General features: G+C 70.1%; 43 protein-coding genes (2 of these 43 running past the window's edge). 20 read left to right on the plus strand and 23 right to left on the minus strand.

The genetic code is table 11. The features are described from left to right. On the minus strand, nt 1–3074 hold the 5' portion of the coding sequence (locus tag AB6807_RS33490; protein ID WP_371087938.1) for an alpha-2-macroglobulin. It extends 2959 nt beyond the left edge of the window; the window shows 3074 of its 6033 coding nt (coding positions 1–3074); it begins with the start codon at nt 3072–3074; its stop codon lies off the left edge, out of view. 170 nt (nt 3075–3244) lie between these two features. Between AB6807_RS33490 and opgC the strand changes: the two genes are divergently transcribed. Further along, nucleotides 3245–4387, plus strand: a complete 1143-nt coding sequence (opgC, locus tag AB6807_RS33495) for an OpgC domain-containing protein (RefSeq protein WP_371087939.1) — start codon at nt 3245–3247, stop codon at nt 4385–4387. A 39-nt stretch (nt 4388–4426) separates the two neighbouring features. Here opgC and AB6807_RS33500 read toward each other — a convergent pair whose 3' ends face one another. The 3 genes from AB6807_RS33500 to AB6807_RS33510 all read right to left on the minus strand — a co-directional run bounded on the left by AB6807_RS33500 (nt 4427) and on the right by AB6807_RS33510 (nt 6653). Next, nucleotides 4427–5215 carry an SGNH/GDSL hydrolase family protein gene (locus tag AB6807_RS33500; RefSeq protein WP_371087940.1) on the minus strand — a complete coding sequence of 263 codons (789 nt, stop codon included), beginning with the start codon at nt 5213–5215 and terminating at the stop codon, nt 4427–4429. A gap of 75 nt (nt 5216–5290) precedes the next feature. Further along, nucleotides 5291–6052: an anti-sigma factor domain-containing protein gene (locus AB6807_RS33505; protein WP_116908314.1), complete on the minus strand. Its 762-nt coding sequence runs from the start codon at nt 6050–6052 to the stop codon at nt 5291–5293. A 25-nt stretch (nt 6053–6077) separates the two neighbouring features. Then, nucleotides 6078–6653: an RNA polymerase sigma factor gene (locus AB6807_RS33510; RefSeq protein WP_286512992.1), complete on the minus strand. Its 576-nt coding sequence runs from the start codon at nt 6651–6653 to the stop codon at nt 6078–6080. Nucleotides 6654–6814: 161 nt separating this feature from the next. Here AB6807_RS33510 and AB6807_RS33515 point away from each other — a divergent pair, with 161 nt between their 5' ends. Both AB6807_RS33515 and AB6807_RS33520 read left to right on the plus strand, forming a co-directional pair. After that, on the plus strand, nt 6815–7354 hold the full coding sequence (locus AB6807_RS33515) for a hypothetical protein (protein WP_371087941.1): 540 nt from the start codon (nt 6815–6817) through the stop codon (nt 7352–7354). A gap of 68 nt (nt 7355–7422) precedes the next feature. Beyond that, nucleotides 7423–8799, plus strand: a complete 1377-nt coding sequence (locus AB6807_RS33520) for a tol-pal system YbgF family protein (protein ID WP_371087942.1) — start codon at nt 7423–7425, stop codon at nt 8797–8799. Here AB6807_RS33520 and AB6807_RS33525 read toward each other — a convergent pair. The 5 genes from AB6807_RS33525 to argH all read right to left on the minus strand — a co-directional run bounded on the left by AB6807_RS33525 (nt 8796) and on the right by argH (nt 17874). Beyond that, entirely contained in the window at nt 8796–10268 is a 1473-nt protein-coding gene (locus AB6807_RS33525) for an efflux transporter outer membrane subunit (protein WP_371087943.1), read from the minus strand. The two genes, AB6807_RS33520 and AB6807_RS33525, sit on opposite strands and share 4 nt — an antisense overlap. After that, the gene (locus AB6807_RS33530) at nt 10268–13456 is read right to left on the minus strand and encodes an efflux RND transporter permease subunit (RefSeq protein ID WP_371087944.1); all 3189 of its coding nucleotides are present in this window, start codon (nt 13454–13456) and stop codon (nt 10268–10270) included. Before AB6807_RS33530 ends, AB6807_RS33525 begins: the two co-directional genes overlap by 1 nt. Nucleotides 13457–13468: 12 nt before the next feature. After that, nucleotides 13469–14728 (minus strand): efflux RND transporter periplasmic adaptor subunit, encoded by a 1260-nt coding sequence (locus tag AB6807_RS33535; RefSeq protein ID WP_371087945.1) that lies wholly within the window; start codon nt 14726–14728, stop codon nt 13469–13471. Nucleotides 14729–14955: 227 nt separating this feature from the next. Continuing rightward, entirely contained in the window at nt 14956–16425 is a 1470-nt protein-coding gene (locus AB6807_RS33540) for a rhomboid family intramembrane serine protease (RefSeq protein ID WP_371087946.1), read from the minus strand. 51 nt (nt 16426–16476) lie between these two features. Then, nucleotides 16477–17874: an argininosuccinate lyase gene (gene argH / locus AB6807_RS33545; RefSeq protein ID WP_116908306.1), complete on the minus strand. Its 1398-nt coding sequence runs from the start codon at nt 17872–17874 to the stop codon at nt 16477–16479. A 131-nt stretch (nt 17875–18005) separates the two neighbouring features. On the opposite strand from argH, the gene AB6807_RS33550 reads away from it, so the two are divergent. From AB6807_RS33550 to AB6807_RS33560, 3 genes are read left to right on the plus strand one after another with little or no spacing between them, the layout of a single operon-like run. After that, the gene (locus AB6807_RS33550; protein ID WP_371087947.1) at nt 18006–19046 is read left to right on the plus strand and encodes a sensor histidine kinase; all 1041 of its coding nucleotides are present in this window, start codon (nt 18006–18008) and stop codon (nt 19044–19046) included. Continuing rightward, nucleotides 19043–19813, plus strand: a complete 771-nt coding sequence (locus AB6807_RS33555) for a LytTR family DNA-binding domain-containing protein (protein WP_116908305.1) — start codon at nt 19043–19045, stop codon at nt 19811–19813. The genes AB6807_RS33550 and AB6807_RS33555 overlap by 4 nt, the downstream gene beginning before the upstream one ends. Further along, on the plus strand, nt 19810–21111 hold the full coding sequence (locus AB6807_RS33560; protein WP_371087948.1) for an AI-2E family transporter: 1302 nt from the start codon (nt 19810–19812) through the stop codon (nt 21109–21111). The genes AB6807_RS33555 and AB6807_RS33560 overlap by 4 nt, the downstream gene beginning before the upstream one ends. Before the next feature lie 42 nt (nt 21112–21153). Here the strand turns inward: AB6807_RS33560 and AB6807_RS33565 are convergent, their stop codons facing one another. Next, entirely contained in the window at nt 21154–21735 is a 582-nt protein-coding gene (locus tag AB6807_RS33565; protein WP_116908303.1) for a TetR/AcrR family transcriptional regulator, read from the minus strand. A 181-nt stretch (nt 21736–21916) separates the two neighbouring features. Between AB6807_RS33565 and AB6807_RS33570 the strand changes: the two genes are divergently transcribed. After that, entirely contained in the window at nt 21917–22375 is a 459-nt protein-coding gene (locus AB6807_RS33570) for a 4-oxalocrotonate tautomerase family protein (protein WP_371087949.1), read from the plus strand. Nucleotides 22376–22402: 27 nt separating this feature from the next. Further along, the gene (locus AB6807_RS33575) at nt 22403–23992 is read left to right on the plus strand and encodes a phospholipase D family protein (protein WP_371087950.1); all 1590 of its coding nucleotides are present in this window, start codon (nt 22403–22405) and stop codon (nt 23990–23992) included. 56 nt (nt 23993–24048) lie between these two features. Here the strand turns inward: AB6807_RS33575 and AB6807_RS33580 are convergent, their stop codons facing one another. Further along, complete coding sequence (locus tag AB6807_RS33580; protein WP_371087951.1) at nt 24049–24504, minus strand: winged helix-turn-helix transcriptional regulator; 456 nt, start codon at nt 24502–24504, stop codon at nt 24049–24051. 113 nt (nt 24505–24617) lie between these two features. Between AB6807_RS33580 and AB6807_RS33585 the strand changes: the two genes are divergently transcribed. From AB6807_RS33585 to AB6807_RS33595, 3 genes are read left to right on the plus strand one after another with little or no spacing between them, the layout of a single operon-like run. After that, complete coding sequence (locus AB6807_RS33585; RefSeq protein ID WP_371087952.1) at nt 24618–25568, plus strand: nitrilase family protein; 951 nt, start codon at nt 24618–24620, stop codon at nt 25566–25568. Then, nucleotides 25565–26944 (plus strand): amidase, encoded by a 1380-nt coding sequence (locus tag AB6807_RS33590; RefSeq protein ID WP_371087953.1) that lies wholly within the window; start codon nt 25565–25567, stop codon nt 26942–26944. The genes AB6807_RS33585 and AB6807_RS33590 overlap by 4 nt, the downstream gene beginning before the upstream one ends. Before the next feature lies 1 nt (nt 26945). Further along, on the plus strand, nt 26946–27338 hold the full coding sequence (locus tag AB6807_RS33595; RefSeq protein ID WP_116908297.1) for a tautomerase: 393 nt from the start codon (nt 26946–26948) through the stop codon (nt 27336–27338). Here the strand turns inward: AB6807_RS33595 and AB6807_RS33600 are convergent. Further along, entirely contained in the window at nt 27332–28609 is a 1278-nt protein-coding gene (locus AB6807_RS33600) for an MFS transporter (protein ID WP_371087954.1), read from the minus strand. The two genes, AB6807_RS33595 and AB6807_RS33600, sit on opposite strands and share 7 nt — an antisense overlap. A 3-nt stretch (nt 28610–28612) precedes the next feature. Next, nucleotides 28613–29170, minus strand: coding sequence for an N-acetyltransferase family protein (locus tag AB6807_RS33605; RefSeq protein WP_371087955.1), 558 nt, complete (start codon nt 29168–29170; stop codon nt 28613–28615). Nucleotides 29171–29219: 49 nt separating this feature from the next. On the opposite strand from AB6807_RS33605, the gene AB6807_RS33610 reads away from it, so the two are divergent. Next, entirely contained in the window at nt 29220–30143 is a 924-nt protein-coding gene (locus AB6807_RS33610) for a LysR family transcriptional regulator (protein WP_371087984.1), read from the plus strand. A gap of 46 nt (nt 30144–30189) precedes the next feature. On the opposite strand, the gene AB6807_RS33615 is transcribed toward AB6807_RS33610, so the two are convergent. From AB6807_RS33615 to ppc, 5 genes are all read right to left on the minus strand, one after another. Beyond that, nucleotides 30190–31452, minus strand: coding sequence for an MFS transporter (locus tag AB6807_RS33615; RefSeq protein WP_371087956.1), 1263 nt, complete (start codon nt 31450–31452; stop codon nt 30190–30192). A gap of 165 nt (nt 31453–31617) precedes the next feature. Beyond that, nucleotides 31618–32157, minus strand: a complete 540-nt coding sequence (locus AB6807_RS33620; protein WP_371087957.1) for a hypothetical protein — start codon at nt 32155–32157, stop codon at nt 31618–31620. Nucleotides 32158–32277: 120 nt separating this feature from the next. Next, nucleotides 32278–40482, minus strand: a complete 8205-nt coding sequence (locus AB6807_RS33625; protein ID WP_371087958.1) for a GH36-type glycosyl hydrolase domain-containing protein — start codon at nt 40480–40482, stop codon at nt 32278–32280. Continuing rightward, nucleotides 40479–40697, minus strand: coding sequence for a hypothetical protein (locus AB6807_RS33630; RefSeq protein ID WP_116908291.1), 219 nt, complete (start codon nt 40695–40697; stop codon nt 40479–40481). Before AB6807_RS33630 ends, AB6807_RS33625 begins: the two co-directional genes overlap by 4 nt. A gap of 186 nt (nt 40698–40883) precedes the next feature. After that, nucleotides 40884–43736, minus strand: coding sequence for a phosphoenolpyruvate carboxylase (ppc, locus tag AB6807_RS33635; protein ID WP_116908290.1), 2853 nt, complete (start codon nt 43734–43736; stop codon nt 40884–40886). Between the two features lie 85 nt (nt 43737–43821). On the opposite strand from ppc, the gene hemC reads away from it, so the two are divergent. The 4 genes from hemC (at nt 43822) to AB6807_RS33655 (ending at nt 48020) form a co-directional block, all read left to right on the plus strand. After that, complete coding sequence (gene hemC, locus AB6807_RS33640) at nt 43822–44748, plus strand: hydroxymethylbilane synthase (protein WP_371087959.1); 927 nt, start codon at nt 43822–43824, stop codon at nt 44746–44748. A gap of 16 nt (nt 44749–44764) precedes the next feature. After that, nucleotides 44765–45538 carry a uroporphyrinogen-III synthase gene (locus tag AB6807_RS33645; RefSeq protein ID WP_371087960.1) on the plus strand — a complete coding sequence of 258 codons (774 nt, stop codon included), beginning with the start codon at nt 44765–44767 and terminating at the stop codon, nt 45536–45538. Next, nucleotides 45535–46632 (plus strand): uroporphyrinogen-III C-methyltransferase, encoded by a 1098-nt coding sequence (locus AB6807_RS33650; RefSeq protein WP_116908287.1) that lies wholly within the window; start codon nt 45535–45537, stop codon nt 46630–46632. The genes AB6807_RS33645 and AB6807_RS33650 overlap by 4 nt, the downstream gene beginning before the upstream one ends. Before the next feature lie 104 nt (nt 46633–46736). Beyond that, nucleotides 46737–48020, plus strand: a complete 1284-nt coding sequence (locus AB6807_RS33655) for a heme biosynthesis protein HemY (protein ID WP_116908286.1) — start codon at nt 46737–46739, stop codon at nt 48018–48020. 55 nt (nt 48021–48075) lie between these two features. Here the strand turns inward: AB6807_RS33655 and AB6807_RS33660 are convergent, their stop codons facing one another. Then, complete coding sequence (locus AB6807_RS33660) at nt 48076–48351, minus strand: hypothetical protein (protein ID WP_371087961.1); 276 nt, start codon at nt 48349–48351, stop codon at nt 48076–48078. An 11-nt stretch (nt 48352–48362) separates the two neighbouring features. Next, on the minus strand, nt 48363–51740 hold the full coding sequence (locus AB6807_RS33665) for an Rne/Rng family ribonuclease (RefSeq protein WP_371087962.1): 3378 nt from the start codon (nt 51738–51740) through the stop codon (nt 48363–48365). 562 nt (nt 51741–52302) lie between these two features. Between AB6807_RS33665 and AB6807_RS33670 the strand changes: the two genes are divergently transcribed. The 4 genes from AB6807_RS33670 to AB6807_RS33685 all read left to right on the plus strand — a co-directional run bounded on the left by AB6807_RS33670 (nt 52303) and on the right by AB6807_RS33685 (nt 55513). Further along, nucleotides 52303–53400, plus strand: coding sequence for an RluA family pseudouridine synthase (locus tag AB6807_RS33670; protein ID WP_371087963.1), 1098 nt, complete (start codon nt 52303–52305; stop codon nt 53398–53400). After that, the gene (locus tag AB6807_RS33675) at nt 53393–54064 is read left to right on the plus strand and encodes an HAD family hydrolase (protein ID WP_116908284.1); all 672 of its coding nucleotides are present in this window, start codon (nt 53393–53395) and stop codon (nt 54062–54064) included. The genes AB6807_RS33670 and AB6807_RS33675 overlap by 8 nt, the downstream gene beginning before the upstream one ends. A 62-nt stretch (nt 54065–54126) precedes the next feature. Next, entirely contained in the window at nt 54127–54495 is a 369-nt protein-coding gene (locus AB6807_RS33680; RefSeq protein WP_371087964.1) for a Rieske (2Fe-2S) protein, read from the plus strand. A 1-nt stretch (nt 54496) separates the two neighbouring features. After that, the gene (locus tag AB6807_RS33685; RefSeq protein WP_116908282.1) at nt 54497–55513 is read left to right on the plus strand and encodes a S49 family peptidase; all 1017 of its coding nucleotides are present in this window, start codon (nt 54497–54499) and stop codon (nt 55511–55513) included. A gap of 4 nt (nt 55514–55517) precedes the next feature. Here the strand turns inward: AB6807_RS33685 and AB6807_RS33690 are convergent, their stop codons facing one another. The 3 genes in view from AB6807_RS33690 to AB6807_RS33700 are tightly spaced (at most 1 nt apart) and all read right to left on the minus strand, a layout consistent with a single transcriptional unit that may run on beyond the window. Continuing rightward, a complete protein-coding gene (locus AB6807_RS33690; protein WP_371087965.1) occupies nt 55518–56669 on the minus strand; it encodes an MFS transporter in 1152 nt (383 codons plus the stop codon). 1 nt (nt 56670) lies between these two features. Beyond that, nucleotides 56671–57438 (minus strand): SAM-dependent methyltransferase, encoded by a 768-nt coding sequence (locus tag AB6807_RS33695; RefSeq protein ID WP_371087966.1) that lies wholly within the window; start codon nt 57436–57438, stop codon nt 56671–56673. After that, nucleotides 57435–57671, minus strand: partial view of a nucleoside triphosphate pyrophosphatase gene (locus AB6807_RS33700; protein ID WP_371087967.1) — the end only. It continues 345 nt past the right edge of the window; 237 of the gene's 582 nt are visible here — the last part of the coding sequence; its start codon lies beyond the right edge, outside the window; the stop codon is at nt 57435–57437. Before AB6807_RS33700 ends, AB6807_RS33695 begins: the two co-directional genes overlap by 4 nt.

Consider the following 57671-nt stretch of genomic DNA (forward strand, 5'->3'; position numbering starts at 1 on the left):
CTGGCGATGAGCTCGACCTCGCCGGCCTCCTTCAGCTCCGACTCGCACAGCAGCAGGCCGCGCGCATCGCTCTTGCCGCTGCACACGGTGCCGATGTCCTTGGTCTCGGTCTTGTTGTCGTAGGTGTAGAAGCCGCCCACCATGCGCTTGCGGCTGCTGGTGGTGATGCGCGCCACGGCGCGCACGTTGAGCGTCACGTTGGCCTGGGGCTTGCCCGAGAGGTCGAGCGCCAGCGCCTGGAACTTGAGCTTCTGGCTGGTGGAGACCCAGCCTTCGGTCTTGATGCCCGCGATGACCGATGCCGGCCACAGCGTCTGCGTGCTGCGAATGGTCTGCACCTCGCCGTTCGGGTCGGCGTAGGTGGCCTCCAGCAGCAGCTCGCGCGCCGACTTGACCTTGGGCACCTTGTCGATGGTGAGCTTGCCGGCGCCGTCCTTGTTCAGCGTGACGGGCAGCTTGTCGGCGATCACGCGGGTGTCGTTCACGCTGTTGAGGTCTTCCTCGCCGGCGTTGGAGTCGGACGCGGGGGAGGCGGCTTCGCTGCCGTCGCCCTGCGTGGCGCGCGGCGGGTTGAAGCTGAAGGCGTCGTAGTCGGAAAAGCTCAGCGCCTTGCCACGCACCATGGCCGACACGCGCACCGGCAGGTTGGCGGCGCCGCCGCCGGCCACGTAGTTGATCTGCACGTCGGTCGGCACGCTCGTGGCGGCGACCAGCGGCTTCTTGTCGGTGGGCGCGATGCGGCCTTCGAGCACGGGCAGGCGGAATTCCTCGACGCGGAACATGCCGGTGCTGAAGCTGCGGCTGTAGCCGCCTTCTTCACCGTCGCTGTCGTTGTCGCCGTCGCCGTTGGCGTCCTTGCCGGCGCCGGTGCGCAGCATCACCTCGTACACGCCGAGCTTGGCGGCCGGCGGAATGGCAAAGCTGTTCTCCGCGCTCAGGCCGCCGGTGGCGGTCTTGCGCCAGGTGAGCGGCTGCGTGAAGCGCTGGCCGCTGCCGGTGTGGGTGATGACGAGCGTGTCGGGACGCTTCTCGGGCAGGCCGAAACCCTTGCTGGTCTGCGTGCGGATCAGGCTCTTCATCGACACCGTTTCGCCGGCGCGCAGCAGCGTGCGGTCGAAGATGGTGTGGGCGATGCGGTCGGGCTCGGGCTGCAGGTTGGTGGGCACGTTGAAGCGCCAGGGCTCGATGCCGCGCTGCCAGTCGCTCCAGGTGAAGGCGAGGTCTTCCACGCCCTTTTCGTCCTTGGCGCGGGCGCTGACGAACCAGGCGCCCTGCTCGTATTCGTTCGGGCCGTTGCACGTGGGCGCCTGCGGCGAAATGCCGTTGAGCATCACGATGCCGTTGGCGTCGGTGGTGCCGGTGGCCACGGCCTTGCCGTCGCAGCCCGACACGCGCACTTCGGCGCCGGCCACGACCTTGCCCTTGTCGAGCGAGGTGACCCAGGCCATCGAGTTCTCGCGGCCCAGCTTGAAGTGCACGGCCAGGTTGGTGGCCAGCGCGCTGGTGCGCACGTACATCGTGCGGCCGGCGTTGTAGCGCTCGTCGAGCAGCGCCTCGCCCAGCTTCTGCGAGGCGATTTCGAGCACGTGGAAGCCCGGCGTCAGCGGGATGCCGATGACTTCGAAGGGACGCGGATCGCCCGCGTCCGACTTGGGCATGTCCAGCGCCTTCACGCCCGGCTGGCCGGCCAGCAGCGACAGCATGCGGGTCTGCACGTTGTTGCGGTCGTCCTTGTCGATGACCGGGGGCAGCGGGCCCTTCACGTCCTTGCGCGCCTGCTCGCGCAAGATGGTGTAGCTGTCGTAGCGGCGCACCTTGCGGAACCACGCGATGATTTCCGCGTCGGTCTTCGGGTTCATGTCGCTCACCTTGCCGGGCGTGAGCGCGTTCACCATCAGCTGCGGCTCCACGCGGCGCACGGTGACCGGCATCATGGCCGGGGTGTCGGGCTCGGCCAGGCGCTCGACCACGCCGAAGGGCGAGGCGGCGAACTTGGCCAGCGGCGGCATCATGCCCGTGGCCACCTTCATCGGAAAGCTGCCGGGCGAGGCCAGCGGGCGGCCCGAGGCGTCTTCGAATTTGGAGGGCAGCTCGATGCTGAACTGCGTGCTCTCGGCCAGCGGCGGGCCGAAGTACACGTCGTTGACCACGTCGTCGTCGCTCTGCGTGCCGCCGCCGTCCGACAGCTGGGCCTTGACGGTCTTGTCGCCGCCCTTGAGCTCGATCTGCGCGGCCAGCTTGCGCGTGACCGGCGCGTTGAAGTTCAGCTGCATCGGGCGCAGCGGCAGGCAGGCGGCCTGCGCGTTCTCGCGCTCGCAGGTGAACGACACGGCAAACGGTTCGCGCACCTGGAATTCGAGACGACGTTCCACGTTGTTGGCCACGCCCGAGGGTGTTGCCACGCCCTTGCCGTACACCACCTGCACCTTGGCACCCGGCGTGAGCGTGCGGTTGCACTGCAGCGTGACGAAGCGCAGCGGGTCTTTCTCGGCGGCCTTGTCGCGGCCGAAGGCCTTGAGCAGGCCGGCGCGCTGGTCGCCGTCGAGCAGCTTCACCGGAATGCGTTCGCCCACGCCGTCGGCCGCGCACCACACGTTCTGGCGCACGCTGTCGAGCGTGGCCGCGCCGTTGAGCTCGAGCATGAACATCTGCTGCTCGTCGATGCGGCTGTAGCTGCCCGGCATGTAGTTGCGCACGAAGGGGCCGCCGGTGTTGAACTGGTAGCGCTCGGGCCCGGTCAGCTCGCCGCCGGCGCTGGGCTTGAAGGTGGGAACGCGCGTGACCGTGCAGCGCACGCCGGGCGGCAGGTCGTTCTCGAAGTCGTAGACCCAGGCCTTGGCGTCGGTCCAGCGGCCGGTGCCCTTGCCGGCCTGCGCGTCGGAGCAGCTCACCGTGAGCGGGGCGGGCGCCTTGGGGTCGCCGAAGTTGACGGCGGCCTGGTCGAACTTGGCGACGATCTGGCGCACCCGCGCCACCTCGCCCTGCGGGCTCAAACTGGTGATCTGAAGGGCAAAGCTCGGGCCGGCCAGCAGCACGCCGGCGGCAAAGAGCCATGTGGGAACGAAACGGGTCACGGGAACTCCTCCTTGGGGCAGCGCGCAGCGTAGCCGATTTGCACGTCAATTCGACAGTGCCAAGGGTCATATGTCGCCGTGCGGCGAGCCGGGCGTACGCCACTCTTCTTACAATCGGGGGCTGTCTTGCGTGTGCCGCGCGGACCGCCACCAAGACCTCGCCGCCACCGATGAAACGCTACTGGGAAATAGACGCCTTGCGCGGGCTGATGCTCGTGCTGATGACCGTCACCCACCTGCCCACGCGGCTGACCGACCCGCTGGGCCAGCCCTTCGGTTTTGTCTCCGCCGCCGAAGGCTTCGTGCTGCTGTCGGCCTTCGTGGCGGGGCTGGTGTACAGCCGCATCGGCTTCGCGCGCGGGGTCGACTCGATGCGCCAGGCCTTCTGGCGGCGCGTGGTGAAGGTGTACCTCTGCCAGGCGGCCATCCTGCTGTTCCTGTTCACGGTGATCGCGGCGGTGGGCCTGCACATCGACCAGCCGGCGGTGAAGAACCTGGTGTCCTACTACCTGGCCGAGCCGCGCGACGGCTTCCTGTTCGGGCTGCTGCTGGTCTACGAGCCGGCGCTGCTCGACATCTTGCCGATGTACATCTTTTTCATGCTGCTGAGCCCCTGGGTGCTGGCCTTTGCCATGCGCCACGGCTGGACCTGGGTGATGGCGGCGAGCGCCGTCGTGTGGGGAGCGGCGCAGTTCGGCCTGAGCGAGTGGGTCTACGGGCTGGCCGTGCACTACCTGGGCGTGCCGGTGCCGTTCCACGAGATGGGCGCGTTCAACACCTACGCCTGGCAGTTTTTGTGGTTTTCGGGGCTGTGCATCGGCGCGACGCGCAGCGGGCCCGACGCGAAGCCGCTGCGCTTTCCGCCGTGGCTGCTGGCGCTGGCCGCCGGCATTGCGCTGTACGGCCTGTACTGGCGCCACCACGGCATCAACGGGCAGGCGCCCTTCGGTGGCGACGTGGAACTGAACCTGCTGTTCGACAAGTGGCAGCTCGGCCCGTTGCGGCTGGTGAACCTGGTGGCGCTGGGCATCGTGGCGGTGCGCTTCGGCCCGTGGCTGATGCGCCGCATTCCGCGGCTGCGCTGGCTGGAGGCGATGGGCTCGGCCTCGTTGCCGGTGTTCTGCGCGCACCTGGTGGCGGTGCTGCTGGTGCTGGCCTTCTACGGCGACAGCCAGACGGCGCGGCCCTGGTGGGGTGACGCGCTGCTGCTGGTGGCGGTGTTCGCGGGGATGTACTTCGTGGCACGGTTCACGCGCGGGGCCGATGTGCCACCGCCGGCGGACGACGTGCCGACGGAACCTGCAAGAGCTTGAGCCTGAACGCAGGCTCGAGCCCGGCCCGGCTCGGCCCCGTCAGGGCAGCGAGGCCGTCGGTGCCGGCGCGATGCTCGGCAGGTGCGGCGCGATCACCGCGTGCCACAGCCGGTAGCCTTCGTCGGTCATGTGCAGCTTGTCGCCACGGAACAGCTCCATGCGCGGGCGGCCGTCGGCGCCGAGCATGGGCGTGTAGATGTCGATGTACTCGCTGTTGGGCAGCAGGTTGAGGTAGGCCGACACCACGTGGTTGGTCTCGCGGATCTGCGGCAGCAGCTGCTCGCGCGAAGGGCTCGGCTTGACCGACACGAAGCTGATGCGCGTGTCGGGCAGCTCTGCGCGCACCGCGTTGGCAAAGCGCGCGAAGCTGTCGAGCACCTGCAGCGGCGTGCGGCCTTCGGCCAGGTCGTTGTCGCCCGCGTACACCACCACCTGGCGCGGCTTGTAGCGCACCACGAGGTCGCGCGCGAACAGGCTGCAGTCGTTCAGCGTGGAGCCGCCGAAGCCGCGGTTGACCACGCCGCCGGGCACGCGCGGAAAGTCTTGCTGCAGGCGCGTCCACATGCGCACCGTGGAGCTGCCGACGAACACCACGCCGCCGGGCGACGGAAAGCGCTCCTGGTCGGCGCGCGCGAAGGCGGCCAGCTCGTTGTGCCAGCGCTCCTTGGCGGCGAGGTAGTCGCGGGCCAGGGCGGCCTCGGCGGCGGCTGTCTCGGCTTCCTGCGGAAAGAAGGAGGAAGACTGCGCGTGCGCGCCGAGCGCCGCGGTGAGCAGCGCGAAGGTGGCGACCTTGGAGAGCGCAGCGAACGCGGTCTTTATCGAAGGCATCGAACGGGGCGAAAAGGCGAAGGACAAGGCGGGTTTCTCTCACGGCGCCTCGCGGCGCCGTGGCGGCATGAAAGCCTAGATTGTCTTCTCGATGAGGGCGCCCTTGAACACGACCGGGCCTTTGGGCCCGCTGCCCGGCGGCACGCCGCCCTTGGCTTCGAGCGTGACGGCCAGGGTCGGCACGGCCTGCACATCGGATTGAGAGGCGGCCAGGCGCAGCGCCGGGGCCTTGTCCATCACGCCGAGCGAGCGCGGCGCGGCGCCGGGCGCCAGGGCCCACAGCTGCAGCGACTTGTCGTCGCCTTCGCTGTAGCTGCCCACGCGCTGCAGCGACAGCTGCTTCTTTTTCGGGTCGAAGGTCACCAGCATCGAGGCGGCCGACTGGTCGTCGGACAGCACGGCCACGTACTGCACCACCGGCGCGTTCTGCAGCTGGTCGCGCAGGTTGAGGCCGACCACCACGGCCAGCACGGTGGCCAGCGCGCCGGCGGCCGTGGCGCCGCGCCACAGCGCCAGGCTGCGCAGCCAGCCGCCGGGTTGCGGCTTGGCGGCATCGCGGGCGTTGGCGGCGTCGCGCTGGCGCTCGATGGCGACCTTCGCCTGCTCGGCGTCGATCATGTTGCGGATGCGCGTCCACACGGCGGGGTCGGGCACCACAGAGGGTTGCAGCTCGGTCATGCTCGCGAGCCGGCCTTGCCAGACCAGCGCCGCGGCGCGCACCGGCGCCTGTTCGCGCGCCATGGATTCGAAGCGGCGGCGGGCGCCGCCGCGCAGGGTGCCGAGCGCGTGGCTGGCGGCAAGTATTTCTAGCAGTTCGGGGTGGGCAGTGAGTTTCATGGCAGGCCTGTCTTCTTCGTCACCCTCAAGCGAAGCGTCCCATGCAGACGCGAAGTTTTTCCAGCCCGCGCCGGATCCATGTCTTGACGGTGCCCAGCGGCAGCTTCAGCTGCTCGGCCAGTTCGCCGTGGCTCATCTCGCGCAGGTAGGCCAGGCTCACCACTTCGCGTTGCCGGCCCTCGAGCTGGGCCAGGCACTGGTGCAGCGCCCAGGCCTGCTCGCTGGCATCGGCCGTGTCGATCGGGTTGGGGGCGTCCGACTCCATCTGGTCGGCCATGAGCTCGTCGAATTCCTGGGTCAGCTGCGCCCGGTCGGCGGTGCGCCGGCGCAACAGGTCGAGCGCCCGGCTGCGCACGATCAGCCCCAGCCACGCCAGCGGCGGGCTGAGCGAGGAGCGATAGTCGCCGGCGACTCGCCAGACCGTCAAAAAGGCTTCCTGGAGTACGTCCTCGGCCCACTCGCGCTGCCGCACGACGCGCATCGCCAGGCCCATGAGCTTGGGTGAGGTGCGGTCGTAGAGCTGGCGCAGGGCGGCTTCGTCGCGATGGCCGATCCGGTCGATCAGCGCCATCAGTTCGGCGTCGGGGCTGGGTGCAGTCATCCGCGGATTGTCGGGCATCGGTGCGCATGCCAGATATACGGGCTGTCCCGCCGCCCGGATTCAAGCCGCCAATAGCTCACCTTCAGAAACATTCGCAAACACAAGTTGTAAACGTATACTGCGCCGCAAAACGAGGGGCGCACCAGCGCGGGTGAGAAGGAATGAAGCAAATTGCGATCGTCTTGGCGCTCTGCGTGGGCGCCTGGTATTTCTTCGTGGGCGGCCGCAAGCTCGACGAGCCGATGGTGCGCGACTACTACCAGAACGAGGCCCGCGCCATCGCCGCGCGCGACGCCGACCGGCTGTGCAAGCAGCTCAGCCGCAAGGTGGTGATAGAGAGCAGCACCACCGTCATGGGCCGCACCGAGTCGACCACCCACGACCGCGACAGCGCCTGCCGCGGCGTGCACAAGACCTTCGAGAACCTGCAGCAGGTGACCGAGCGCACCGGCAGCATCCTGGCAGTGGAGTACGACTACCACATCGATTCCGTCGAGGTCGCCCCCGACCGCAAGAGCGCCGTCGTCAAGGGCACCAACGTGCTGAAGATGGGCGAATCGGCCCTGCAGCTGAAGACCAGCTTCCACCAGCGCCTGGAGCGCGAACTCGGCCAGATGCGCCTGGTGCACGCCGAGGACAGCACCGTGGTGCGCCTGGGCGGGCGCGGCGCCATGAGCCAGAGCGACTTCTTCCGCAAGTAATCCCGCCGATCACGCCAATCCGGCCCCCTCCACACCCTCCGCACTCCACAGAGAAAGCAGGCGCCGCCATGCTCGCCATCCGGGATTCGTTGCCGCCCCCACCGCCGTTCTGGCACCGCCTGAACAGCTTCTTCGCCTTTCCGTTCCAGCTGCGGCCGCTGGCGTACGGGCTCATCCTGTCGTTCTGCAGCCTGCTGTTCGAGGGCATCTTCTTCCTGCCCGACGCGCTGGCGCTGGTGCTGATCGAGATCGGCATCATGCTGGCGGCCAGCCGCTACGGCTTCAAGGTGATCGCGCTGGGCGCGCGCGGCATCCGCGACTCGGCCGACTTCGGGCGCGAGTCCAGCGACGAGTGGACCTACCTGCCGTGGAAGCTGTTCGCCATTTCGCTGGCGCAGGCCTTCCTCATCGGGTGGCTCGCGTACTACGCGCCCATCCTGGGCACGGTGGGCCTGTTCGTCATGTCGTTCACCTTCCCGGCGGCGGTGATCGTGCTGGTGCAGTCGGGCAGCTTCTTCCAGGCGATGAACCCGGGCTACGTGATGGAGACGATGCGCACCATCGGCTGGCCGTACGCGCTGCTGTGCTTCTTCCTGTTCCTGCTGAGCACGGGCGCGCAGGTGGCGCTGTCGCTGGTGCTGCCGATGTTCGACGGGCGCATCGTGCTGCCGATCGTCAACTTCGCCTTCATTTACTTCGGCTGGGCCATGGCCAGCCTGCTGGGCTATGTGATGTTCCAGCACCACGAGGCCTTCGGCTTCGACGCGGTGGCGGGCAGCGAGATCGACGGCGGCGGCCCGGTGGAGCGCCGAACGCCCGAGCAGATCGCGGCGCAGCGCACCGACGCCGAGGTGGCGCAGCTGGTGACCGAGGGCGACCTGCCCGCCGCGCTGGGCATCGCCTACGAGGCGCAGCGCACCGCCGCCTCGGACGACCTGGCCGCGCAGCGCCGCTACCACCGCGTGCTGGCGCTCATGCCCGACAAGAAGGACACGCTGCTCGACCACGCGCGGCGCTTCGTTCCGCTGCTGATGCGGCGCGACCTGACTTCCGAGGCGCTGAAGGTCTTCAAGGCCTGCAAGGAAAAGGACAAGGCCTTCTCGCTCGACGACGCGGCCATGGTCATCGCCATGGCGCGCGCCGAGTGGCGCGGCGGCGACGCCCACGCCACGCTGGCGCTGCTGTCGGGGTTCGACAAGCGCTTTCGCGGCCACGAGACGATTCCGCAGGCCTACGAGCTGGCCGCGCGCGCGCTGGTGCAGGGCCTGGGCCGCGCCGACATGGCGCAGCCCATCCTGAGCACGATGGAGGCGCGCTATCCGAACAGCGAGCAGACGCAGGAAGTGCGCTGGCTGCTGCGGCCCATGCCTGCGAGCCCGGCGGCCGACACCGCTGCCAGCGCGCCCCCTGCGCCTGCCACGCCTACCTCGTCCACAGCCCCCTAGCTTTCCTTCCAGCCCCCGCCCAGCGCCTTGTAGATCGCCAGCCGGTTGGTCTGCTCGGTGAGCTGCAGGCTGATGAGGCTCTGCTGCGCCGCGTAGTACGCGCGCTGCGCGTCGAGCACGTCGAGGTAGTTGCTGGCGCCGCTGCGAAACAGCGACTGCGACAGCTCGAAGCTGCGCGAGGTGGCGCCCAGCAGCGAGCGCTGCGCGGCCAGCCGCTCGGCCAGCGTGCGCCGCTCGGCCAGTGCGTCGGCCACTTCGCGGAAGGCCGTCTGCACCGCCTTTTCATAGGTGGCGACCTGGATCTTCTGCTGCGCCTGCGCCACGCCCAGGTTCGCGCGGTTGGCGCCGCCGTCGAAGATCGGCACGCTGACCGAAGGCGCGAAGCTCCACGCCTTGCTGCCGCTGGTGAACAGGCCCGACAGCGTGCTGCTCGCCGTGCCCGCCGAGGCCGTGAGCGCAATGCGCGGAAAGAACGCCGCGCGCGCCGCGCCGATGTCGGCATTGCTCGCGCGCAGCGCATGCTCGGCGGCCAGCACGTCGGGGCGTTGCTGCAGCACGCTGGAGGGCAGGTCGGGCGGGGGCACCAGCAACTGTGCGGTGATGGCCGGTTCGTCGGTGCTTGCTGCGCCGGCCGCAGGCACCACCGGCAGCAACTCCGCCGGCGGCGTGGCGCCGACCAGAAGCGCCAGCGCGTTGCGGTCCTGCTCGACCTGGCTGTCGAAGGCCGCGGCGTCGGCGCGCGCGGCATCGACCGTGCTTTGCGCCTGCGCCAGCGCCAGGCCCGACTGCGCGCCGAGCCGGTGGCTGCGCTCGATGAGTTCGAAGGACTTGCGCTGGCTGTCGAGCGTGCCGCGCGCGAGCTGCAGGCGCTGCTCGTCGGCGGCCAGCTGCAGCCAGGCGGTGGCCACGGCCGCGACCAGGCTGATCTGCGTGCTGCGCTGCGTGGCTTCGGTCTGGAAGTAGCTTTGCAGCGCCGCTTCGTTCAGGTTGCGCACGCGGCCGAACAGGTCGAGCTCGTAGCTCGTCAGGCCCAGGTCGGCGCTGTATTGCGAGGCGATGCGGGGCTCGCCGCTGTTCGACAGGCTGCCCGGCGTGCGCGAGCGGCTGCCGCCCGCGCTCGCGTCCACCGTCGGGAACAGGCCGGCGCGCGCAATGCCGTACTGGGCGCGCGCACGCTCGATGTTCAACGCCGCCACGCGCAGGTCGCGGTTGTTGGCGAGCGCGAGTTCGATGGTGCCCTGTAGCCTGGTGTCGACGAAGAAGCTGCGCCAGCCGACATCGACCGGCGCGGCCGGGGTACTTGCCTGCACGCCCGAAGCGGGCAGGGCCTGCGGCACGGGCGAAGCCGGCGCCACGTAGTCGGGTGCGAGGTTCACGCAGCCCGCGAGCACGGCCGATGCAAAGGCCGCGAGCGCGACCGAGCGAAGCGGCAGGCGGGGACGCAGGGACAAGGGGAGTGCGCGCTTCATCAGTGGCCTCCCTGTTCCGCCGCGCGGTCTGCCGCGTGTTCGGTGACGGCCTCCGTTTTCGCTGGCTTTTGCCGCCCCGCCAGCCATCCGCGAATCAACGCGAAGAACAGCGGCACGAAGAAGATGCCCAGCGCCGTGCCCACCACCATGCCGCCCAGCACCGCGGTGCCGATCGACTGGCGTCCGCCCGCGCCCGCGCCGGTGCCGATGGCCAGCGGCAGCACGCCGAAGCCGAAGGCCAGCGAGGTCATCAAGATGGGCCGCAGCCGCAGGCGCACCGCCTGCAGCGTGGCCTCGACCACGCCCTTGCCCTGCTCCTGCAGCTGCTTGGCGAACTCCACGATGAGAATCGCGTTCTTCGACGACAGCCCCACCGTGGTCAGCAGCCCGACCTGGAAGTACACGTCGTTGCTCAACCCCCGGAAGCTCGTGAACAGCAGCGCCCCCACGATGCCCAGCGGCACCACCAGGATCACCGAGAACGGCACCGACCAGCTCTCGTACAGCGCGGCCAGGCACAGGAACACGAACAGGATCGAAATGGCGTACAGCATCGGCGCCTGCGCACCCGACAGCCGCTCCTGGTAGGAGGCACCGGTCCATTCGTAGCCGATGCCCGGCGGCATCTGCTTCATCACCTCGTCCACCGCGGCCATGGCGTCGCCCGAGCTCACGCCCGGCGCCGCGTCGCCCACGAACTCGTAGCTCGGGCTGCCGTTGTAGCGCTGCAGCTGCGGCGAGCCGTAGCTCCAGCGCGAGCTGGAGAACGCGGGGAAGGGCACCATCTGCCCCAGGCTGTTGCGCACGCTCCAGCGGTCGATGTCCGCCGGCAGCATGCGGAAGTCGGTGTCGCCCTGCATGTACACGCGCTTCACGCGGCCCTTGTCCAGGAAGTCGTTGATGTAGGTGCCGCCCATGGCGCTCGACAGCGTGCTGTCGATGTCCGACGTGGCCAGGCTCAGCGCGCCGGCACGCGCGTCGTCGATGTCCACCGCGAACTCGGGCGTGTCGTCCAGGTTGTTGCTGCGCACATTGACCACTTCGGGCCGCTTGCCCAGCAGCTCGATGGCCTGGTCGCGCGCCTTCACCAGCGCGTCGTGGCCCAGGCCGTTGATGTCCTTCAAGTGAAAGTTGAAGCCCGCGTTGGCGCCCAGCCCGCGCACCGCCGGCGGCAGCAGCACGAAGATGCGCGCGTCGCGGATGGTCGACAGGTCCTTGTTGGCGCGCCGCGTCAGCTCGGCGGCCGACTGGCCCTTGCCCGTGCGCTCGGCCCAGTCCTTCAGCTTGACGAAGGCGCGCGCCGAGCTCTGGTCGCCGTTCTGCCCGGTGATGACGTTCACGCTCAGCACCTCGTCCTGCTTGCCGAAGTACTGCTGCACCTGCTCGACCACCGGCTGCAGCCGCGCGTTCGACGCGCCCGGCGGCAGCGTTACCTGCACCTGCAGGAAGGCCTGGTCTTCATCGGGCAGGAAGGAGGTGGGCAGCCGCATGAACAGCAGCGCCATCACGCCCGCGATCAGCAGGTACACCACCATGCTGCGCTTGCCGCGCCGCACGATGCCGCCGACGATGCCTTCGTAGCGGTCGGCGCTTCGGTCGAAGCCGCGGTTGAAGGCCGCGAAGAAGCGGTCGACCCGGCCCAGCAGGCCGCGGCGCGGCGCGGCGTGTTCGCCATGCGCGCCCTTGCGCACCGGCTTGAGCAGCGTGGCGCACAGCGCCGGCGTGAGCGTGAGCGCCACGAACACCGACAGCGCCATCGCCGAGACGATGGTGATCGAGAACTGCCGGTAGATCACGCCCGTGGAGCCGCCGAAGAAGGCCATGGGAATGAACACCGCCGACAGCACCAGCGCAATGCCGACCAGCGCGGGCGTGATCTCGGCCATCGACTTGCGCGTGGCCTCCTTGGGCGACAGGCCCTCCTCGTGCATCACGCGCTCGACGTTCTCCACCACCACGATGGCGTCGTCCACCAGCAGGCCGATGGCCAGCACCATGCCGAACATGGTCAACGTGTTGATGGAGTAGCCCGCCATCGACAGCACGCCGAAGGTGCCCAGCAGCACCACCGGCACCGCGATGGCCGGGATGAGCGTGGCGCGCAGGTTCTGCAAAAACACGTACATCACCAGCACCACCAGCAGCATGGCCTCCACCAGCGCCTTGACCACCTCGTCGATGGAGGCGCTCACGAAGGGCGTGGTGTCGTAGCTCACGAAGGTCTGCAGCTGGTTGGGGAACAGCGGCTTCAGTTCCTCGACCTTGGCCTTCACGGCCTCGGCCACCTGCACCGCGTTGGCGCCGTCGGCCAGCACCACGCCCAGGCCCGCGCCGGGGCGGCCGTCGAGCTGCGAGCGCACGGTGAGGTTCTCGGCGCCCAGCTCCACGCGCGCCACGTCCTTCAGGCGCACCACGGCGCCGTCGGGCGTCACGCGCAGCACCACGTTCTCGAACTGCTCCACCGTCTTCAGCTTGCTGCGCGCGGTGATGGTGGCGGTGAGCTGCTGCTGCGCGCTGGCCGGCAGCGCGCCCAGCTGGCCGGCCGACACCTGCGCGTTCTGCGCGGTGATGGCGCTGTTCACGTCCGAAGGCATCAGCGCGTACTTGCGCAGCTTGTCGGGGTCCAGCCACAGGCGCATGGCGTAGCCGGTGCCCAGCGTCTGCACCTCGCCCACGCCGTCGATGCGGCTGATGATGTCCACCAGGTTGCTGGAGATGTAGTCGCCCACGTCCACCGCCGAGGCGCTGCCGTCGCCGGAGTACATCGACACGATCATCAGGAAGTCGTTGCCGCCCTTGGTCACGGTGACGCCGCGGCTTTGCACCTGCTGCGGCAGGCGCGACATGGCCTGCTGCAGCTTGTTCTGCACCTGCATCTGCGCCACGTCGATGCTGGTGCCCGCGTTGAAGGTGAGCGACAGCCGCGCCACGCCTGACGAGTTGCTGGTCGACTGCATGTACAGCAGGTTGTCCAGCCCCTTGAGCTGCTGCTCGATGACCTGGGTGACCGAGTCTTCCACCGTCTTGGCGGAGGCGCCCGTGTAGGTGGCGTTGATGGACACGCGCGGCGGCGCGATGTCGGGGTATTGCTCCAGCGGCAGCGTGCGGATGGCCATGAGCCCCGCCAGCATGACGACGATGGAGAGCACCCACGCGAAGATGGGTCGGTCGATGAAGAACTGCGCCATGTCGCTCGGTCCTCAGCGCGCCACGGGGGCGGGGGCGGCGCCGGCCGCATCGGCCGGATCGGCTGGATCGGCCGTATCGAGCTTTGCGCTGGCCACGGGACCAGTGGCAGCCTTGGCGCCCAGGTCGACCACCTTCACCTTGTCGCCCACCTTCGCGCGCTGCGAGCCCTCGGTCATCACGCGGTCGCCCGCGGCCAGGCCGTCGAGCACCTGCCAGCGCGTGCCGACCGCGCGGCCCACATGGATGGCGCGCTTGGCGACCTTGCTCTCGCCGTCGATCACCAGCGCCGAGGCGCTGCCGTCGGGCGCGCGCGTCACGGCCTGCTGCGGCACCAGCAGCGCGGTGGCGTTCACGCCTTCCTGCAGCACGGCGCGCACGTACATGCCGGGCATGAGCAGCTTGTCGGGGTTGGGAACCACGGCGCGCAGCGTGACGCTGCCGGTGCCGGCATCGACCGTGACGCCGCTGAAGGTGAGGCGCCCGGCGTGCGGGTACTTGCTGCCGTCTTCCAGCACCAGCTGGATGCGGGCTTCGGCGTCGCTGGCGCGCTGCAGGCGGCCGCTGGCGAGCTCGCGCTTCAGGCGCAGCAGCTCGCTGCTCGACTGCGTCACGTGCACATGAATCGGGTCGAGCTGCTGCACGGTGGTCATCACCGCCGCCTGGTTGGCCGTGACCAGCGCGCCGGGCGTGACGCTCGACAGCTCCGCCCAGCCCGTGATCGGCGAGGTGATGCGCGTGTAGCCCAGCTGGATGCGCGCGGTCTGCTCGGCCGCGCGCGCCACGGCGAGGTCGGCCTCGGCCTGCTGCTCGTTGGCCTGCGACTCGTCGAACACCTGGCGGCTGATGGCGTCGATCTTCACCAGCTCGGCGTTGCGCCGGGCCACGGTGCGCGAGGTGGCCAGGGCCGACTCGGCCTTGCGCACGCTGGCCTGCGCGCTGGCGTGCGCGGCCTGCAGCGGCGCCGGGTCGAGCTGGTAGAGCACCTGGCCGGCCTTGACCTGCGAGCCCTCGGTGAACAGGCGCTCCTTCAGGATGCCGCCGACCTGCGGGCGGATCTCGGCGATGACCGGTGCCATGGTGCGCCCGGGCAGCTCGGTGCTGAGCGCCAGCGTCTCGTGCTTCAGGGTGACGGTGCCGACTTCCTTTTCTGGTGCGGCGGCTGCTTTCGACGTGCCGGGCGTCTCCACGCTGGTGCGCGAGCAACCTGCGAGCGCGGCGAGGGCCAGGGCCGTGAACAGCAGGGCGAAGCGGGAGGGGGTGTGGTCAGGCATCAGACAGGTTATGGAAGTAGGGAAATGGGGGCGAGGCCCCCGGATGGAGCAGGTGAGCGGCCTCAAGTTCAACGAGGCGGCGGGGGCTGGGGGCGGCTTTACACGCGGTTTACTGCAATTGCGGTGCCACGACGAGAAGGTGGCACGAGGGAGTGCGAAGGTTGGCGCCGGGTTGGCGTGACAGCCCCGTGACAGGGTGCGGGTTGACGGCCGCCGCCGTGCCGCCGTCAGGCGCGCTGCAGCGCGCGCGTGACCATGTCGTTGGGCGCGAGCCGCAGCAGGTGCGGCAGCAGCCCGATGGCCTTCTCGCGCTGGCCCGCATGCAGCAGGCCGTTGGCGCACACCGAGAGCGTGTCGGCCAGCTCGGGGTGCTCGGGCGCGGTCTTCAGCAGGATGGCGCAGAGCCGGTCGGCGTCGTCGAACTGGCGAATGCGCGCGAAGCGGCGCGCCAGCCGGGCCATGTCGTCGGGCTTCAGCCGCGCGCCGGGCTTGGCCTGGTCGAGGTAGGTCTTGTAGCTGGCGTGTTGCAGCGCCAGCGTGTTCGGCTCGGTGGCGGGCAGGCGGAAAATGCGGCGCGCGGCGTGGTGGAAGTCGTCGCTCGCGGGCTGCAGGCGCGCGGTGTTGAACCAGGCGCGCAGGGTGTCGGTGTCGCCGGGGCGCAGCGCGGCGGCGGCGCGCCACTCGGCGCAGGCCTTGTCGAAGCGCATGGCCGCGCCGTGTTTCTGCGCCGCGGCCACGTGCTCGTCGAAGCGATCGGGCTCGGGGCCCGCCACCGCCTCGGGCGCCTGCACGCGGCGCAGCAGCAGGGCGGCGGTCATCAGCGCCGCGCCGGTCAGCAGGCCGCCCAGGTGGGCCATGTAGGCGATGCCCTGGCCGCCCAGCCAGTGCTGCATCAGCTCGTTGACGATCCACGCCGGCAGCAGCAGCAGGGCCGGCGCGGTGACGTAGTTGAAATAGAAGAACAGCTGGTAGAAGAAGCGGATGCGCTTGAGCCGGTACATCACCGCGTACATGCCCATCAGCGCCGAGATGGCGCCCGAGGCGCCCAGGCCGTAGCCGTCCTTGCCGGCATAGGCCCAGCCCGCCAGCATCGAGGCACCCACCGCGCCCAGCAGGTAGAACGCCAGGTAGGTGCCGCGGCCCAGTGCCAGTTCCACCGAAAAGCCGAACAGGAACAGGAACAGCATGTTGCCCAGCAGGTGGCCGGTGCTGCCGTGCAGGAACGCGTTGGTGATCCAGGTCCAGGGCTTGAACTCGGCGTCCTTCGTGTAGTCCTGCGACCAGCGCGCGGTGAACGGCGCGGGCAGCAGGGCCTCGTACTGCTGGCGGTCGCGCTTCCACTCGCCGTACTGCGGGTTCGCGGGCGTGACGACCTGCTCGGCCTGCAGCCGCGCCAGGAACTTCTTGTCGTTCTGCAGCCCTTCGAGCAGTTGCGGGTAGGCCTCGTCGTGCGGCAGCATGCGCCGCGCGATCTTGCCGCGCTTCGGGTCGCTCTTTTCGAGCCATTCCACGAAGGGCGGCAGTTCCAGCTGGGGCAGCACGCTGGTCACGTAGTACCGGGCGGCGCGCTCGCGCGCGCTGTCCTCGCTGCGCTGCGGCCCCCAGAACACGACCATGTTCAGCAGGATGAGCAGCACCGTCATCCACGGCGGGTTGCGCCAGCTCGGCCTGTTCTCGAGCGGGATGGCGTAGAACACGGCGCGGCTTCGGTCGCTGTCGGTCGGTCAGTGGTTCAGCTGCGCAGCTGATCAGCCGAGGCGGGCGCGGTGGCGCGCCACTTGCGCCTTCACCTGCGCCGGCGCGGTGCCGCCCAGGATGTTGCGCGCGTTCAGCGAGCCGCGCAGGCTCAGCACGTCGTACACGTCCTTCTCGATGCTCGGGTTGAACTGCTGCAGCACGGCCAGCGGCAGCTCGGCCAGGTCGACCTTGTGCGAGGTGGCGGCCTTCACGGCGTGGGCCACGGTTTCGTGCGCGTCGCGGAAGGGCAGGCCCTTCTTCACCAGGTAGTCGGCCAGGTCGGTGGCGGTGGCGTAGCCGCGCAGCGCGGCGGCCTCCATGGCCTCGGGCTTCACGGTGATGCCGCCGATCATCTCGGCAAAGATGCGCAGGGTGTCCTTGAGCGTGTCGACGGTGTCGAACAGCGGCTCCTTGTCTTCCTGGTTGTCCTTGTTGTAGGCCAGCGGCTGGCCCTTCATGAGCGTGATGAGCGCCATCAGGTGGCCGACCACGCGACCGGTCTTGCCGCGCGCCAGCTCGGGCACGTCGGGGTTCTTCTTCTGCGGCATGATCGACGAGCCCGTGGTGAAGCGGTCGGCGATCTGGATGAAGCTGAAGTTCTGGCTCATCCACAGGATGAGCTCTTCGCTCATGCGGCTGATGTGCACCATGCACAGGCTGGCCGCGGCGGTGAATTCGATGGCGAAGTCGCGGTCGCTCACGGCGTCCAGGCTGTTCTGGCACACGCCGTCCATGCCCAGGGTCCTGGCGACCAGCTCGCGGTCCAGCGGGTAGCTGGTGCCGGCCAGCGCGGCGGCGCCCAGCGGCAGGCGGTTGACGCGGCGGCGCACTTCGCCCATGCGCTCGGCGTCGCGGCTGAACATTTCCACGTACGCCAGCATGTGGTGGCCGAAGCTCACCGGCTGCGCCACCTGCAGGTGGGTGAAGCCGGGAAGGATCACGTCGACGTTCTTCTCGGCGATGTCCACCAGCGCCTTCTGCAGCTCGACCAGCAGGTCGCCGATGAGGTCGATTTCGCCGCGCAGCCACAGGCGCACGTCGGTGGCGACCTGGTCGTTGCGGCTGCGCCCGGTGTGCAGGCGCTTGCCGGCGTCGCCGACCAGCTGGGTCAGGCGGGCCTCGATGTTCAGGTGCACGTCTTCGAGGTCGAGCTTCCACTCGAAGGCGCCCGAGTCGATTTCGGCGCGAATCTGCGCCATCCCGCGTTCGATCGCGGCGTGGTCCTGCACGCCGATGATTCCCTGCGCGGCGAGCATGCCGGCATGGGCCAGCGAGCCCTGGATGTCGGCCTGCCACAGGCGCTTGTCGAAGAACACGCTGGACGTGTAGCGCTTCACGAGGTCGCTCATGGGTTCGGAGAACAGGGCCGACCAGGCTTCGGATTTCTTGTCGAGTTGGTTTTGGGTCATGGGAGCCGTCCAGGAGGCAATAATGGGTTGGTCACCCGATGGATCAGATGTCTGCGATGCGCAACCCGGCGATTTTATCGGCCAACGCCACCCCCAACCCCACATCCGTGTCGTCGTCCACGTCGTCATCCATGTCGACGTCCACGCCGGTTCAGGAAAAGACGCGCGCCCCCCTGCGCGCCGAACCCTCGATCTTCGATGCGTGCCAGATCGGCGTGGTGCTGCGCACGGTGGTGTTCGTCGAGGCGGTGGTCGCCATTGCCACGCTGTTCGTGGTGTCCACGCCCGGCGAATGGCTGGTGCAGGCCGCCACCGTGACGGGCGGTGCGCTGCCTGCCACGCTGATGTGGCTGGTGGCCGCCTGCGGTTTGAAGAAGCCTCTGCGGCGCCTGCCCAAGCAATGGCAGTACGCGGCCGGCGCCGTGCTCGGTGCGCTGGCCGCCCTGTATGGCTGCGGCCTGCTGCGGCTGACCGGCGTGCTGGCCCATGCGCCCTGGCTGGCCAGCGGCCTCACCGGCGCGCTGTTCGCCGGTCTGGTGATGGCGGCGATGGTGCTGCGCGCGCGCGGCCAGACGCCCGCGGCCACCACGGCGCGGCTCGAGGAGCTGCAGTCGCGCATCCGCCCGCACTTTCTGTTCAACACGCTCAACAGCGCCATCGCGCTGGTGCGCGAGGAGCCGGCCAAGGCCGAGACCATGCTGGAAGACCTGGCCGAGCTGTTTCGCCAGGCGCTGGCCGACCCGGGCGAATCGGGCACGCTGGCCGACGAAATTGCGCTGGCCGAGCGATACCTGGCCATCGAGCAGGTGCGCTTCGGCGACCGCTTGCGCATCCGCTGGGACCTGGACGCCGCCGCCAGCAGCGCCCGCCTGCCGCCGCTGCTGCTGCAGCCGCTGGTCGAGAACGCCATCAAGCACGGCGTGGAGCCCAGCCCCGAGGGCGCCAAGCTGCGCATCCGCACCGAGCGGCGCGGCGCCATGGTGGTGATCGAGGTGGTCAACAGCCTGCCGCCGCTGCGCTGGGCCGACCAGCCGCTACCGCGCGGCCACGGCATCGCGCTGGCCAACGTGCGAGACCGCCTGCGGCTGCTGCACGACATGCAGATGCAGTTCAGCGCCGGCATGGACCAGAAAAACTACCGGGTGCGCATCGCCATCCCCGCTGAATCATGACCCTCAAGACATTGATCGTTGACGACGAAGCCCTGGCGCGCTCCCGCCTGCGCACGCTGCTGCGCGACTGCGCCTCGCCCGCCGCCGAGGTGGTGGCCGAGGCCTCGCAGGGCGCCGAGGCGCAGCAGCACCTGGCCACCATGGCCATCGACCTGGTGCTGCTCGACGTGCACATGCCCGGCGTCGACGGCATCGAGGTGGCGCGCGCGTTGCGCAGCCGCGCCGACGCGCCAGCCGTGGTGTTCGTGACCGCGCACGCGACGCATGCAGTCACGGCCTTCGAGCTCGACGCGGTCGACTACCTCACCAAGCCCGTGCGCGCCGAGCGGCTGCAGCAGGCGCTGCAGAAGGCCGAGCGCTTCCTGAAGGAGCGCCGCGCGCTGCAGGCCGGCGCACCGGCCGCGCCCGTCGCGCCCACCGCCCCCGAAACCGTGCTGATCCAGGACCGCGGCCGCGCCGAGCGCGTGCCGCTGTCCGAGGTGCTCTACCTCAAGTCCGAATTCAAGTACCTCACCGTGCGCACCGCCACGCGCAGCCACATCCTCGACGGCTCGCTCAACGAGTTCGAGGAGCGCTACCCCCACCGCTTCCTGCGTGTGCACCGCAACGCGCTGGTGGCGCGCTCGGCCATTCGTGCGCTCGAGAAGTACGACGACGGCGAAGACGCCGAAGGCTGGGCGCTGCGCCTGGACGCCATTCCCGAACCCGTGGCCGTGTCGCGCCGGCAGCTTGCCGCGGTGCGCGAAGTGTTGAAGGAAGCGCGATGAACGACGTCATTCCCCAGCCCGCGCCCGCACGCGCGCCTGACGCTCCGGTGCCCCAGTCTCCTGCGCCAGACGCGCCGGCTGCCGAGCCTCCGCAGGCGGCTGCAGCGCAGCCCGCGCCCGAAGCGCCTGCGCAAGACGGCACCCCCCCGGCCCCGTCGGCGGAGCCCGCGCGCGAACGCGAGCGCGAGCGCAAACGCCTGCTGCTGCACATGCCCGTCGACGTGCGCAGCGCCTCGCTCGTGGTGCTCGCCGTGCTGGCCAGCGTGTTCGCGCTGCAGTGGGGCCAGGCCGTGTTCATTCCGCTGATGCTGAGCCTGCTGCTCACCTACGCGCTGTCGCCGCTGGTCGACATGCTGCACCGCTGGCGGCTGCCGCGCTGGGTCGGCGCGGCGCTCATCCTGATGGGCCTGTTCGGCGGGCTGGGCTGGACCGGCTATTCGCTGTCGGGCAGCGCCTCGCAGCTGCTGGATTCGCTGCCCGTGGCCGCGCAGAAGCTGGGGCAGGCCATGCGCCGCGACAAGGGCGCCAGCGCCACGCCGCTGGAAAGCGTGCAGCAGGCCGCCGCGCAGCTCGAGAAGGCGGCCGAAGAAAACTCCGCGCGCGTGGCCTCGCGCCGCGGCGTGGCGCGCGTGATCATCGAGCGGCCCGGCTTCAACGTGCGCGACTACCTGCTCAGCGGCACCGTCGGCCTGCTCAGCGCCATGGGGCAGCTCACGCTGGTGGCCTTTCTCACGTACTTCGCGCTGTGCTCGGGCGACACCTTCAGGCGCAAGCTCATCAAGATCACCGGCTCCAGCCTGCAGAAGAAGAAGGTCACGGTGCATGTGCTGGACGACATCACGCGCAACATCGAGCGCTACCTGCTGGTGCAGATCCTGGTGAGCGTCATCGTCGGCGTGGCGACCGGGCTGGCGTTCTGGGTCATCGGGGTGGAGAACGCGGCCGTGTGGGGAATCATCGCGGCGGTGACCAACCTCATTCCGTACATCGGCTCGGTCATCGTGCTGGTGGCCGCGGGGCTGGTGGCGTTCCTGCAGTTCAACAGCCTGCAGATGGGCATCGTGGTGGGCGGGGTGTCGCTGGCCATCCACACGCTCATCGGCAACCTGCTGATGCCCTGGCTCACCAGCCGCACCAGCCGCATGAACCCGGTGGCGGTGTTCGTGGGCGTGATCTTCTGGGGCTGGCTGTGGGGCATCTGGGGCCTGCTGCTGGGCATTCCGATCACGATGGTGATCAAGGCGATCTGCGACCGGGTGGAAGACCTGCAGCCGATCGGGGAGCTGCTGGGGGAGTAGGGCGGGCGCCAACCCGGCAACGGGTTCACCCCACCAGCGGCTTCAGCCCAGCAACGCCTTCAGCTCGTCCCCCGCGCCCTTCAGGATCTCGCGCGACAGCGCCTCGTCGTTCACCGCACGGGCCAGCGACACCGCACCCACCAGCGACGACAGCGCCGCAATGGCCTTGGCCCGCTTGACGGTCGACTTTTCCGCCGCCGCCAGCCTGGCCAGCAGCTCGAGGTAGGTGTTCACCTGGCGCGTGTACGCCGCGCGCGTGCGCTCGTTGCTGCGCGCCACGTCGCCGGCCAGCGTGGTCACGGCGCAGCTGGTGGCCAGGCCGTCGCGGTGCGCGGTGCTCAGGTAGGCGTCGACCAGCCGGCCCGCCACCACCTCGCGGCTTTCCTTCGATGCGGCCACCGCTTCCACGGCCCGGCCGCCGTCGCTCAGCGCGCACTCGACCGCCTCGGCCACTAGCTCGTCGCGCGACGCGAAGTGCCGGTAGAAGCCGCCGTGCGTGAGCCCGGCTTCCTTCATGAGGTCGGCCACGCCGAGGCCGTCCACGCCTTCCTCCCTGAAACGCGCGGCGGCGGTCTGCACGATGCGCTCGTGGCTTTGTTCCTTGTTGGCTTTGGAATGGCCCATGTGGCTTGAAACGTCCTCGGTGCGGCGTGAATGCAAATGCTTGACGCTGAGGATTATGTTCATCATCATCCTGCGTTTGGATGATGACCATCATTCAGAAAGGACCATCCAGGCCGTTCCGTTCCTGACCCGTCCTGCCTTTTCTTTTTCGCTTTCACTTTTGTTCTCCGAGGAGCCTCCCATGCCCATGATCGACGTCTACGCCGCCGCAGACATGTTCCCCGCCGATGCCGACCGCCAGCTCGGCGAGGCCCTCACCCTGGCCGTGCTGCGTGCCGAGGGCGTGGCCAACCCCGGCCCGTTCCACCTGGACAACACCGCCGCCTACATCCACCGCATGCCCGCCTCGGCGGTGCAGACCGCCACCACGGCGCAGGCGCGCACGGTGCGCGTGCAGATCGTCACGCCGCCCGGCTCGCTCAACCGCGAAGGGCAGAAGCAGATCACTAAGGAGGCGACCGAGATCGTCGCCAAGCTCTCGGGCGATCCGGGCCAGGCGGCGCGCACCTGGGTGATCCTCACCGAGGCGGCGGAAGGCGGCTGGGGCCTGTTCGGCACCGCCTTCGGCAAGGAGGAGTTCGCCGGGCTGGCCGCCAAGGCCAAGGCGGCGGCTGCTGCTGCTGCTGCGGCAGCAAAGTAAGTGAAGTAAGCGAAGCAAAGCGAACCGATGCCGGCCGCCCGGATGTTCACGCGCTGGTTGGCGCTGCTCGCGGCGGCGGCCGCGCTGGCGCTGCTGCAGGCCTGCGCGTCGCTGCCGCCCTCGGTGCAGCGCACGCCCAGCGCGGCGGTGCCGGCGTCGGCCGACGAGCTGCTCGGCCGCATCGCCGCGCAAAGCGCGCCGCCCGGCACGCAGTCGGGCTTTCGCCCTTTGCCGCTGAGCGCCTGGTCGATGGACGCGCGGCTCACGCTGGTGCGCCATGCGCAGAAGACGCTCGACCTGCAGTACTACCTGCTGCAGAACGACGTCACCGGCCACACGCTGCTGCGGGCCGTGCGCGACGCCGCCGGGCGCGGCGTGCGCGTGCGCCTGCTGGTGGACGACCTCTACACCGCCGACAGCGATCGCATGCTGCTGGCCTTTGCCGCCCACCCGAACGTGGAGGTGCGGCTCTTCAACCCCTTTCCCTCGGGGCGCTCGTTCGCGCTCACGCGCTGGGTCATGGCGCTGGGCGACTTCTCGCGCGTGAACCACCGCATGCACAACAAGATGCTGGTGGCCGACGGCGCCTTCGCCGTGGCCGGCGGGCGCAACATCGCCGACGAGTACTTCTTCGGCAGCAAGGGCGGCAACTTCGTCGACTTCGACCTGCTGGTGGCGGGCGAGGCCGTGCCGCGCATGGCCGCCATCTTCGACACCTACTGGAACAGCCCGCGCATCTACCCGCTGCACGCGCTGGAAACCAGCCGCAAGGGACCTGCCGAACTGCAGGCCGAGTTCGAGGCGCTCACGGCCGACGCCATCGATGCCTACCCCTCGCCCGCGGCCGACAAGACCGACATCCTGGGCTACCTGCCGCTGAGCGCCGACCTGCAGCACCCGCCGCTCAAGCTGCTGCACGGCGCCATCGACGTGTTTTCCGACGACCCCGAAAAGGTCAGCGGCCGCGCCGAGAGCGGCGTGGACGACACCACCGTCACCGCCCGCGCGGGCAGGGCCATGGCCAACGCCACGTCGGAAGTGGTGGTCGGCTCGCCGTACTTCATTCCGGGCCAGCCCGGCATGGCGGGGCTGCGCCAGGCGCGCGCGAACGGCGTGCGCGTCGAGGTGGTCACCAACTCGCTGGCCTCCAACGACGAGCCCTTCGCCAGCGCCGCCTACGGGCGCTACCGCGTCGAGATGCTCAAGCTGGGCGCCGAACTGTACGAGACCGATTCGAGCCAGCTGAAGAACGACTCGCTCATTGCCGCCGCGCTGCACGCGTCCATCGGCCGCTCGCATTCGAAGCTGATCGTCATCGACCGGCGCACCACCTTCGTCGGCTCCATGAACATGGACTTCCGCTCGTCGCGCGTGAACACCGAGCTGGGCATGCTGGTCGATTCGCCCGAGCTCGCGCGCAACGTGCTGAGCCTGGCCGAGCGGGTGCGCGCTGTGGGCAGCTTCAGGCTGCGGCTCGCGCAACCCGGCGACCGGCTGCAATGGGTGGGCAGCGTGAACGGCGCCGAGACGGTGTACGAGAGCGACCCGGGCGTGGACTTCGGCACGCAACTGCAGCTGTGGCTGCTGTTTCCGTTCATCAGCGAGAGCCTGCTGTAGCCGACTGTGGCGGCCTGGCGGATGCCCTGGTGCCCGGGTGACATGGGCGCCGGGGCTCAGGCTTTCACAGGCAGCTTCTTCACATACGTGAGGTCCGGGTGCAGCGGCTTGCCGTCGCGCGTGCGCAGCTCGATCTTCGGCACCGGCTTGCCGCTGTCGCGCTCCACCAGCACCGAATGCGGCTCGCCCTTGGCGTACAGGTGCGCCTCGCCCCAGTGGCGCAGGCCGACCACCACCGGGAACAGGCCCTTGCCCCTGGCCGACAGCACGTACTCCTGGTAGAGCGAGCCGTCGGAGGCGGGCACCAGGTCGAGCACGCCTTCCTGCACCAGGTACTTCAGCCGGTCGGCCAGGATGTTCTTCGCCACGCCCAGGCTCTGCTGGAACTCGCCGAAGCGCTTCATGCCGTCGAACGCATCGCGAATGATGAGCAGCGACCACTGGTCGCCGACGATTTCGAGCGCGCGCGCCATCGGGCACGCGTCGTTCTTCAGGCTTTTTCTCTGGGCCATGGCTTTTTCCTTCGGTGGGCGAGTGTAGATCGCATTGCCATTCAGGTTGCAAAGTAAAACTGGAATGGCTAGCATCCATCTGGTTTTAATTTGAAACCTGAAAGAGCAATCTCATGACGCCATCCGTTCCTTCACAAGCCGCCATCGCGGCCATCGCCGCCAGTGCAGACGCCACCCCGGGCCTGCGCGCCAGCCCCGTGCGCGTGGCCGTGGTGCAGTTCGATCCGCAGGTCGGCGTGGACAACCTGGCGCGCAACGCGCAGGCCGTGCACGAGCGCTTGACGGCCGCCGTGCAGCACGGGGCCACGCTCATCGTGCTGCCCGAACTCGCGACCACCGGCTACTGCTTCAGCAGCCGCGAGGAGGCCTACGCGCATGCGCAGCCCGTGCCCGGCGGCGAGAGCGTGCAGGGCTGGGCCGAGTTCGCCGCGCAGCACGGCGTGTACATCGTCGGGTGCCTGGTCGAGCAGGACGGCCTGCAGCTCTTCGACACGGCCGTGCTCGTCGGCCCCGAGGGCTACATCGGCCGCTACCGCAAGACGCACCTGTGGAACAACGAGAAGCTGTGGTTCACGCCGGGCAACGAGGGCTACCCCGTGTTCGAGACCCGGATCGGCCGCATCGGCCTGCTCGTGTGCTGGGACATCTGGTTTCCCGAGGCGCCGCGCATCCTCGCGCAGCTGGGCGCGGACATCATCTGCATACCGACCAACTGGGTGTGGACTCCGCCGCCGCTGTACGACGCCAGCGGCACCTGCATGGCGGCATACCTGACCATCGCGGCCGCGCACCAGAACAACGTGTTCATCGCCACGGCCGACCGCGTGGGGCAGGAGCGCGGCGCGGGCTTCATGGGCAACTCGCTGATCGCGGGCACCAACGGCTGGCCCGTGGGCCGCATCGCCGGGCCCGACGAAGAGACCATCCTCTACGCCGACGTGGACCTCGGCGCCGCGCGCAGCGCGCCCATCTGGAACCAGTTCAACGACCTGCACCGCGACCGGCGCACTGATCTCTACGACCCGCTGCTGGGCTACAAGGGCGCGCCTGCGCTGCCGCGATGACGCCCGACGCTTTGCAAGCCATCTCGCCAACCGCCGCGCAAGGCAGCTTGCGCGACGGCTTCTTCGCCACGCATTCGATCGCCGGCCTCGCGCGCGACCTGCGCGCGGGCCGGCGAACGTCGGCGCAGCTGGTCGATGCCTCGCTCGCCGCCATCGAGCGGCTCGGCGCGCCGCTCAACGCCTTCGCGCACGTCGATGCCGAGGGCGCACGCGCCGCCGCCGCGCGCGCCGATGCCGCGCTGCGCCAGGGCATCGACCGCGGGCCGCTGCATGGCATGCCGGTGGCCGTGAAGGACATCGTCGATGTCGCCGGCTGGCCCACCACGCTGGGCTCTTCGCTGTACCTGGGGCATGTCGCGCGAGAAGACGCGACCTGCGTCACGCAACTGCGCGAGGCCGGCGCGGTCGTCGTCGGCAAGACCACGCTGCACGAGTTCGCCTACGGCGCGACCGGCGACCGCTCGGTGCACGGCGCCGCACGCAACCCGTGGGACCCGGCGCGCATGTCCGGCGGCAGCAGCGGCGGCAGCGCCGTGGCGGTGGCCGCGGGCATGGTGCCGTTGGCGCTGGGCACCGACACCGCCGGCTCGGTGCGCGTGCCGGCCGCGCTGTGCGGGGTGGTGGGCTTCAAGCCGGCGTACGGCGCCATCTCAAGCGAAGGCGTGTTCCCGCTGGCGGCCTCGCTGGACCATGTGGGCCTGTTCACGCGCACGAGCGAAGACGCCGCGCTCGCGTACGGCTGCCTGGCCCCGCTGGCGAACGCGCCTGGCGCGCGCCGCATCGGCTGGCTGCTGCCGTCCGCGCTGGGGGTGACCGACCGCCGCATCGCCGAGTCGCTACGCGCCCGCCTCGGTGCATCGGGCCTGCCTGTCGAAGAGGTGGACCTGACGTCGCACCTGCCGCACGCACACGAGCTGTTCGATGTCTTCTCCACGCTGCAAGGCAGCGAGGCCTTCGAGGCGCACGCCGACGACGTGGCGCGAGGTGCCGCGTCCATCGACGCCGAGGTGCTGGCGCGCCTGCGCCGCGGCGAGGCCATTCCCGCATGGCGCTACCTGCGCGCGCAGGCGCGGCGCGCGGCGTGGGCGCCCGCCATTGGCGCGTTGCTCGACAAGTACGACGTGCTCGCCTTGCCCACCGTGCCCATGACAGCGCCGCGCATCGGCGAGCGCGCGCCGCACATCGACGGCGCGCCGGTGGAAGTGCGCGCCGCGCTCTTGTCCCTGACGAGCCCATGGAACCTCTTCGGCCTGCCCGCGCTCAGCGTGACCGCCGGTACCATCGACGGCCTGCCTGTCGCCCTGCAGCTGGTGACGGCCGCGGGCCGCGAAGCCGCGCTGTTCAAGCTTGCCCACACCCTGGAAGGCCTCGACTGACATGCCCTACCTTCAACTCGACGTGAACGGCCAGCACCCGGTGGCCGACAAGAAGCGCCTCGCGAGGCAGCTGAGCGAAACCTACGCACGCATGATGAGCGTGGACATCCGCCGCATCAGCATCGCGATCCGCGAAGCAGGCGAGGGGGCCGTATGGCGCATGGTCGACGGCGAGCCCGAGCAGGTGTCGGTGCTGATGTGCGACATCCGCCGCGGCCGCTCGGCCGAGCTGCGGCTCGAGGTGGCCAAGGCGCTGTGCCGCGACTGCATCGACATCCTCGGCCTGCGCGAAGACCGGCTCAACGTCGAGTTCACGCAGCATTCGGGCGACGAGATGTACCACCCGACGCTGGGTGGCTACAGCCCCGAGTGGACCGAGGGCGAGGATCAGTGAACTGCTCGGTGAGCGACCGTGCGTTGAAGCCTTGAGAAGCGCGCGATCATCCACGGCCCCAGCAGCGCGCCCAGGCCGACCGAGCTCCACGCGACCACCCAGCCGTGCGTGCTGCCGAAGCCGAAGCGCGCTTGCCCCCAGTCCAGTGCCAGGCCGAACACCCAGGGGCTGAGCGCGCCCGCGCCGAAGCCCATCACCGAGCGCACCGAGTACGCCACGCCGAGCCGGTGCGGCGCCACCACGTCGGCCAGCGCGGTCGAGTAGACCGACGAGTCGGCGATGGCGCACAGGTTGTAGACGGCCGCCGCGGCCGCCAGCAGCCACAGCGGCCAGCTCCACAGCCAGCCGAACGCGAAGGACATGCACAGGCTGGCGACGCTCGACATCATCATCACCCGCGCGCGGCCCAGCCGGTCGGAGGCCGCGCCGCCGGCCACGCTGCCGAACACGCTCACGAGGTGCGCCAACGCGGCCAGCGCGACGCCTGCCCATTGCCACTCTGCCTTGCCGCCCATCGATGCCACCAGGTACGCCGGCAGCCACGCCCACAGCGCCATCAGTTCCCAGCAGTGGAAGGCATAGGCCCAGTTGCCGGCCATGGCGGGCTTGTCGCGCACCGTGGCCGCCAGCGCGTGCCATGTGCCTTCGCGCACCGCGCCCGGCACCGGTGGCTCGGGCGCTCGCATGCGGCGCAGCGCCAGCACCGTGAGCAACGCGCCCGCCGCCGTGCCCGCGGCGGCCAGCAGCAGCCCCAGCCGCCAATGCTGCAGGTGGCTGCACGCCGCCACCACTGCCAGCGAGAGCGCATAGCCCATCGACGCCGAGCCGATGAACAGCCCCATCGCCCGCCCGCGCACCGCCGGTTCGGTGTTGCGCGCCAGCAGCTGCAGGCCCGGCGTGTACGAGGCGCCCGCGCACAGCCCGGTCAGGCCGTACAGCAGCATGGCGGAAAGCGGGTCGCGGGCGAAGAGCGCGAAGGCCATCGCCGCCACCGCGCTCAAGGCGCTGCCGAAGAGAAAGATGCGGTGCGGCCCGAAACGGTCGGCCAGCAGGCCCACCGCGAACAGCGAGCTCATGTAGCCCACGTGCCAGGCGCTCTGGATGGCGCCGGCCTGCGCGGCGCCCAGTTGCCAGTCGGCCATCACGAAGGGCAGCACACCGGAATAGGCCGTGACGATCATGGCCTGCAGCAGGCGGCTCGTGCACAGCAGCGCGAGCCAGCCGCGCGCGGGCGGGGTCGCAACTCCTATCTCAACAGCGGGCGTGGCCATGGCTCAGCGCAGCGTGCGCTGCATGAGCACCGTGTCCACCCACTGGCCGAACTTGAAGCCCACGTTGCGCAGCACGCCGACGCGCTCGAAGCCCAGCTTCTGGTGCAGGCCCAGCGAGCCCGCGTTGGCGCTGTTGCCGATGCACGCGACCATCTGCGTGAAGCCGCTGTCGGTGCAACGCTGGATCACGCCCTGCAGCAGCGCCCGGCCGATGCCGTGGCCGTGCATGCCGTGCGCGACGTAGATCGAGTCTTCCACCGTGTGCCGGTAGGCGGAGCGCGCGCGGTAGGCCGTGGCGTAGGCGTAGCCGACCACCGCGCCGTTCATCGTCGCCACCAGGTAGGGCAGGCCGCGCGCGGCGGCGGCGTCGCGGCGCGCCTGCATCTGCTCGACGCCGGGCACCTGCTCCTCGAAGGAGCACAGGTCGTGCAGCACGTAGTGGCTGTAGATGGCGTGCACGGCGGCCATGTGGCGGGGCTCGGCGTCGGTGATTTCAACGTTCGTGTCGACAGCGGTGTCGACGGCGATGCGGGTGTCGGGGTGAGGGCTTTGCGATGGCATGGCGCCGATCTTGACGAGGCCCCTGCCATAAGTGAAGCTTCGCCCTGCTATTCGCTGCATAAGAAATACTTTGGACAAGACGCTCAACCTCGACCAGCTCCGCTCCTTCGGCCTGGTCATCGAAACCGGCAGCTTCTCGGCGGCGGCCGACCGGCTCGGCCTGTCGCAGCCGGCCGTGAGCCTGCAGGTGCGCCAGCTGGAGCGGCGGCTCGCGGTGCGGCTCATCGAGCGGGTCGGCAAGCGCGCCAGGGCCACGCCGGCGGGCATGGAGCTGCTGCGCCATGTGCCCCACATCGACAGCGCGGTGGAAAACGCCATCGACGCGCTGGCCGACCACGCAAGCGGCGTCACCGGCCGCGTGCGGCTGGGCACGGGCGCCACGGCCTGCCTGCACTTTCTGCCGGCGGTGCTGCGCACGCTGCGCGAGCAGTTCCCGGGGCTGGGCGTGGTGGTCAGCACCGGCAACACCGAAGACCAGGCGCGCAAGGTGGAAGAAAACAGCCTCGACCTCGCGCTGGTCACGCTGCCGGCGGCGGGGCGCTCGCTGGCGGCGATGCCGGTGCTCGACGACGAGTTCGTCGCCATCAGCCCGGTGGAGCGCGCACCGTTGAAGGCGAGGGTGGCGCCGGGCGACCTGGCCGGCCTGCCGCTGGTGCTGTTCGAGCCCGCGGCCAACACGCGCAAGCTGGTCGACCGCTGGTTCGCCGCCGAGGGGCTTCAGCCGCAGCCCGTGATGGAGCTGGGCAGCGTGGAGGCGATGAAGGAGATGGTGGCCGCGGGGCTGGGGTGCGCCATCGTGCCCGGCATGTCGATGACGGGGCGCGGCGCCCACCCGGGGCTGAAGGCCAGCCGCCTGAACCCGCGCATGCACCGCACGCTGGCCGTGGTGATGCGGCGCGACAAGCCCGTGAACAAGGCGCTGCGCGTGGTGCTCGACGCGATCCTGGCGGCCGGCAAGCCCGGCCGCCGCTAGCTGGCGGGCCGTCGGCCGCCGGGCAGGGCCAGGGCCTTGCCCGACGTCACTCGGGAATCACGCCCGCCGCCGCCGGCATGCCGCCGCGTGCGCGGCCCAGCGTGCCGACGATGAGCGCGGCGATCAGCACCAGCACGCCGCTGAGCACCATGGTGCTGGAGATGCCGAAGCCGTCGACCGTGACGCCGCCGATCAGCGCGCCCGAGGCAATGGCCACCTGGAAGCCGCTGACCAGCAGGGCCTGGCCGGCTTCGGGGGCGTCGGGCACGGCTTCCATCATCCAGCCGGTCAGCGCCACCGGAATCAGGCCGAAGGCCACGCCCCAGATCACGACCACCACCGCGCCCGGCACGAAGCCGGTGCCGATCAGCGTGGACAGCAGCAGCGCCGTCGCCAGCATCAGCGCCGCCAGCAGGGTGGTGCCGCGCACGCTGCGCGCCACCAGGCTGCCGCCGAGGAAGGTGCCCACGAAACCCACCGCGCCGTACACCAGCAGCAGCGTCGACACCGCGTTCGGCGCCAGGCCGAACACCTGTTGCAGCAGCGGCTTCAGATACGTATACGCGGCGAAGTGGCCGGCAATGAAGAACAGCACCGCCAGCAGCCCGACCTGCGCCATGCGGCGCGTGAGCGGCGTGAGCAGGTCGCGCGCGCCGATGGCGCGCGCCGGCGGCATGGCGGGCAGCAGCCACAGCTGCACCAGCAGCACCACCGCGGCCAGCGCGCCGGTCACGGCGAACGAGGCGCGCCAGCCGAACATCGTGCCCAGGAAGGACCCGGCCGGCACCCCGAGCACGGTGGCGGCGGACACGCCGGCCAGCACATAGGACATGGCGCGTGCCTGCGCGGCATGCGGCACCAGTTGCGTGGCGGCGGCCGGCGCAAAGGTCCAGAAGCCGCCCACGCACAGGCCCAGCAGCAGGCGCGCGACCAGCATGGTGGCGAAGTTGGGCGCGAACGCGGCGAGCACGTTCGAGGCGATGAGCAAGGTGGTAAGCGCGATCAGCACCGTGCGCCGGTCGAGCCGGCCCGAGGCCACGATGAGCGCGGGGCCCGCGAAGGCGGCCAGCACGCCGGGCATGGTGACCATCAGCCCGGCCGTGCCGTCGGACACGTTGAGCCCGCGCGCGATGTCGGTCAGCAGGCCGATGGGCATGAACTCGGTGGAGACCATCGCGAAGGTGCCGACGGCGATGGAGCCGACGGCGAGCCAGGCGGAGGGCGTGGCCGGCACCGGCGCGGCGGACGAGGTGGCCGGGGCCACCGCCAGGTCGTCGGCGCAGGGGTTGCTGCTGGGTGAATTCATCATGGGACTGGTCCTGAAGCGCATCGGCGGTGCACGCACGCCGATGCCGGTGAAAGGGCATTGGAGTGTGCGAGCGGTCGCCTTCGCGACAAAGGGGTCGCCAAGCAGTAGTCAGTTTCCCTGGGACGAACAATCGCCCCTTTTCGCTATCTCGGGTGGCGATGGCCGCTATGCCGCCGGCAGCACCCGCCCGTCGGCGATGAAGGCCTCGCCGACCAGCACCCGAAAGCTCGCGCCCGGCGCCAGCCTGGACCGGGCGACGGCCGGGGAGAGGAACTCGACGTCGAGCACCGCCGGCTTGCCGCGCTCCAGCGGCTCGCCCGCCGGCACCACCCAGCGCGCCGAGAAGCCTTCCTTGTCGACCACCAGCGCGCAGCGGTACTCGCCGGGCGCGATGGGCACGTCCTGCGAGGGGAGCCCGGGCTTGCGAAAGACCAGCTCCACGCGCGCGTGCGGCGTGAACGCGCCCGCGGTGTCGAAGCTCGGCGGCGCCGCCACCGCGGCCCGAGGCGCGCGGCGCGGCCGCTTGCTGACCAGCCACGCGATGACGTTGCCGATGATGGGCACCCACAGCACCATCAGCAGCGTCGCGATGTCGCGTGTGGTGGTGCCGGGCGTGGCGTAGTGGCGCACGACGGCGCCGCCGACGGCCACGCACAGCAGCACGATGACGATGACCTTGCGGCGAAACTGGATCTTGGTGCTCATGTGTTCGGCAGTGCCGCTTCGGTCGCGCGATGTGGATGGGGTTGCGAGTCTAGGGCCATCGCCGGGGCCGTCCCGACCTGAGCGGAGCGGAGCGGACCCGGCCCGAGCGGCCCCGCCCCTTCAGGCCACCCGCAGCACCGCGTCGGCCGGCAGCGCCTGCCAGTCGATCCATTCGCCCGCCGCCACGTGGTGCGTCGGCGCGGCCGCGCCATCCACGCCGTGCACCTCGCCCCACTGGAGCGTGAGCTGCCGCCCCCCGAGCCGCAGCGCGATCTCGAAGCCCGGCCAGTGCGCCGGCACGTGCGGCGTCAGCGCGAGCTGGCGGCCCTTCACGCTCAGGCCCAGCAGCGTCTCCACGGCCGCGCGGTGCAGCCACGCGGCCGAGCCGGTGTACCAGCTCCAGCCGCCGCGGCCCACGTAGGGCGCCGCGCCGTACACGTCGCCCGCCATCACGTAGGGCTCCAGCTCGTACACCGGCCCGCGCTCGGGGTGCCGCGCGCGATGCGCCGGGCTCAAGCCCTCGAAGCTCTGCCACGCCGCCTCGTGGTCGCCCTGCAGCGCCTGCGCCATCAGCGCCCACACGGCGCCGTGCGAATACTGGCCGCCGTTCTCGCGCACGCCGGGCGGGTAGGCCTGGATGTAGCCGGGGTTGTTGGTCGAGTTGGCGAAGGGCGGCGTCAGCAGGCGCAGCAGGCCGGCCGGCTCGTCGTGCAGCAGCTTCTTCACCGAGGCCATGGCCGGGCCGGTATGGGCGTCGTCCGAGGCGCCCGACAGCACCGACCACGCCTGCGCGATCAGGTCGATGCGGCATTCGTCGTTGGTCGACGAGCCCAGCGGCGCGCCGTTGTCGAAGAAGGCACGTCGGAACCACGCGCCGTCCCAGCCGGCACCGTGCAGCGCGGCAATCCAGCCGGTGCGCGCGGCGCTCCAGCGCGCGGCGCGCTCGTGCTCGCCGCGTGCCTGCGCCAGCGGCGCGAACTGCGCGACCACGCTGCACAGGAACCACGCGAGCCACACCGATTCGCCGCGGCCTTCGTTGCCCACGCGGTTCATGCCGTCGTTCCAGTCGCCGGTGCCCATCAGCGGCAGGCCGTGGGCGCCGGTCTTCAGGCTGCGGTCGATGGCGCGCGCGCCGTGCTCGAACACGCTGGCCATCTGGCCGCTGCGCTGCGGCGCGTAGTAGGCGTCTTCGGCGCCCTCGGGAATGGCCGGGCCTTCGATGAAGCCGGCCATGGCGTCGAGCAGCGATGCATCGCCCGTCACCTCCACGTAGTGCGCCGCCGCGTACGGCAGCCACAGCAGGTCGTCCGAGAAATGCGTGCGCACGCCGGCACCGCCGGGCATGTGCCACCAGTGCTGCACGTCGCCCTCGGGAAACTGGCGCGCCGCGTTGAGCAATATCTGCTCGCGCAGCCGCGCCGGGTCGGTCAGGGCGAAGGCCATGGCGTCCTGCAGCTGGTCCCTGAAGCCGAAGGCGCCGCCCGCCTGGTAGAAGCCGGCCTTCGACCACAGCCTGCAGGCCAGCGTCTGGTAGACCAGCCAGCGGTTGACCAGCGCGTCGAACAGCGGGTCGGGCGTGCGCACGTGCAGCCGGCCCAGCAGCTCGTTCCAGAAGCCCTGCACCTGGGCCAGCGCGGCCGGCACGTCGCGCTGGCGCCAGCGGTGCGCCAGGTCGAGCGCGGCGTCGGCGCTGGCCGCATGGCCCAGCACGAAGCTGAAGCTGGCCGTTTCGCCGGCCGCCACCACGAATTCGCCGCCGATGGCCGCGCAGGCGTCGAGCCCGCTGCCGGCGCGCCGCGCGAGCGTGTCGGGCACCTCGACCACGCCGTGGCCACCGAAGAACTCGTTGCGGTCGCAGGTCCATTGCGTGGCGCCCATGGCCGAACTGGTGCCGCTGCCTTGCAGGCCCGCGAGCATCAGGAAGGCCGTGCTGCCGCCGAAGCCCGCGCCCGATTCGCGCTGCTCGCCGAACACGGCCGGCTGGTCTTCGGGCTTCCAGCAATGCACGGTGCGCCGCGTGCCGCGCGCGTCGCCGAGCTGCCACTCGGCCATGGCCAGGGCGCGCAGGCGCCGCGCGCCGCTGCCCTGGTTGTGCACGCGCACGTGCACCAGCTTCACGGCCTCGTCGCGGTCGGCGAAGAAGGTGGTTTGCAGCGCGAGGTCGCCCGCGTCGTGCTCGAACACGGTGTAGCCCTGGCCGTGGCGCACGCGGTGGCGCGCCTTGCCTGCATGGCCGCCGGCGGGTGTCAGCGGCAGCATGTCGCGCGAGGCCAGGTCCTGCAGCAGGTAGTGCTCGAAGGCCGGGTCCTGCACCGGGTCGTTCGACCACGGCGTGACCTGGTGCATGCGGCTGTTCACGGCCCAGGTGAAGCCGGTGCCCCACTCGGACACCTGGAAGCCGAAGGCCTCGTTGGCGATCACGTTGATCCACGGGCGCGGCGTGCGCCGGTCGGCGCCGACCTCGAAGCGGAACTCGCCGCTGTCGGCGTCGAACTCGCCAGTGGGAGGCGTTGCCGTGGGCAGCGCTTCGAGGCGTGGCACCAGCGGCACGGCCGGGGGCGTGGCGACGGTTTCGGTGGCCGACGGCGCGTCGCCGCGCGCCTCGTGCAAGGCCGCCACCTGCACTTCGAGCGGGCGCCCGTCGGCCGTGAACACCGCGCGCGCCAGGCTGGAGAGCGCGGCCTTTTCCGAAGGCACCACGTCCTGGTCGCGCAGCAGGTAGAAGCCGGCCGTGTCGTTGCGCGGAAAGCTGTTCTGCGTTTGCTGGGTGACGCGTGAGCGCAGCATTTCTATCTCGCGCTGCAGCGGCATCAGGTACGAGTTGGGTTCGCTGTTGAGCACCACCAGGTCGCAGGCCACGCCGCCGAAGCCCCACCACGGCTGCGCGCGCAGCAGCGTGTTGATGAGGCCCATGCCGTTCATCGAGTGGATGTACACCAGCACGATGGGCTTGTCCCCCGAGATGCCGAAGCGCCAGATCTGCCGCAGGTCGATCAGCCCGCGGTCGCTCATGACGCGCGGCGTGGTGTACGTGAGGATGGTCGTCAGGTCTTGCAGCGCCAGGTTCTGCGCGGGCGCGATGCTCAGGTCGCGCAGGCGCACCTGCGCCAGCGTGGCGGCCATGCGGGTGGCGCGCTCCACGTGCATGGGCTGCATGTAGCGGTCGATGCCGGGCATCAGCGCCTCGATGGTCTCGTCGGCCGCCGTGGCGAAGCTCAGGCGCGCGGTGGCGCCCGGCGCAATCGACAGCCGCACGCGCAGGCAGGCGATGGGGTCCAGCCCGTTCACCTGCTTGCCCTTGGCGGTGAGCGGCTGCGCGTCGAGCGCGGGGTTGGCCAGCGTGCGGTTGCGCCCGATGAAGGCGCGCCGGTCGGTCATGCAGTCGATGGACAGCACGTTGGCGTCCGCCGAGGCCAGGAAATGGGCGGCGGCCACCACCGCGTCGCCGTGCAGGCGCGGCTTGCGCGACAGCAGCAGCGCGCGCCACGAGGGCTCCCAGCGCGACTCCACGAACAGGTTGGCGAAGGCCGGGTGCGCCTCGTCGGCCTTGGGGTTCGACAGCACCGGCTCGAAGTACGACACCAGCTCCAGCGTGCGCGTGTGCTCGCCCGAGTTGTGCAGGGTGATGTTGCGCAGCTCGGTGTCGTCCTCGGGGCTGATGAGCACGGTGGTGCGCACCTGCAGGCCGGGGCCGGTGGCGTCGAACTGCACCTGGTCGGCCAGGAAGCGGGTGCGGTAGCGCCAGTCGGCGCCGGGCGCGGGCAGGGCGGTGAGCGAGGTGAGCGCTTCGGCGCCGTCGTCGCGGATGAAGAAGAAGGTGCCGTAGCTGTCGCGCAGCGGGTCGTCGCGCCAGCGCGTCACGTTGAACGAATGCCAGCGGCTCACGCCCGCGCCGTTGGCGCGCAGGGCCACGGTGTAGCGGCCGTTCGACAGCAGGTGCGTGGGCTGGAAGCCCGGTGCCATCGGGTCGACCAGGCGCGGCTGGAACAGCGGCGCCAGCTCGGCCTGGCTGGGCTCGGGCGGCGTGCGCGGATCGGCGCTGCCGATGATCTGGCGCGGCGTGCGTTCGTGCAGCAGCGTGTCGTGCGCCTGCACCAGCGCGGCGCTGCCGAACCAGCGGCGCGGCGCGTCGGCGCACAGCAGGTTGCACAGCGCCACCAGCGACATGCCCTGGTGGTGCGCCATGAAGTTGCGCACCACGGTGAAGTCCTGCCCCTCGCTCTGGCGCGAGGCGGTGAAGTCGACCGCGTCGTGAAAGCCGAACTCGCCGCGCGCGCCCAGCGATTCGAGCAGCTCCAGGTTCTGCACCGCCGCCACCGGGGCGAAGGGCGCGGCCATGGCGCTGGCATAGGGCGCCACCACGCGGTCGGTGGGCGGCGTGCGCCGCAGCGCGAGCCGCGGCACGCCGAAGGGCGAGTACTGGTAGGCCAGCGAGTGGTCCTGCGCGAAGTACGCCGACTCGGACACGCCCCACGGCAGGTTCTGCGCGCGGCCGAAGGCCTGCTGCTCGGCGATGGCGGCGGCGTTGGCCACCTGCAGCAGGCCGTCGGTGGGCTCGGACATCACCAGCGCGGGCATCACGTACTCGAACATCGAGCCCGACCACGACTTCAGGCTGGGCTGGAAGCCCACCAGCAGGAAGGGCCGGCCCAGCGCCATCCAGTGGCGGCGCGGCACGTCCCCCTTGGCGATGGCCAGGAAGCTCAGCAGGCGCGACTCGGAGGCCAGCAGGTCGTAGTAGCTGGCGTCGAGCACGTTCTCTTCCACGCGCAGGCCGATGTGGAACAGGTGGCGCTTGGCGTCGTAGAGGCCGCTGAAGTCCATGTCGGCGTGCAGCGCGTCGCAGCGCCGTGCCAGGGCTTCGAGCGCGGGCGCCTCGTGCGCTTCGCATCCTTCGGCCGCGAAAGCGCGGCAGGCCTGCGCCACGGCCACCAGGTGGCCCGCGAAGTTGCCGCTGTCCACGCTGGACACGTAGTCGGGCGGCAGCGGTTTCAGCGTTTGCGTGTCGTACCAGTTGAACAGGTGGCCGTGGTGCTTCTGCATGCGGTCCACGCTGTCGAGCGTGGCCGTGATGCGTGCGAGCAGCGCGGCGGTGTCGATCCAGCGGAACTCGCGCGCGCAGCAGGCGGCCAGCAGGTACATGCCGATGTTGGTCGGCGAGGTGCGGTGCGCAATGGTGGGTTGCGGCTCCAGCTGCAGGTTGTCGGGCGGCAGGTGGTTGTCGTCGGGGCCCACCACGTGCTCGAAGAAGCGCCAGGTGTCGTGCGCCACCTTGCGCAGGTAGCTGCGCTGCTCGGTGCTGAGCGGGTCTTGCACTTCGGCATCGGCGCGGCTGCCCCACCACGCCGCCACCGGCGCCAGCGCCCACAGCACGAACAGCAGCGGGCCGATGACCGGGTAGGCGCTCCAGTGCGCCGCCACGGCGAGTGCAAGGCACAGCACGCTGCTGGCCGCGGCATTGCGCAGGAAGGGCCCCAGCCGTTCGCTCGCCTGGGCCTGGGCTTGCGCCGCCGTGGTCCATTCGAGCAGGTGCCGGCGGCTGACGACCAGGCGCCAGGTGGCGCGGAACCACGCGTCCAGCAGCAGCCGCGTCTGCGCCGCGAGCTGCACGAACTGCCACGCCGCGCCGGCCATAGCGCGCAGCAGCTCGACCGCGCCCACGTCGAAGAAGTGGCGCAGCTCGATGGCACGGCGCGTGGGCACCAGCCCGGCGAGCGCGCCCAGCAGCGGCCCCAGTACCAGCGCCGAGGCCACGGCCGCCAGCGCCCAGCCCAGTGGCATGGCCTGCGTGAACACCACCAGCACCAGCAGCGCGAAAGACGCCGGCACCACCAGCGAGCGGCGCAGGTTGTCGCCCATCTTCCACAGGCCCAGCGCGTCGAGGCCGAAGCGGCGCGCGCGCCACATCAGCGGCAGCAGCTGCCAGTCGCCGCGCACCCAGCGGTGCACGCGCGACGCGGCCACGCCGGCGTGGTGCGGATGGTCTTCCACCAGCACCACGTCGCTCACCATCGCGCAGCGCGCGACCGTGCCTTCGAGCAGGTCGTGGCTGAGCACCGCGCCGTCGGGCAGGCGCCGGTCGAGCGTGGCGTGCAGCGCGCGCACGTTCAGCAGGCCCTTGCCGGTGAAGGAGCCGCTGCCGAACACGTCCTGGTAGATGTCGGAGGCGCCGCTGCCGTAGGGGTCCAGCCCGCACTGGCCGGCGAACACCCAGTGGAAGAACGAGCGCTCGTTCTGCATCGGAAATGGCGTGACGATGCGCGGCTGCAGGATGCCGAAGCCGGCCACCACGCGCCGGCTCCGCACATCGATTTCGGGCGCGTTCAGCGGGTGCGCGGCAATCGACACGAGGTCGCGCAAGGCGCCAGGCGGCAGGCCGGTGTCGCTGTCGAGCGTGAGCACGTAGGGCGTGCGGCCGGCGGCCAGGCGCAGGCCGGGCGCGAGCGGCAGGAAGCCGCTGGCGTCGCCGGTGGCCAGCAGGCGCACCAGCATCTCGAGCTTGCCGCGCTTGCGCTCCCAGCCCATCCAGCGCCGTTCGGTGTCGCTCCAGCTGCGCGGGCGGTGCAGCAGCAGGAAGCGCGGCGCGGCGTCGGGCGCCACGGGGTATTTCGCGTTGAGCGCGGCGATGCGCTGCAGCGCGTCGTCGAGCAGCGCGCCGTCTTCGGGCAGCGAGGCCTGGGGCGCATCGGCCCAGTCGGTCAGCAGCGCGAACTGCGCGTGGTCTTCGCGGTTGGCCAGCCAGTGCAGCTCGAGCCGGTGCGCCAGCTGCGCGTTGTTCGCGGCCGACGACAGCAGCGTGGGCATGACGACCAGCGCGCGGTGCCGCTCGGGAATGCCGTTGGCAAAGTCCAGGCGCGGCAGGGACTGCACGCGCACCGACTCGGCCATGATGCGCTGCGCCAGCGCCAGCAGCGCCTCGGACAGCGGCCACGCCAGCAGCACCAGCGCCAGCACGGTGGTCCAGTCTTCGCGGTGCGGCAGGCCGTGCACCACGGCGGCCAGCAGCAGCGCCGTGCCCAGCGCCACCGAGCCGATGTACACCGGCAGGCGCCAGCCGCGATGGTCGCGCGGCGGCTGTGCCGCAGGGGCGACGACGGCGCGACCCGCTCGCCTGGCGTCGACGTCGGCCTGCAACGCCGCGACAAGCGCGGGCCGGCCCTGGCCGAAAAGATAGAAGCCGGCGGTGCCGTCGGCACGGTCGGTCTCGGCGCCGGCGTCGTCGGCCGGCGCGGACGCGGCCAGCTGCACCACGGCCTGCGCCACCACGCGCTCGGGCTGCTCGCTGGTGCGCGCCACCTGCTCCATGGCGTGGGTGATCTGCTGGCGCGTGAGTTCGCTTTCGTTGGCGAAGCTGGGCAGCTCGCGCAGCACGCGCAGCGAGCGGCTCACGGGCTCGATCAGGTCGCTCCACTCGACCTGGCCGATCATGCGCAGCGTGGTGATGATGTTGCCGACCGTGAGGTTGGCCGCGGCCTGCGCGTTCTGCGCCTCGCCGATCAGCGCCGGGCCGTTGGGGCAGTGCTGCTCGGTCCAGCGCACCAGCGCGGGCATGTCTTCGCCGCGCTCCACGGGCAGGCGCTGCCACAGCTGCGTGAGGTAGTTGTCCTGCAGGCCGTGGCTTTGCAGCGCGCGGTAAAGCACGTCGAGGTCCTGCGCCGAGAGGTGCGGCGCGGCGTCCCAGGCGGCGTGCGCGATTTCGCGCGCGACCTTGTTCTCGGCGATGGTCTCGGCCACGCGGCGCAGGTTTTCGAGCAGCACCACGCGCAAGGTGGTCGGCAGCGCCCACAGCTCGCCGAGCGTGAGTTCGTCCACCTCCTGGTAGGCGTTCAGAAAGGCCGTGAACAGCGCCTGGTTGAGCACGCTGTCGGTGTGGGCCACGTAGGCCCACGCAATGCCGTACACGCGCGGCAGGCCGGCCAGAGGCGGCGCCGCCAGCTTGGGCAGGCGCGCGTAGTAGCTGCGCGGCACGCCGTCGTGAATCTGCTGGAGCTGCGCCTCGACCAGGTGGAAGTTGTCGAGCAGCCATTCGGCCGCCGGCGACACGTAGCGCCCGCTGAGCGAAATGAGCGCGATGTAGTCGAAGGCGTTGCGCAGCGAAGCGAGGTTTTCGTCCACGCGCGGAAAGAAGGGGGCGGCTTCGCGCGAGGCGTGGTCTTCTTCGACCACCTGCGCGCGCGCGAGGCTGCGCCCGTGCTGCTCGAAGCGCTGGACGCCGAAGAGTTCGGCGCGAATCGGAAGGGCTACCGGGTCATGCGGACCCAGAAGCAGCGCCCGGGCGTAGTGACTGAGCCCCTGGAGGCGGTCGACGGCGGCTGCGGCGCTCAAGCGACGGCGAAAAGGCCGATGCCCAACACCACGGCCACGCAGGCCATCGTGACGATGCGGCCCGCAGCGAGCGCGCGCACGCGTTGCATGTGGCTTCGCAGCGAGAACCAGCGCCCGTGGGCGCGCGCGCAATGGCGCATGTGGGAAGCGAGCGCCTCGACGTCGTTACCGACGAAATCGATGGGCGAATGGGTCAAAGACTGCGGGACTGGCATGGCTACGGGCTCCTTGTAACGACTTCGAGCTGCCGCGCAATTGCGAGAACTGTGGCGAGAACTGTGAACGAGTCCGACCGTACCCTTTTAAATGACCTTACGGGTTCCTCATTGCGGACAGACGACGTAGGAGAGGGCGCACAAGGCGCCCTCTGTTCCCCACGAATCAGCCGCGGTTGATATGAATCAACCCGTGTTGCGCAACCCCGCCGCCACCCCGTTGATGGAGATGTGGATGCCGCGCTGCAGCCGCTCGCCGCCGTCGCCCGCGCGGTAGCGGCGCATCAGCTCCACCTGCAGGTGGTGCAGCGGATCGATGTACGGGAAGCGGTGGCGCACCGAGCGCTGCATCTCGGCGTTGCCCTCGAGCCGCTGCTTGGCGCCCGTGATGAGCGTGAGCGCGTCCGACGTGCGATGCCATTCGGCGTCGATCATCGAGAACACCTTCTGGCGCAGCTTGCGGTCGGTGACCAGTTCGGCGTAGCGCGAGGCCAGCGCCAGGTCGCTCTTGGCCAGCACCATGTCCATGTTCGACAGCAGCGTGCGAAAGAAGGGCCACTGCTCGTACATGCGCTGCAGCAGCGCCACGCGCTCCTTCTTGCCCGCGGCGGTGCCGGCGGCGGCCAGGAACTGCTCCACGCCCGAGCCGAAGCCGAACCAGCCCGGAATGGTCAGGCGGCACTGGCCCCAGCTGAAGCTCCACGGCACCGCGCGCAGGTCGTCGATCTTGTGGCTGGGGTTGCGCGACGCGGGGCGCGAGCCGATGTTGAGCTCGGCGATCTCGCGGATCGGCGTGGAGCCGAAGAAGTAGTCGCCGAAGCCCGGGGTCTCGTACACCAGCTTGCGGTACGCGCCCATGCTCGCGGTTGACAGCTCGCCGGCGGCCGACAGGAAGGTGGCGGGCGCCGACTTGCCTTGCGGCAGCAGCGTGGCTTCGAGCGTGGCGGCCACCAGCGTCTCGAGGTTGCGCCGGCCGATCTCGCGGTTGGCGTACTTGGAGCCGATGACCTCGCCCTGCTCGGTGAGGCGGATCTGCCCGCGCACCGTGCCCGGCGGCTGCGCCAGGATGGCCTGGTAGCTCGGGCCGCCGCCGCGCCCCACGGTGCCGCCGCGGCCGTGGAACATGCGCAGGCGAATCGGGTTGGCCTTTTTCTTGTTGAGCTCGTCGAACAGCGCCACCAGCGCGATGCCCGCGCGGTACAGCTCCCAGTTGCTGGTGAAGATGCCGCCGTCCTTGTTGCTGTCGCTGTAGCCCAGCATCACGTCCTGCTCGGCGCCCGAGCGTTCGATGAGCGCCTGGATGTTCGGCAGCGCATAGAAGGCGCGCACGATGGGTGCCGCGTTGCGCAGGTCTTCGATGGTCTCGAACAACGGCACCACGATCAGGTCGCAGGTGGCGTTGCCGTCCATGGCGCCGCGCAGCAGGCCCACTTCCTTCTGCAGCAGCAGCGCCTCGAGCAGGTCGCTCACGGTCTCGGTGTGGCTGATGATGTAGTGGCGGATGGCCGCCGCCCCGTAGCGCGCACGCGAGGCGCGCGCGGCCGCGAAGATGGCCAGCTCGCTGCGCGCGAGCGGCGAGTAGTCGGCGTCGGGCACGCGCAGCGGGCGGGCGTCGTCCAGCAGGCGCAGCAGCAGCGTCTGCTTGGCGTCTTCGGCCAGCGACGCGTACGAGGGCTCGATGCGCGCGGTGGCCAGCAGCTCGGCAATCACGGCCTCGTGCTTGTCGGAGCTCTGGCGCAGGTCGACCGTGGCCAGGTGAAAGCCGAACACCTCCACCGCGCGAATCAGCGGCAGCAGGCGCGGCGCGGCCAGCACGGTGCCGTGCTTTTCCTCGAGCGACTCGGCCACGGTGCGCAGGTCGGCCAGGAACTCTTCGGCGGTGGCGTACGGGTTCTGCGGCGCGACGGCGTGGCGCGCGGCCTCGCCGCCGGTGAGCTCGCGCAGCGTGGCGGCCAGGCGCGCGTACACGCCGGTGAGCGCGCGGCGGTAGGGCTCGTCCTTGCGGTGCTCGCTGGTGTCGGGCGAGCGCTCGGCCAGCGCCTGCATCTCGACCGACACGTCGACCAGCGTGGCCGACAGCGACAGCTCGCCGCCCAGGTAGTGCACCTCGGTGAGGTAGTGGCGCAGCGCCAGTTCGCACTGGCGGCGCAGCGCGTACTCCAGCGTTTCGGCCGTGACGTTGGGGTTGCCGTCGCGGTCGCCGCCAATCCACTGGCCCATGCGCAGGAAGGGCGCCACCGACGGCGTGTGGCCGCCCTGGGCCAAAGCCTTTTCGAGGTCGGCGTACACGCGCGGAATCTCGCGCAGGAAGGTGGCCTCGTAGTAGCTCAGCGCGTTCTCGATTTCGTCGGCCACGGTGAGCTTGGAAAAGCGCAGCAGCCGCGTCTGCCAGATCTGCGTGACGCGCGTGCGCATCTGCGTTTCGTTGTCGGCGAATTCGAGCGGCGTGAGCGCGTCTTTTCCGCCGGCATAGGCGCCCTGGCGCAGGCGGATCTCGTCGCGCACGGTGAGCAGTTGCGCAATGGCGCGCTCGGCGTCGAGGATGCTCTTGCGCTGCACTTCGGTCGGGTGCGCGGTGAGCACGGGCGACACGTAGCTGTGGGCCAGCGAGGCAACGATGTCGTCGGGCTTCACGCCGGCCTTGCGGATGCGCGCGAGCGCGGTCTGCAGGTCGCCGTCGGCGCTGTCGCCGGCGCGTTCGGCCTCGGTGCGGCGGCGGATCTGGTGGCGGTCCTCGGCCAGGTTGGCCAGGTGGCTGAAATAGGTGAAGGCGCGAATCACGCGCACCGTTTCCGCGGCGCTCAGGCCCTTGAGCAGGTTTTTCAGCGCGCGGTCGGCGGCCTGGTCGGCATCGCGGCGGAAGGCCACCGACAGCGTGCGGATCTTCTCCACCAGCGCATAGGTCTCGTCTCCTTCCTGCTCCCGGATCACATCGCCGAGGATCCGGCCCAACAGCCGGATGTCTTCGATGAGTGGCTGGTCTTCGGCCTGTCGGCGCCTGGAGGGGGCAAGGGGAGCAGGGGTCTTGCTGGCTTTCATTCGGTGTGTGTCCTGGACTTCTTGAATGGATGCGCCGACTGCGTTGCTGCGGCGCAACATGCTAGCATTCCCGCGGTTTGGAAACATGTACTTTTCGGGAACGGTCTTGAGCAATATCGTGATCGCCACGCGCGAAAGCCGGCTGGCACTTTGGCAGGCTGAACACGTGCAGGCGCTTCTGCAAGAACGAGGCCACACGGTCAGCCTGCTGGGCCTCACGACCACGGGCGACCAGATCCTGGACCGCTCGCTCAGCAAGGTGGGCGGCAAGGGCCTCTTCGTGAAGGAACTCGAGCTCGCGCTGGAAGAAGGGCGTGCCGACATCGCGGTCCATTCGTTGAAGGACGTGCCGATGGACCTGCCCGAAGGTTTCGCGCTGGCCTGCGTGCTGGAACGCGAAGACCCGCGCGACGCGCTGGTCTCCAACCTCTACGCGAGCATCGACGAACTGCCGCTGGGCGCGGTGGTCGGCACCTCGAGCCTGCGCCGCGTGGTGCTGCTGCGCGCGCTGCGACCCGACGTGCGCATCGAACCGCTGCGCGGCAACCTCGACACCCGACTGCGCAAGCTCGACGAAGGTCAGTACGACGCCATCGTGCTGGCCGCGGCCGGGCTGAAGCGGCTGGGCCTGGAAAGCCGCATTCGCGTGGCCTTCGAGCCCGACACCATGCTGCCCGCCGCGGGGCAGGGCGCGCTGGGCATCGAGGTGCGCGCGGACCGCACCGAACTCATCGAACTGCTCAAGTCGCTGGCCCACCAGGGCGACTGGCTGTCCACCTCGGCCGAACGCGCGGTGAGCCGCGCCATGGGCGGCAGCTGTTCCATGCCGCTGGCCGCGCACGCGCGCTGGCAGGCCGATGGCGCATTGCGCATCGACGCGGCCTGGGGCGACCCCGAAGGCAACGCGCCGCTCGTGAAGGTGCACGCGCGGGCACCGGCCGGCGACTTCGCACAGGCCGACGCGCTCGGCGAGCACGCCGCCACGCTGCTGCGCGACGCCGGGGCGCGTTGACGGCCGGGGTCATCGCATGACCACCCGCCCCGTCATCGTCACGCGGCCGGCGCGCGAAGCGCGGCAATGGGTGGACGACCTGCGCGCCGCGGGCCTGGACGCGGTGGCGTTGCCGCTGATCGCGATCGAACCCGTCGCCGACGCCGAGCCCTTGCGCAAGGCCTGGTCCCGCCTTGCCGGCTATGCGGCGCTGATGTTCGTGAGCGCCACGGCGGTCGAGCACTTCTTCGCGCACAGGGACGACGCCGTGTCATTGGCGGGCCGCCGTTTCTGGGCGACTGGGCCGGGCACCACGCGCGCCTTGCTGCGTGCCGGCGTGCCGCCCGAGGCCATCGACGCGCCGCCGCCCGAGGCCACGCGCTTCGACTCCGAAGCGCTGTGGGAGCGCGCGCACGCACAGGTGACGCCGGGGGTGCGCGTGCTGATCGTGCGCGGCGGCGACGAAGCCGGCCACCCCACGGGCCGCGACTGGCTCGCCAACGAGATCGACGCTGCGCGCGGCCTGCGCGACACCGTGGTCGCGTACCGCCGCTTGCCGCCGTCGTTCGATGTCGTACAACGCCAGCTCGCGCTCGACGGTGCCGAAGGCCGCGCGATCTGGCTCTTCAGCAGCTCCGAAGCCATCGGCAACCTGCAACGCGCCATGCCCGGCACGCAGTGGCATGCGGCCAGCGCCGTCGCCACCCACGCACGCATCGGCGAAGCCGCGCGGGCCGCGGGTTTCGGGGCGTTGCGTGTATGCACACCGCTGCGGGAAGCACTGGTCGCGTCGATAGAATCCCTCGCATGAGCGCCGCGTCCCCGTCAGACGATCTTCCTTCTTCCCCCGCCGTCGCCACCACGCCGGTACCGGTCACCGTGGCACCGCACCAGACCCCCGCCGCCAAGGCCGCCGGTGCCTTGCTGCTGTCGCGCCTCGGGCTCGGCCTGATCGCGCTGGTGGCCGTGGTGGCGCTGCTGATGGCCATTGCGCTGTGGCAGAAGGTCAGCGGCATGAAGGAGCAGCTCGCGCGGCAAAGCGCCGATGCCATCGCGCAGTCGATGGAAGCGCGCACGCTGGCCCGCCAGGCCAGCGATACGGTGCGCGATGCATCGGCCCGCGTGGCGCTGGTCGAGACGCGGGTGGCCGAGGTGGCGCTGCAGCGCTCGCAGCTCGAGGAACTCATTCAAAGCCTGTCGCGTTCGCGCGACGAGAACCTGGTGGTCGACATCGAGTCGGCCCTGCGCCTGGCCTTGCAGCAGGCGCAGGTCACGGGCAGCGTGGAGCCCTTGCTGGCGGCGCTGAAGGCCGGCGACGTGCGCATCGCGCGGGCGGCGCAGCCCCGGCTGGCACCGCTGCAGCGCGCCATGCAGCGCGACGCCGACCGCCTGCGCAGCAGCGCCAGCACCGACAACGCCGAGGCGCTGCAGAAGCTCGACGAACTCATGCGCGGCGTGGACGACCTGCCCACGCTCAACGCGGTGGCCGTGCGCGGCACCGGCACCAACGCCTGGCAGGCCGAGCCCATTCCCGCCGATGCGCCGTGGTGGAGCCGCGTGCTGCTGACCATTCGCGGCGAGATGCGCTCGCTGGTGCGCGTCGGCCGCATCCAGAGCCCCGAGGCCATCCTGCTGGCGCCCGAGCAGTCGTACTTCCTGCGCGAGAACCTGAAGCTCAAGCTGCTCAATGCGCGGCTGTCGCTGCTGTCGCGGCAGATGGAGGCCACGCGCAGCGAACTGGCGCAGGTGACCGCGTCGCTCAACCGCTATTTCGATCCCGCGTCGCGCCGCACGCAGGCCGCCGCCACGCTGCTGCAGCAACTGCAGACGCAGGTGAAGACCACCGAGCCCGTGCGCATCGACGACACGCTCACCGCCTTGACCACCGCGGCCGCAGGACGCTAGAACCGATGACCCCCCGGCTTTTCACTCGCTGCGCTCCGTGCAATTCGCCACCCCCCGAGCGGGCGGCGCGACCCGCCTTGGGGCGGCCCGGCGGCGGTCGCTGAATGCGCGCGGCAATCTGGCTCCTCGCGCTGTTCGCCGTCGCGGCGGCGGTCGCGCTGTTCGCAGGCAACAACCAGGGCACGATCACCGTGTTCTGGCCGCCCTGGCGTGTCGACCTGTCGCTCAACCTCGTGCTGGTGATCCTGCTGGTGGCCTTCGTGCTGCTGCACGCGGCGCTGCGCGCGCTGTCGGCGTTGTTCTCGCTGCCCAAGCAGGCGCGCCAATGGCGGCTGCAGCAGAAGGAGCGCACGCTGCACGCGGCCTTGCTCGATGCCATGGTGCAGCTCATTTCGGGCCGCTTCTCGCGCGCGCGCAAGGCCGCCCAGGCGGCGCTCACACAAGAAAAGACGCTGTCCGCGCTCGGCGCCAGCCTGCCGCAGGCGCAGCAGGTGCGCGTGCTGTCGCACCTGCTGGCCGCCGAGAGCGCGCAAGCGCTGCAAGACAAGCCGGCCCGCGATGCCCACCTGCAGCAGGCCCTGAACGAAAGCGCCGACCGCGCCGTGCTTGCGAGCCCGGAGACGCGCGAAGGCGTGCAGCTGCGCGCGGCCCGCTGGGCGCTGGAAGACCGCGATGCGGCCGCGGCGCTGGCGCGGCTCGAAGAACTGCCGCAAGGTGCGCAACGTCGCACGCTGGCCCTGCGCCTGCGACTGAAGGCGGCGCGGCAAGACCGCCGCACGCTCGAAGCGCTGGAAACCGCGCGGCTGCTGGCCAAGCACCGCGCGTTCTCTGAAGCTGCCGCGCAAAGCATCGTGCGCGGCCTGGCGACCGAACTGCTGTCGGGCGCGCACGACCCGGCGCAACTGCTGCGGGCCTGGACCGAACTCGACGCCAACGAGCGCGGCATGCCCGAGGTGGCCATTCACGCGGCGCAACGCATGGTCGCGCTGCGTGGCGACCTCGCACTGGCACGCGGCTGGCTGCTGCCGGCCTGGGAGCGCATGGTCGCCAACCCGCGCGGCCTCGGCGATGCCCTGCGCGTGAAGCTGGCGCGCGCGCTCGAGGCGGGGCTCGATTCGGTGGACGCCGACTGGCTGGCCCGCATCGAAAGCGCGCAACGCAACAACCCGCGCGACGCCAACCTGCAGTACCTCGCGGGCATGGCGTGCATGAAGCGGCAGCTGTGGGGCAAGGCCCAGCAACTGCTGACGCAGGCCGGCCTGGGCCTGCAGGACACCGAGCTGTACCGCCGCGCCTGGCTCGCCCTGGCGCAGCTGGCCGAAGACCGCGACGACGCCGCGCAAGCGGCCGAGGCATGGAAGCGCGCGGCGCAGGTCGAGCACTCCTGAGCCCCGGGCCGGGCTCGCTTCAAGCGAAGTTCAGGGGCGGCCGGCCCTTGCACTCTTACGCCCGTAGGCGCGATCCCTGTTCCTGCTGCACCGACGGCTTGTCCCTGCCGACGATCAGCCCGCTGATGTCGGCTAGCACCCGGACTCCCACGCCGCCGTAGAGCATCACCCCGCCGAAGCCGTGCACCAGCGCCGGAAAGCTTTCACTGAGCGAGCCGAAGTTGCCCGCCGCGATCTTCTCGGCCAATTGATCCTGGAAATGCCAAAGCTTCCGGCGCACGACCGGGCATAAAAAAACGGCGCCGAGTGGCGCCGTTTTCATTTGCTGCAAGCGTGCGCGGTTCAGGGCGCGCGTTGCTGCTCCGTACCGCTGGCGGCTTGCTCGAAGGGCAGCGACATCGCACCGAGGTCGCGGCGGGTTTCGACCAGCACCAGCGGGCCTTCGTCGACCACCACCACCGGCGGACGTTCGCGCGGCACGTGCACGGGCTTGGGCTCGGCGGCGATCGCGGCGCGGACTTGCGCAATGCGTTCGGCGTCGGAGTTGACCCACTGCAGGCCCGAGCTCTCGGCGATCTGCGCGAGTTCGTTCAGCGGCAGTTCGAAGGCCTGGACCTTGGGCAGTGCCCGGCCGTTGGCAGCGGTGGCTGCGGCGGGTGCGGCGACAGGTGCCTTGGCGGCTTCGACCACGATGGGTGCTGCCGCCGGTACCGGGGCTTGCACCGGCGCGGGACGCTCGGCACGGGCCTGCTGGGGTGCAGGTTCGCGCACCTCGCGGGCCTCGGGTGCCGCGGCGGCAACCGCTTCGGCGCGCTCAGGCACTTGCTGCGACAGCTCCTGGCGCTCTTGCCGTTCCTGGCGCTCTTGACGGGCGACCGGGGCTTCCTGCGCTTCGACCGCTTCCGCGGCGATGACGCCGAGCACGCCTTCGGTGGCCGGTGCGTTGACCGTGCCGGCTTCGTTCTCGTCGCGCGGGCCGCGTTCGCGGCGGTCGCGGCCGTAACGGTCACGCGAACGGCCGCGGCGCGCTTCGCCTTCGCCCTCGCGGCGCGGTGCCTGCTCGTTGTTGCCGTTCAGGTCGCCGTCCTGGCCGTCCTGACCGGCTTCGGTGGCGGCTGCCACTTCGGCTTCGCCGTTCAGCTGTTCGGGCGCATCGTTGCGGCGCTCGCGGCGGCCGTCGGTGCGTTCGCCGCGGCCATCGTTGCGCTCGCCGCGCGGTGCGCGCTGCTCGTCGCGGCCGTTGCGCGGCTGGCGTTCGCCCTGGGGCGCGCCTTCGCCGGCTTCGGCACTGCGTTCGCGCGGGGCGACGTTGTCGCCATTGCGTTCACCACCTCGTTCACCACCGCGCTCTGCACGGTCGCCGCCACGTTCCGAACGCTCGCCGCGCTCGCCACGTTCACGGCGTGCACGCGGTGCGCGCTCGGCCGTGTTGCCTTCTTCGCCTGCAACCGCGCCGGGCGCGAGTTGCTGGGCTTCGAGGTTCACGTTGCCGTCGAGTGCTTCCGCCGGCTGGTTGCGGCCGTCGCGGCCTTCGCCTTCGCGGCGTTCGCCACGGCCGTTGCGGCGGGGTTCGCCTTCGCGCGGTGCGCGCGCTTCACGCGGCTCGCGGGGTTCGCGCTGTTCACGCGGTGCGTTGGTGCCGTCGGCGCGCAGTTCGCCCGTGCGGGGTTCGCGGCCTTCACGGCCCTCGCGCCCTTCACGGCCTTCGCGGCGTTCGCCGCCGCGGCCACCACGGCGTTCGCCGTCGCGGCCCGAGCGGGCGCCGTTCTCGCCACGGCCTTCGCCGCGACCTTGGCCATCACGACCCTCACGGCCTTCACCGCCGCGTCCGCCACGGCGTTGTTCGCCGTCGCGTCCACCGCGTGCTTCGCCACGCGCTTCGCCGTCGCGGCCAGGGCGGCCGTCGCGGCGGGGCTTCGGCGGCTCGACCGGAATCACGGCCGGCGCAGGCGCTGCCACGGGTTCTGGCGTGGCGCCGAACAGGCTCTTGATCCAGCCGAAGAAGCCGGTCTGGGCCGGCACGGGCGCGGCCACCACGGGCGGTGCGACCACGGGTGCAGGTGCAGCGGCGACAGGCGCGCGCTCGGCTTCGGGCTTGGGCGGCACCACCGGCGCGGGCGCGTCGGGCAGCACGCCCTTGATGACCGGCGTCTGCTTGTTGGTGGGCTCCTGCGAGCGGCGGGTGACCGCCGTCGGGTCTTCGATCTCGTCGGCCATCTTGTAGCTGGCTTCGATGTGGTCGAGACGCGGATCGTCGTGCTTCAGGCGCTCGAGCTTGTAGTTCGGCGTTTCGAGCGTCTTGTTGGGCACCATCAGCACGGTGACGCGCTGCTTGAGCTCGATCTTGGCGATTTCAGGGCGCTTTTCGTTCAGCAGGAACGACGCCACTTCGACCGGCACCTGGACGTGCACGGCGGCCGTGTTGTCCTTCAGGCACTCTTCCTGAATGATGCGCAGGATCTGCAGCGCGCTCGATTCGGTGTCGCGGATGTGGCCCGAGCCGCCGCAGCGGGGGCAGGGGATCGACGAGCCTTCGCTCAGCGCCGGCTTCAGGCGCTGGCGGCTCATTTCCATCAGGCCGAACTTGCTGATCGAGCCGAACTGCACGCGGGCGCGGTCCTGGCGCAGCGCGTCGCGCAGGCGGCTTTCGACTTCGCGGCGGTTCTTCGACTCGTCCATGTCGATGAAGTCGATGACGATCAGGCCGCCCAGGTCGCGCAGGCGCATCTGGCGGGCCACTTCGTCGGCGGCTTCGAGGTTGGTGCGGGTGGCGGTTTCTTCGATGTCGCCGCCCTTGATGGCGCGGGCCGAGTTCACGTCGACCGACACCAGTGCTTCGGTGTGGTCGATGACGATGGCGCCGCCCGAGGGCAGTTGCACGGTGCGGGCGTAGGCCGACTCGATCTGGTGCTCGATCTGGAAGCGGCTGAACAGCGCCGCGTCGTCGCGGTAGCGCTTCACGCGGGCGGCATGCTCGGGCATGACGTGCGCCATGAACTGCTGCGCCTGGTCGTAGATGTCGTCGGTGTCGATCAGGATGTCGCCGATGTCGTGATTGAAATAGTCACGAATGGCGCGGATGACGAGCGACGATTCCTGGTAGATCAGGAAGGCGCCCTTGCCGCCCTTGGCTGCGCCGTCGATGGCGCTCCAGAGCTTGAGCAGGTAGTTCAGGTCCCACTGGAGTTCGGGCGCCGAGCGGCCGATGCCGGCGGTGCGCGCGATGATGCTCATGCCCTTCGGGTATTCGAGCTGGTCCATCGCCTCCTTGAGGTCGGCCCGGTCTTCGCCCTCGATGCGGCGCGATACGCCACCGCCGCGCGGGTTGTTGGGCATCAGCACGACATAGCGGCCGGCCAGCGAGATGAAGGTGGTGAGGGCCGCGCCCTTGTTGCCGCGTTCTTCCTTTTCGACCTGGACGGTGAGTTCCTGGCCTTCGCGGATCGCGTCCTGGATGCGGGCCTGGCTTGCCGACACGCCTTCGGCGAAGTACTGCTTGGAGATTTCCTTGAACGGCAGGAAGCCGTGGCGGTCTTCGCCGTAGTCGACGAAACAGGCTTCGAGCGAAGGCTCGACGCGCGTCACGACCGCTTTGTAGATGTTGCCCTTGCGCTGTTCGCGCCCTTCGATTTCGATTTCGTAGTCGAGCAGTTTCTGCCCGTCGACGATGGCCAGGCGCCGTTCTTCGGCTTGCGTGGCATTGATCAGCATCCGCTTCATGATGCGTTGTCCTTATATGTATCGTTCTACCGGCCCTTGAAGGGCCAACGATGCACGGACGACGCCCGCGAAACCAGGGAATTGCCGCTTGGGCCCCGGATGCTGTCACTGCCGCGCCAGGCGCGAGCAGGCCTCCTGAGAATTAACTCAAGAAGACAGCCGGGGTGGGGGCGCGTGGATGGGCGCGAGCCAGATTCGGTGTTGAGTGGCTATCTTTTTGATAACCGGTTGCGCAAGGGTGGCGCGCGCTACCGATAGTTCAATGCCTGAGGCCGCTGGTCGAAACCAGGTGGGCCAGCGCAGGCAAAGTTGAATCAGCAGCATCAACACAACAAGGGACTCGCTTCGATCCGCCTGCAGCTTGATCAGCTGCAGGCTGGGTATTCCGTATCGGTGTTTCGTGGGTGTCGGCTTGACTTAGGCGCCTGCTCTGCCACTTTGCGCAATTGCGCGGGGTTTGCAGCTGGGCGCCAAAGCGGCATCGACCTCACAGCGTGGTCCTGGGTATTTGATGGCAGTGGACTAAACTTCTGTCTAATCAAGCACTTACATGACCGCGCTGGTGAAAAACATTATAGGTGCGAAGCAAGCCCCCGCGGCTGCTCCAAATCCCTCAGGCCCAAAAGCCGCGGACGACACCGGGGCGCCGCCTTCGGCCATCAAATTCCTGACGGTCGACGCCGAATCCGCCGGACAGCGGCTCGACAACTTCCTGTTCCGCCACCTGAAAGGCGTGCCGAAGACGCACGTCTACCGGATCATCCGGTCGGGCGAAGTGCGCATCAACAAGGGGCGCGTGCAGGCCGAGACCCGCATCGAGGCCGGCGACGTGCTGCGGCTGCCGCCGATTCGCATCTCGGCGCGCGCGGAAGAGGGCGCCACCCCACCCGCGCCCGCGCGTGAATTTCCTGTGCTGCTCGAAGACGACGCCGTGCTGGCCATCGACAAGCCGGCCGGCGTGGCCGTCCATGGCGGCAGCGGCGTGAGTTTCGGCGTGATCGAGCAGCTGCGCACGGCGCGCCCGGGCGCCAGGTTTCTGGAGCTGGTGCACCGGCTGGACCGCGAAACCTCCGGCATCCTGCTGGTCGCCAAGAAGCGCAGCGCGCTGGTTGCGCTGCAAGACCAGTTCCGCGAGCGCGAGACCGGCAAGACCTACCTGGCGCTGGTCGAGGGCGCCTGGCCCGCCAACAAGAAGGTGCTCGACGCGCCGCTCGCCAAGTTCCTGCTGCCCGACGGCTCGGCCGGCGCCGGCGAACGCCGCGTGCGCGTGGTTCCCAAGGACCATCCGGACGCCATGCGGGCCGTCACGCTGGTGCGGGTGCTGGCCAAGCTGACGCTGCCCGGTGATGCCGCGCCGCTGTCCTTGCTGGCGGTGACCATCAAGACCGGCCGCACGCACCAGATCCGCGTTCACCTGGCTTCGGCCGGCCATCCGATTGCCGGCGACGACAAGTACGGCGAGTCCGATCGCCAGCGCGCGCTGCAGAAACTCGGCCTCAAGCGCATGTTCCTGCACGCGTGGCGGCTGCAATTCAACCACCCGGCCAGCGGCGAGCGCGTGGCGTTGCAGGCCGAACTGCCGCCCGAACTGCACGTGCTGATGCCGAGCGCGGCCCTCGAGGCCATGGCCCAACACCCCACTCCGACGTCCCATGACTGACTCTTCCAGACCCCTCAATTTCGACCTGATCGCCTTCGACTGGGACGGGACGCTCTACGACTCCACGCGCTTGATCGTGCGCTGCATCCAGGCCGCGGTGGTCGACGTCGGCGGCGCCAAGCCGAGCGAGAACGACGCCGCCTGGGTCATCGGCCTGGGCCTGGCCGAGGCGCTGGCCCGCGCGGCGCCCGATGTGCCGAAGGAAAAATACCCCGAGCTCGGCGCGCGCTACCGGTATCACTACCTGCAGCACCAGGACGACCTGGTGCTGTTCGACGGCGTGCTGCAGATGCTCGATGCCTTGCGCGCGCGCGGCCACAAGCTGGCCGTGGCCACGGGCAAGTCGCGCCGCGGGCTCAACGAAGCGCTGAAGTCGGTGGCCCTGCGCGAGCGCTTCGACGGCTCGCGCACCGCCGACGAAACCTTCGGCAAGCCGCATCCGCGCATGCTGCTGGAGCTGATGGAAGAGCTGGACGTGCCGGCGGAACGCACGCTGATGATCGGCGACACCACGCACGACCTGCAACTTGCGCAGAACGCCGGCGCCGCCAGCGTGGGCGTGAGCTACGGCGCGCACGAACCCGAGAGCTTCGACGAATTCAAGCCGCTGCACGTGGCGCATTCCATTGCCGACCTCGAGGCCTGGCTGCTCGCCAACGCCTGAACGGCGTTTCAAGACAACGCCTCGACGCCTTAACGCCTAACCCCCCCGGAGAGAGCTCTGCCATGAGCGAAGAACGCATCCCGCTGTGCAATGCCGCGGACCTGGTCGAAGGCGGCCTGGCCGTGCCCTTCGACGTGGTCCACGGCGGTGAAACCTGCCGCGCCTTCGCGATACGGTTCGAGGGCCTGCCCCATGCGTTCCTCAACCGCTGCAGCCATGTCGCGATGGAAATGGACTTCCAGCCCGACCGCTTCTTCGACGACACCGGGCAATGGCTGCTGTGCGCGACGCATGGCGCGGTCTACAAGCCCGACACCGGCGAATGCGCGGGCGGCCCCTGCCGCGGCGGGCTCGTGAAGATCGCCTTGAGCGAGCATGACGGCGTGGTGCACTGGCATACTGACTGGAACCTTCACCCCCTGAGCTTCTGACATGACCGACCCGAACCGAACCGAACCCGCAGGGTTCGAACCCTTTGAGCCGGTACCCCCCAAAAACATGGCCCAAGACCCCACGCAACGCCCCGGATGGGAGCGCGCCACGCTCGAAAAGCTGGCTTTCGCCGCACTGAACGAACAGAAGGCCACGCGCCGCTGGAAGACCTTCGTGCGCATTTCCTGGCTCGCGTTCTTCGTCTTTCTCGTCTGGTTCGCGCTGTCGCGCAGCGCACCCAGCACAGCCAAGACCACGGCCCACACGGCGGTGGTCGAGATCAAGGGCGAAATCGCCAACGGCGGCGACGCCAGCGCCGAGTTCGTGGTGGCCGCCATGAAGACGGCCTTCGAGGACGAAGGCGCCAAGGGCGTCATCTTGCTGATCAACTCGCCCGGCGGCAGCCCCGTGCAGGCCGGCATCATCAACGACGAGATCAAGCGCCTGAAGGCCAAGTACAAGAAGCCGGTGTACGCGGTGGTCGAAGAAACCTGCGCCTCCGCCGCCTACTACATCGCCGCTTCCGCCGACAAGATCTACGTCGACAAGGCCAGCATCGTGGGCAGCATCGGCGTGCTGATGGACGGCTTCGGCTTCACCGGCGTGATGGAAAAGGTGGGCGTGGAGCGCCGCCTGCTGACGGCTGGCGAGAACAAGGGCTTTCTCGACCCGTTCAGCCCGATGAGCGACGCCCAGCGCGCCCATGCGCAAACCATGCTGAACCAGATCCACGCGCAGTTCATCAACGTGGTGAAGACCGGCCGCGGCGATCGCCTGAAGCTGGACACCCCGGGCCTGTTCAGCGGCCTGTTCTGGAGCGGTGAGCAGGCCGTGGAATACGGCCTGGCCGACCAGCTGGGCAATGTCGACTACGTGGCCCGCGAGGTCATCAAGGCTGAAGAGGTCATTGACTACACGCGGCGCGACAACGTGGCCGAGAAGCTGGCCAAGAAGTTCGGCGCCGCCATGGCCGAGACCACGGTGCGCCTGATGCACACCGCGCCGGCCCTGCGCTGAGCGCTTATTTGTTGTCGCCGCTGGCGGTGTAGCGCGCGGAGGCCGCCAGCGCCGCGGCGAAGACCACGACCACATAGAGCGCGGCGGTCAGCGAGGTCGCCCGCGCCAGCAGCCCGATGACCGCCGGGCCTGCCATGAACCCCAGATAGGCCAAGGCCGACACCGACGCGATGCCACGTGCCGGCTCCACGCCCGGTACCTTGGCCGATGCCGAGAACAGGATCGGTACCACGTTCGCAAACCCCACGCCCACGCCCGCGAAGCCGACCAGCGCCAGCCAGGGCAGGTCGGTGATCAACACCAGCGTCATGGCGGCCGCCGCCAGCAGGCCGCTGCCGAGCAGCAACGAAGTGGGGGCGAAGCGCGAGCGCATCGCGTCGCCGCCGAAGCGCGCGGCGGCCATGGCCGCCGAGAAACTGGCGTAGGCCAGCGCGGCTTGCTGCTGGGGACTGCCGATTTCCTGCTGCATATAGAGCACGCTCCAGTCGTAGATCGCGCCTTCGGCGATCAGGCCCAGCGCAGCCAGCACGCCCAGCACCGCGAGCGTGCCGCGCGGCAGCAGGAAGCCGTGGTCGGCGCCGCTCGCGCCGCTGGTGGCGGGCCGGGGCAGCATGCGTGTCGAGGCAAGCGCCACGACCAGCACCATGGCGGCCGCAACGATCAGCAGATGGGTTTGAGCGCCGAGGCCGGCCGCCAGCGCGGCGCTGCCGCTCGCGGCACCGGCCATGCCGCCCAGGCTGAACATGCCGTGCATGCCGCTCATCAGCGGAGTGCCGCCGTGCAGTTCGAGCTGCGCGGCCTCGGTGTTGATCGACACGTCGAACACGCTGGTCACCAGGCCGAAGGCGGCCAGCAAACCGAGCAGCGCCGCATAACCCGGCATGGCGATCAGGCCTGCCAGCAGCAAGGCGTAGATGCAGCCGCACAACCCAGCCACGCGGCGCGGGCCGTGTCGGCCGATCCAGCGGCCCGCGCTGGTCAGGCCGATCATTGCACCCGCGCCGGCCGCGAGCATGGCCAACCCGAGCTGGGCTTCATCGATGCCGTAGTGCGCCTTGACGGTGGGCACGTGCACGCCCCAGGTCGCGAAGATGAAGCCGGCGGAAAAGAACTGGGCGCGCGACGCCCAGCGCGTGCTTGCGGTAACGGCCAGCATCTCAGCGGCCGATCGCGAACACGGCGGGCAGGCGTTCGTCCGTGGCGGCCTGCGGCTTGGCGCGCCAGGACTTCACGGTTTCGCTGCGCACCTGGGCGCTGGACAGCGTCAGGCCCCGGGCCACGGCGAGGCGGGTGTTGTGCTGCAGGGTCTGCACCAGCGCCTGCAGCAGGGCTGCGTTGCGGTAGGGCGTTTCGATGAACAGCTGCGTTTGTCCCGACTTGAGCGCGAGCGCCTCGAGCTCGCGAATGCGCGTCTGGCGCTCCACGGCGTCCTGCGGCAGATAGCCGACGAAAGCGAAGTTCTGGCCGTTCAGGCCGCTGGCGGCCAGCGCCAACAGCAGCGAAACCGGGCCCGTCAGCGGCACCACTTCGATGCCCAGGTCGTGCGCGGCACGCGCGACCGACGAACCCGGGTCGGCCACTGCCGGCATGCCGGCCTCGCTCAGCAGGCCGATGTCGTGGCCTTCCAGCGCGGCGGCCAGCAGCGGCCGGGCGTCGAACTGGCCGGCGTGGTCGCCTTTCTTGTGCACTTCGCGCGGCAGTTCCTGGATGGCCTGCGCCTGCAGGGGCGCGGCCAGCGGCGCGACGGCGTCGACGCGCTTCAGGTAGGCGCGTGCGGATTTCGCGTTCTCGCAGATCCAGTGCGTGATGCCGGCGGCGGTCTGCAGCGTGCCCAGGGGCAGGGCGTCTTGCAGCGGGGCTTGCACGTCGCAGCCGAAATCGAGCGGCGCGGGAACGAGGTAGAGCTTGCCTTTGGCTTGTGTCACAGCAGGTTCACCCCCGCGGCGCGCAGCATCTGGCAGGTACGGATCAGCGGCAGACCGACCAGTGCGGTCGGGTCGTCGCTGTCGATGGCGCTCAGCAGCGCGATGCCGAGGCCTTCGCTCTTGGCGCTGCCGGCGCAGTCGTAGGGCTGCTCGGCTTGCAGGTAGTGTTCGATGGCATCGTCCGTCAGGTCGCGGAACACCACGCGCACGGGCGCGATGTCGCGCTGCACGAA

It is taken from the genome of Variovorax sp. RCC_210 (assembly GCF_041355175.1).
In the GTDB taxonomy this organism is placed as follows: Bacteria; Pseudomonadota; Gammaproteobacteria; order Burkholderiales; family Burkholderiaceae_C; genus Variovorax.

Bases quoted from the DNA above. Each gene is read 5' to 3' on its own strand.
- opgC (WP_371087939.1), top strand. From the start codon at position 3,245: ATGAAACGCTACTGGGAAATAGACGCCTTGCGCGGGCTGATGCTCGTG.
- AB6807_RS33500 (WP_371087940.1), bottom strand. From the start codon at position 5,215: ATGCCTTCGATAAAGACCGCGTTCGCTGCGCTCTCCAAGGTCGCCACC.
- AB6807_RS33505 (WP_116908314.1), bottom strand. From the start codon at position 6,052: ATGAAACTCACTGCCCACCCCGAACTGCTAGAAATACTTGCCGCCAGC.
- AB6807_RS33510 (WP_286512992.1), bottom strand. From the start codon at position 6,653: ATGACTGCACCCAGCCCCGACGCCGAACTGATGGCGCTGATCGACCGG.
- AB6807_RS33515 (WP_371087941.1), top strand. From the start codon at position 6,815: ATGAAGCAAATTGCGATCGTCTTGGCGCTCTGCGTGGGCGCCTGGTAT.
- AB6807_RS33520 (WP_371087942.1), top strand. From the start codon at position 7,423: ATGCTCGCCATCCGGGATTCGTTGCCGCCCCCACCGCCGTTCTGGCAC.
- AB6807_RS33525 (WP_371087943.1), bottom strand. From the start codon at position 10,268: ATGAAGCGCGCACTCCCCTTGTCCCTGCGTCCCCGCCTGCCGCTTCGC.
- AB6807_RS33530 (WP_371087944.1), bottom strand. From the start codon at position 13,456: ATGGCGCAGTTCTTCATCGACCGACCCATCTTCGCGTGGGTGCTCTCC.
- AB6807_RS33535 (WP_371087945.1), bottom strand. From the start codon at position 14,728: ATGCCTGACCACACCCCCTCCCGCTTCGCCCTGCTGTTCACGGCCCTG.
- argH (WP_116908306.1), bottom strand. From the start codon at position 17,874: ATGACCCAAAACCAACTCGACAAGAAATCCGAAGCCTGGTCGGCCCTG.
- AB6807_RS33550 (WP_371087947.1), top strand. From the start codon at position 18,006: ATGTCGACGTCCACGCCGGTTCAGGAAAAGACGCGCGCCCCCCTGCGC.
- AB6807_RS33555 (WP_116908305.1), top strand. From the start codon at position 19,043: ATGACCCTCAAGACATTGATCGTTGACGACGAAGCCCTGGCGCGCTCC.
- AB6807_RS33560 (WP_371087948.1), top strand. From the start codon at position 19,810: ATGAACGACGTCATTCCCCAGCCCGCGCCCGCACGCGCGCCTGACGCT.
- AB6807_RS33565 (WP_116908303.1), bottom strand. From the start codon at position 21,735: ATGGGCCATTCCAAAGCCAACAAGGAACAAAGCCACGAGCGCATCGTG.
- AB6807_RS33570 (WP_371087949.1), top strand. From the start codon at position 21,917: ATGCCCATGATCGACGTCTACGCCGCCGCAGACATGTTCCCCGCCGAT.
- AB6807_RS33575 (WP_371087950.1), top strand. From the start codon at position 22,403: ATGCCGGCCGCCCGGATGTTCACGCGCTGGTTGGCGCTGCTCGCGGCG.
- AB6807_RS33580 (WP_371087951.1), bottom strand. From the start codon at position 24,504: ATGGCCCAGAGAAAAAGCCTGAAGAACGACGCGTGCCCGATGGCGCGC.
- AB6807_RS33585 (WP_371087952.1), top strand. From the start codon at position 24,618: ATGACGCCATCCGTTCCTTCACAAGCCGCCATCGCGGCCATCGCCGCC.
- AB6807_RS33590 (WP_371087953.1), top strand. From the start codon at position 25,565: ATGACGCCCGACGCTTTGCAAGCCATCTCGCCAACCGCCGCGCAAGGC.
- AB6807_RS33595 (WP_116908297.1), top strand. From the start codon at position 26,946: ATGCCCTACCTTCAACTCGACGTGAACGGCCAGCACCCGGTGGCCGAC.
- AB6807_RS33600 (WP_371087954.1), bottom strand. From the start codon at position 28,609: ATGGCCACGCCCGCTGTTGAGATAGGAGTTGCGACCCCGCCCGCGCGC.
- AB6807_RS33605 (WP_371087955.1), bottom strand. From the start codon at position 29,170: ATGCCATCGCAAAGCCCTCACCCCGACACCCGCATCGCCGTCGACACC.
- AB6807_RS33615 (WP_371087956.1), bottom strand. From the start codon at position 31,452: ATGATGAATTCACCCAGCAGCAACCCCTGCGCCGACGACCTGGCGGTG.
- AB6807_RS33620 (WP_371087957.1), bottom strand. From the start codon at position 32,157: ATGAGCACCAAGATCCAGTTTCGCCGCAAGGTCATCGTCATCGTGCTG.
- AB6807_RS33630 (WP_116908291.1), bottom strand. From the start codon at position 40,697: ATGCCAGTCCCGCAGTCTTTGACCCATTCGCCCATCGATTTCGTCGGT.
- ppc (WP_116908290.1), bottom strand. From the start codon at position 43,736: ATGAAAGCCAGCAAGACCCCTGCTCCCCTTGCCCCCTCCAGGCGCCGA.
- hemC (WP_371087959.1), top strand. From the start codon at position 43,822: ATGTACTTTTCGGGAACGGTCTTGAGCAATATCGTGATCGCCACGCGC.
- AB6807_RS33645 (WP_371087960.1), top strand. From the start codon at position 44,765: ATGACCACCCGCCCCGTCATCGTCACGCGGCCGGCGCGCGAAGCGCGG.
- AB6807_RS33650 (WP_116908287.1), top strand. From the start codon at position 45,535: ATGAGCGCCGCGTCCCCGTCAGACGATCTTCCTTCTTCCCCCGCCGTC.
- AB6807_RS33655 (WP_116908286.1), top strand. From the start codon at position 46,737: ATGCGCGCGGCAATCTGGCTCCTCGCGCTGTTCGCCGTCGCGGCGGCG.
- AB6807_RS33665 (WP_371087962.1), bottom strand. From the start codon at position 51,740: ATGAAGCGGATGCTGATCAATGCCACGCAAGCCGAAGAACGGCGCCTG.
- AB6807_RS33675 (WP_116908284.1), top strand. From the start codon at position 53,393: ATGACTGACTCTTCCAGACCCCTCAATTTCGACCTGATCGCCTTCGAC.
- AB6807_RS33680 (WP_371087964.1), top strand. From the start codon at position 54,127: ATGAGCGAAGAACGCATCCCGCTGTGCAATGCCGCGGACCTGGTCGAA.
- AB6807_RS33685 (WP_116908282.1), top strand. From the start codon at position 54,497: ATGACCGACCCGAACCGAACCGAACCCGCAGGGTTCGAACCCTTTGAG.
- AB6807_RS33690 (WP_371087965.1), bottom strand. From the start codon at position 56,669: ATGCTGGCCGTTACCGCAAGCACGCGCTGGGCGTCGCGCGCCCAGTTC.